General features: G+C 64.9%; 58 protein-coding genes and 1 other annotated feature. Of the genes, 28 read left to right on the top strand and 30 right to left on the bottom strand.

The features are described 5' to 3' along the window. Positions 1-52: 52 nt before the first annotated feature. Positions 53-493 (top strand): hypothetical protein, encoded by a 441-nt coding sequence (locus ORS3428_RS11400; protein ID WP_071097565.1) that lies wholly within the window; start codon positions 53-55, stop codon positions 491-493. A 198-nt stretch (positions 494-691) separates the two neighbouring features. Then, positions 692-1,318 (top strand): LysE family translocator, encoded by a 627-nt coding sequence (locus tag ORS3428_RS11395; RefSeq protein ID WP_071097562.1) that lies wholly within the window; start codon positions 692-694, stop codon positions 1,316-1,318. A gap of 240 nt (positions 1,319-1,558) precedes the next feature. Here the strand turns inward: ORS3428_RS11395 and ORS3428_RS11390 are convergent, their stop codons facing one another. The 4 genes from ORS3428_RS11390 to ORS3428_RS11375 all read right to left on the bottom strand — a co-directional run bounded on the left by ORS3428_RS11390 (position 1,559) and on the right by ORS3428_RS11375 (position 4,958). Next, a complete protein-coding gene (locus tag ORS3428_RS11390; RefSeq protein ID WP_071097561.1) occupies positions 1,559-1,846 on the bottom strand; it encodes a hypothetical protein in 288 nt (95 codons plus the stop codon). Next, positions 1,843-2,187, bottom strand: coding sequence for a hypothetical protein (locus ORS3428_RS11385; protein WP_071097559.1), 345 nt, complete (start codon positions 2,185-2,187; stop codon positions 1,843-1,845). Before ORS3428_RS11385 ends, ORS3428_RS11390 begins: the two co-directional genes overlap by 4 nt. 271 nt (positions 2,188-2,458) lie before the next feature. Further along, entirely contained in the window at positions 2,459-3,613 is a 1,155-nt protein-coding gene (locus tag ORS3428_RS11380; RefSeq protein ID WP_083355093.1) for an NAD(P)/FAD-dependent oxidoreductase, read from the bottom strand. 25 nt (positions 3,614-3,638) lie between these two features. Beyond that, positions 3,639-4,958, bottom strand: a complete 1,320-nt coding sequence (locus ORS3428_RS11375) for an aspartate aminotransferase family protein (RefSeq protein ID WP_071097555.1) — start codon at positions 4,956-4,958, stop codon at positions 3,639-3,641. A 423-nt stretch (positions 4,959-5,381) separates the two neighbouring features. Between ORS3428_RS11375 and ORS3428_RS11370 the strand changes: the two genes are divergently transcribed. The 5 genes from ORS3428_RS11370 to ORS3428_RS11350 all read left to right on the top strand — a co-directional run bounded on the left by ORS3428_RS11370 (position 5,382) and on the right by ORS3428_RS11350 (position 11,148). Further along, the gene (locus ORS3428_RS11370; RefSeq protein WP_071097553.1) at positions 5,382-6,410 is read left to right on the top strand and encodes a L,D-transpeptidase family protein; all 1,029 of its coding nucleotides are present in this window, start codon (positions 5,382-5,384) and stop codon (positions 6,408-6,410) included. Between the two features lie 113 nt (positions 6,411-6,523). Continuing rightward, positions 6,524-8,962: a GcvT family protein gene (locus tag ORS3428_RS11365; RefSeq protein ID WP_071097550.1), complete on the top strand. Its 2,439-nt coding sequence runs from the start codon at positions 6,524-6,526 to the stop codon at positions 8,960-8,962. 221 nt (positions 8,963-9,183) lie between these two features. Further along, the gene (locus ORS3428_RS11360) at positions 9,184-9,534 is read left to right on the top strand and encodes a hypothetical protein (protein ID WP_071097548.1); all 351 of its coding nucleotides are present in this window, start codon (positions 9,184-9,186) and stop codon (positions 9,532-9,534) included. 137 nt (positions 9,535-9,671) lie between these two features. After that, a complete protein-coding gene (locus ORS3428_RS11355; RefSeq protein ID WP_071097708.1) occupies positions 9,672-9,995 on the top strand; it encodes a DUF2934 domain-containing protein in 324 nt (107 codons plus the stop codon). A gap of 202 nt (positions 9,996-10,197) precedes the next feature. Beyond that, positions 10,198-11,148, top strand: a complete 951-nt coding sequence (locus tag ORS3428_RS11350; protein WP_083355092.1) for a S1/P1 nuclease — start codon at positions 10,198-10,200, stop codon at positions 11,146-11,148. A 127-nt stretch (positions 11,149-11,275) separates the two neighbouring features. Here the strand turns inward: ORS3428_RS11350 and ORS3428_RS11345 are convergent, their stop codons facing one another. Continuing rightward, positions 11,276-11,497, bottom strand: a complete 222-nt coding sequence (locus ORS3428_RS11345; protein WP_071097544.1) for a hypothetical protein — start codon at positions 11,495-11,497, stop codon at positions 11,276-11,278. 266 nt (positions 11,498-11,763) lie between these two features. Here ORS3428_RS11345 and ORS3428_RS11340 point away from each other — a divergent pair, with 266 nt between their 5' ends. Further along, on the top strand, positions 11,764-12,231 hold the full coding sequence (locus ORS3428_RS11340; RefSeq protein ID WP_071097542.1) for a methyltransferase family protein: 468 nt from the start codon (positions 11,764-11,766) through the stop codon (positions 12,229-12,231). Positions 12,232-12,267: 36 nt separating this feature from the next. On the opposite strand, the gene ORS3428_RS11335 is transcribed toward ORS3428_RS11340, so the two are convergent. The 3 genes from ORS3428_RS11335 to ORS3428_RS11325 all read right to left on the bottom strand — a co-directional run bounded on the left by ORS3428_RS11335 (position 12,268) and on the right by ORS3428_RS11325 (position 14,318). Continuing rightward, the gene (locus tag ORS3428_RS11335; protein WP_071097539.1) at positions 12,268-12,540 is read right to left on the bottom strand and encodes a PilZ domain-containing protein; all 273 of its coding nucleotides are present in this window, start codon (positions 12,538-12,540) and stop codon (positions 12,268-12,270) included. 184 nt (positions 12,541-12,724) lie between these two features. Further along, the gene (locus tag ORS3428_RS11330; RefSeq protein ID WP_071097537.1) at positions 12,725-14,053 is read right to left on the bottom strand and encodes a cation diffusion facilitator family transporter; all 1,329 of its coding nucleotides are present in this window, start codon (positions 14,051-14,053) and stop codon (positions 12,725-12,727) included. Positions 14,054-14,060: 7 nt separating this feature from the next. Continuing rightward, positions 14,061-14,318 carry a metal-sensing transcriptional repressor gene (locus ORS3428_RS11325; RefSeq protein WP_071036188.1) on the bottom strand — a complete coding sequence of 86 codons (258 nt, stop codon included), beginning with the start codon at positions 14,316-14,318 and terminating at the stop codon, positions 14,061-14,063. Between the two features lie 34 nt (positions 14,319-14,352). Here ORS3428_RS11325 and ORS3428_RS33950 point away from each other — a divergent pair, with 34 nt between their 5' ends. After that, positions 14,353-14,691, top strand: coding sequence for a hypothetical protein (locus ORS3428_RS33950; protein WP_244507927.1), 339 nt, complete (start codon positions 14,353-14,355; stop codon positions 14,689-14,691). A gap of 70 nt (positions 14,692-14,761) precedes the next feature. Here the strand turns inward: ORS3428_RS33950 and ORS3428_RS32395 are convergent, their stop codons facing one another. Beyond that, positions 14,762-14,938 carry a hypothetical protein gene (locus ORS3428_RS32395; RefSeq protein ID WP_172833677.1) on the bottom strand — a complete coding sequence of 59 codons (177 nt, stop codon included), beginning with the start codon at positions 14,936-14,938 and terminating at the stop codon, positions 14,762-14,764. Positions 14,939-15,120: 182 nt separating this feature from the next. Here ORS3428_RS32395 and ORS3428_RS11315 point away from each other — a divergent pair, with 182 nt between their 5' ends. Continuing rightward, positions 15,121-15,303 (top strand): hypothetical protein, encoded by a 183-nt coding sequence (locus ORS3428_RS11315; protein WP_071097533.1) that lies wholly within the window; start codon positions 15,121-15,123, stop codon positions 15,301-15,303. 45 nt (positions 15,304-15,348) lie between these two features. On the opposite strand, the gene ORS3428_RS11310 is transcribed toward ORS3428_RS11315, so the two are convergent. The 5 genes from ORS3428_RS11310 to ORS3428_RS11290 are packed head-to-tail and all read right to left on the bottom strand — an operon-like array spanning position 15,349 to position 18,447. Next, on the bottom strand, positions 15,349-16,554 hold the full coding sequence (locus ORS3428_RS11310; protein ID WP_071097531.1) for an MFS transporter: 1,206 nt from the start codon (positions 16,552-16,554) through the stop codon (positions 15,349-15,351). Beyond that, a complete protein-coding gene (gene arsC / locus ORS3428_RS11305) occupies positions 16,555-16,968 on the bottom strand; it encodes an arsenate reductase (glutaredoxin) (RefSeq protein ID WP_071097529.1) in 414 nt (137 codons plus the stop codon). It lies immediately after the preceding gene. Next, positions 16,965-17,663, bottom strand: a complete 699-nt coding sequence (locus tag ORS3428_RS11300; protein ID WP_071097527.1) for an aquaporin — start codon at positions 17,661-17,663, stop codon at positions 16,965-16,967. The genes arsC and ORS3428_RS11300 overlap by 4 nt, the downstream gene beginning before the upstream one ends. Next, the gene (arsN2, locus tag ORS3428_RS11295; protein ID WP_338011922.1) at positions 17,660-18,178 is read right to left on the bottom strand and encodes an arsenic resistance N-acetyltransferase ArsN2; all 519 of its coding nucleotides are present in this window, start codon (positions 18,176-18,178) and stop codon (positions 17,660-17,662) included. Before arsN2 ends, ORS3428_RS11300 begins: the two co-directional genes overlap by 4 nt. Beyond that, the gene (locus ORS3428_RS11290) at positions 18,097-18,447 is read right to left on the bottom strand and encodes an ArsR/SmtB family transcription factor (RefSeq protein ID WP_071097523.1); all 351 of its coding nucleotides are present in this window, start codon (positions 18,445-18,447) and stop codon (positions 18,097-18,099) included. The genes arsN2 and ORS3428_RS11290 overlap by 82 nt, the downstream gene beginning before the upstream one ends. A 43-nt stretch (positions 18,448-18,490) precedes the next feature. Between ORS3428_RS11290 and ORS3428_RS11285 the strand changes: the two genes are divergently transcribed. Further along, positions 18,491-19,030 (top strand): DUF6428 family protein, encoded by a 540-nt coding sequence (locus ORS3428_RS11285; RefSeq protein ID WP_071097521.1) that lies wholly within the window; start codon positions 18,491-18,493, stop codon positions 19,028-19,030. Positions 19,031-19,092: 62 nt separating this feature from the next. Here ORS3428_RS11285 and ORS3428_RS11280 read toward each other — a convergent pair whose 3' ends face one another. Beyond that, entirely contained in the window at positions 19,093-19,581 is a 489-nt protein-coding gene (locus tag ORS3428_RS11280) for a hypothetical protein (protein ID WP_244507926.1), read from the bottom strand. 272 nt (positions 19,582-19,853) lie between these two features. Here ORS3428_RS11280 and ORS3428_RS11275 point away from each other — a divergent pair, with 272 nt between their 5' ends. The 3 genes from ORS3428_RS11275 to ORS3428_RS11265 all read left to right on the top strand — a co-directional run bounded on the left by ORS3428_RS11275 (position 19,854) and on the right by ORS3428_RS11265 (position 20,916). Next, the gene (locus ORS3428_RS11275) at positions 19,854-20,168 is read left to right on the top strand and encodes a PadR family transcriptional regulator (RefSeq protein ID WP_071097518.1); all 315 of its coding nucleotides are present in this window, start codon (positions 19,854-19,856) and stop codon (positions 20,166-20,168) included. 54 nt (positions 20,169-20,222) lie between these two features. Then, positions 20,223-20,606, top strand: coding sequence for a VOC family protein (locus tag ORS3428_RS11270; protein ID WP_071097516.1), 384 nt, complete (start codon positions 20,223-20,225; stop codon positions 20,604-20,606). A gap of 82 nt (positions 20,607-20,688) precedes the next feature. Continuing rightward, on the top strand, positions 20,689-20,916 hold the full coding sequence (locus ORS3428_RS11265; protein WP_071097513.1) for a hypothetical protein: 228 nt from the start codon (positions 20,689-20,691) through the stop codon (positions 20,914-20,916). 22 nt (positions 20,917-20,938) lie between these two features. On the opposite strand, the gene ORS3428_RS11260 is transcribed toward ORS3428_RS11265, so the two are convergent. After that, positions 20,939-22,321 (bottom strand): MFS transporter, encoded by a 1,383-nt coding sequence (locus ORS3428_RS11260; protein WP_244507925.1) that lies wholly within the window; start codon positions 22,319-22,321, stop codon positions 20,939-20,941. Beyond that, positions 22,288-22,343, bottom strand: a sequence feature (sul1 is cis-regulatory element that is thought to sense ions involved in sulfur or methionine metabolism; They are found in Alphaproteobacteria). It overlaps the preceding gene by 34 nt. Positions 22,344-22,561: 218 nt before the next feature. Here ORS3428_RS11260 and ORS3428_RS33490 point away from each other — a divergent pair. Further along, the gene (locus tag ORS3428_RS33490) at positions 22,562-22,720 is read left to right on the top strand and encodes a hypothetical protein (RefSeq protein ID WP_172833679.1); all 159 of its coding nucleotides are present in this window, start codon (positions 22,562-22,564) and stop codon (positions 22,718-22,720) included. A gap of 112 nt (positions 22,721-22,832) precedes the next feature. Here the strand turns inward: ORS3428_RS33490 and ORS3428_RS11250 are convergent, their stop codons facing one another. Beyond that, positions 22,833-23,006, bottom strand: a complete 174-nt coding sequence (locus ORS3428_RS11250; protein WP_172833678.1) for a hypothetical protein — start codon at positions 23,004-23,006, stop codon at positions 22,833-22,835. Positions 23,007-23,455: 449 nt separating this feature from the next. Here ORS3428_RS11250 and ORS3428_RS11245 point away from each other — a divergent pair, with 449 nt between their 5' ends. Together ORS3428_RS11245 and ORS3428_RS11240 are read left to right on the top strand one after the other, a co-directional pair. Further along, positions 23,456-24,859 (top strand): sensor histidine kinase, encoded by a 1,404-nt coding sequence (locus ORS3428_RS11245; protein ID WP_071097506.1) that lies wholly within the window; start codon positions 23,456-23,458, stop codon positions 24,857-24,859. Further along, positions 24,856-25,500 carry a response regulator gene (locus tag ORS3428_RS11240; protein ID WP_071097503.1) on the top strand — a complete coding sequence of 215 codons (645 nt, stop codon included), beginning with the start codon at positions 24,856-24,858 and terminating at the stop codon, positions 25,498-25,500. The genes ORS3428_RS11245 and ORS3428_RS11240 overlap by 4 nt, the downstream gene beginning before the upstream one ends. 214 nt (positions 25,501-25,714) lie before the next feature. On the opposite strand, the gene ORS3428_RS11235 is transcribed toward ORS3428_RS11240, so the two are convergent. From ORS3428_RS11235 to ORS3428_RS11215, 5 genes are all read right to left on the bottom strand, one after another. Continuing rightward, on the bottom strand, positions 25,715-26,959 hold the full coding sequence (locus tag ORS3428_RS11235) for a hypothetical protein (RefSeq protein WP_131802880.1): 1,245 nt from the start codon (positions 26,957-26,959) through the stop codon (positions 25,715-25,717). Between the two features lie 282 nt (positions 26,960-27,241). Next, positions 27,242-27,802 (bottom strand): hypothetical protein, encoded by a 561-nt coding sequence (locus ORS3428_RS11230; protein WP_071097498.1) that lies wholly within the window; start codon positions 27,800-27,802, stop codon positions 27,242-27,244. Positions 27,803-27,805: 3 nt separating this feature from the next. Further along, positions 27,806-28,204 (bottom strand): hypothetical protein, encoded by a 399-nt coding sequence (locus ORS3428_RS33270; protein ID WP_071097496.1) that lies wholly within the window; start codon positions 28,202-28,204, stop codon positions 27,806-27,808. Positions 28,205-28,851: 647 nt separating this feature from the next. Beyond that, on the bottom strand, positions 28,852-29,430 hold the full coding sequence (locus ORS3428_RS33640; RefSeq protein WP_071097494.1) for a hypothetical protein: 579 nt from the start codon (positions 29,428-29,430) through the stop codon (positions 28,852-28,854). 313 nt (positions 29,431-29,743) lie between these two features. Continuing rightward, complete coding sequence (locus tag ORS3428_RS11215; RefSeq protein WP_071097492.1) at positions 29,744-30,631, bottom strand: EamA family transporter; 888 nt, start codon at positions 30,629-30,631, stop codon at positions 29,744-29,746. Between the two features lie 593 nt (positions 30,632-31,224). Here ORS3428_RS11215 and ORS3428_RS11210 point away from each other — a divergent pair. The 4 genes from ORS3428_RS11210 (at position 31,225) to ORS3428_RS11195 (ending at position 36,649) form a co-directional block, all read left to right on the top strand. Beyond that, positions 31,225-32,373 (top strand): acyltransferase family protein, encoded by a 1,149-nt coding sequence (locus tag ORS3428_RS11210; protein ID WP_071097490.1) that lies wholly within the window; start codon positions 31,225-31,227, stop codon positions 32,371-32,373. A gap of 280 nt (positions 32,374-32,653) precedes the next feature. Then, positions 32,654-33,763 carry a glycosyltransferase family 2 protein gene (locus ORS3428_RS11205; RefSeq protein WP_071097701.1) on the top strand — a complete coding sequence of 370 codons (1,110 nt, stop codon included), beginning with the start codon at positions 32,654-32,656 and terminating at the stop codon, positions 33,761-33,763. An 85-nt stretch (positions 33,764-33,848) separates the two neighbouring features. Next, on the top strand, positions 33,849-34,874 hold the full coding sequence (locus ORS3428_RS11200) for a glycosyltransferase family 2 protein (protein ID WP_083355091.1): 1,026 nt from the start codon (positions 33,849-33,851) through the stop codon (positions 34,872-34,874). Continuing rightward, complete coding sequence (locus ORS3428_RS11195) at positions 34,871-36,649, top strand: ABC transporter ATP-binding protein (RefSeq protein ID WP_071097487.1); 1,779 nt, start codon at positions 34,871-34,873, stop codon at positions 36,647-36,649. The genes ORS3428_RS11200 and ORS3428_RS11195 overlap by 4 nt, the downstream gene beginning before the upstream one ends. Positions 36,650-36,885: 236 nt before the next feature. Here the strand turns inward: ORS3428_RS11195 and minE are convergent, their stop codons facing one another. From minE to ORS3428_RS11175, 4 genes are all read right to left on the bottom strand, one after another. Then, positions 36,886-37,158: a cell division topological specificity factor MinE gene (minE, locus tag ORS3428_RS11190; RefSeq protein ID WP_071097485.1), complete on the bottom strand. Its 273-nt coding sequence runs from the start codon at positions 37,156-37,158 to the stop codon at positions 36,886-36,888. Next, the gene (gene minD, locus ORS3428_RS11185) at positions 37,155-37,970 is read right to left on the bottom strand and encodes a septum site-determining protein MinD (protein WP_071097483.1); all 816 of its coding nucleotides are present in this window, start codon (positions 37,968-37,970) and stop codon (positions 37,155-37,157) included. The genes minE and minD overlap by 4 nt, the downstream gene beginning before the upstream one ends. A gap of 171 nt (positions 37,971-38,141) precedes the next feature. Beyond that, positions 38,142-39,026, bottom strand: coding sequence for a septum site-determining protein MinC (gene minC, locus ORS3428_RS11180; RefSeq protein WP_071097481.1), 885 nt, complete (start codon positions 39,024-39,026; stop codon positions 38,142-38,144). A gap of 635 nt (positions 39,027-39,661) precedes the next feature. Further along, positions 39,662-40,447 carry a helix-turn-helix transcriptional regulator gene (locus tag ORS3428_RS11175; RefSeq protein WP_071097479.1) on the bottom strand — a complete coding sequence of 262 codons (786 nt, stop codon included), beginning with the start codon at positions 40,445-40,447 and terminating at the stop codon, positions 39,662-39,664. Positions 40,448-40,552: 105 nt separating this feature from the next. On the opposite strand from ORS3428_RS11175, the gene ORS3428_RS11170 reads away from it, so the two are divergent. Continuing rightward, positions 40,553-41,251: a hypothetical protein gene (locus ORS3428_RS11170; RefSeq protein ID WP_071097477.1), complete on the top strand. Its 699-nt coding sequence runs from the start codon at positions 40,553-40,555 to the stop codon at positions 41,249-41,251. Between the two features lie 462 nt (positions 41,252-41,713). On the opposite strand, the gene ORS3428_RS11165 is transcribed toward ORS3428_RS11170, so the two are convergent. Together ORS3428_RS11165 and ORS3428_RS11160 are read right to left on the bottom strand one after the other, a co-directional pair. After that, positions 41,714-42,577 (bottom strand): BA14K family protein, encoded by an 864-nt coding sequence (locus ORS3428_RS11165; protein WP_083355099.1) that lies wholly within the window; start codon positions 42,575-42,577, stop codon positions 41,714-41,716. 395 nt (positions 42,578-42,972) lie between these two features. Further along, positions 42,973-44,079: a KamA family radical SAM protein gene (locus ORS3428_RS11160; RefSeq protein WP_071097474.1), complete on the bottom strand. Its 1,107-nt coding sequence runs from the start codon at positions 44,077-44,079 to the stop codon at positions 42,973-42,975. A gap of 184 nt (positions 44,080-44,263) precedes the next feature. Here ORS3428_RS11160 and ORS3428_RS11155 point away from each other — a divergent pair, with 184 nt between their 5' ends. Next, positions 44,264-45,199: a hypothetical protein gene (locus ORS3428_RS11155; RefSeq protein WP_071097472.1), complete on the top strand. Its 936-nt coding sequence runs from the start codon at positions 44,264-44,266 to the stop codon at positions 45,197-45,199. A 10-nt stretch (positions 45,200-45,209) separates the two neighbouring features. Here the strand turns inward: ORS3428_RS11155 and ORS3428_RS11150 are convergent, their stop codons facing one another. Continuing rightward, the gene (locus tag ORS3428_RS11150; RefSeq protein WP_071097470.1) at positions 45,210-46,766 is read right to left on the bottom strand and encodes a serine hydrolase; all 1,557 of its coding nucleotides are present in this window, start codon (positions 46,764-46,766) and stop codon (positions 45,210-45,212) included. Positions 46,767-47,050: 284 nt separating this feature from the next. Between ORS3428_RS11150 and ORS3428_RS11145 the strand changes: the two genes are divergently transcribed. Together ORS3428_RS11145 and ORS3428_RS11140 are read left to right on the top strand one after the other, a co-directional pair. Then, positions 47,051-48,709 carry an acyl-CoA synthetase gene (locus tag ORS3428_RS11145; RefSeq protein WP_071097468.1) on the top strand — a complete coding sequence of 553 codons (1,659 nt, stop codon included), beginning with the start codon at positions 47,051-47,053 and terminating at the stop codon, positions 48,707-48,709. Between the two features lie 311 nt (positions 48,710-49,020). Next, positions 49,021-49,914: a hypothetical protein gene (locus ORS3428_RS11140; protein ID WP_071097466.1), complete on the top strand. Its 894-nt coding sequence runs from the start codon at positions 49,021-49,023 to the stop codon at positions 49,912-49,914. 96 nt (positions 49,915-50,010) lie between these two features. Here the strand turns inward: ORS3428_RS11140 and ORS3428_RS11135 are convergent, their stop codons facing one another. Further along, the gene (locus ORS3428_RS11135; protein WP_071097464.1) at positions 50,011-51,447 is read right to left on the bottom strand and encodes a hypothetical protein; all 1,437 of its coding nucleotides are present in this window, start codon (positions 51,445-51,447) and stop codon (positions 50,011-50,013) included. Between the two features lie 648 nt (positions 51,448-52,095). Here ORS3428_RS11135 and groES point away from each other — a divergent pair. The 3 genes from groES to htpG all read left to right on the top strand — a co-directional run bounded on the left by groES (position 52,096) and on the right by htpG (position 56,218). Then, positions 52,096-52,410 (top strand): co-chaperone GroES, encoded by a 315-nt coding sequence (groES, locus tag ORS3428_RS11130; protein WP_071097462.1) that lies wholly within the window; start codon positions 52,096-52,098, stop codon positions 52,408-52,410. A gap of 53 nt (positions 52,411-52,463) precedes the next feature. Next, on the top strand, positions 52,464-54,092 hold the full coding sequence (gene groL / locus ORS3428_RS11125) for a chaperonin GroEL (protein ID WP_071097459.1): 1,629 nt from the start codon (positions 52,464-52,466) through the stop codon (positions 54,090-54,092). A 230-nt stretch (positions 54,093-54,322) separates the two neighbouring features. Beyond that, a complete protein-coding gene (htpG, locus tag ORS3428_RS11120) occupies positions 54,323-56,218 on the top strand; it encodes a molecular chaperone HtpG (protein WP_071097457.1) in 1,896 nt (631 codons plus the stop codon). The last annotated feature ends 40 nt before the right edge of the window (positions 56,219-56,258 follow it).

The following is a 56,258-nucleotide window of genomic DNA, read 5'->3' as shown; positions in this document are numbered from 1 at the left end:
CGCTGACATGCCCGGCCGGACGGGCGAGCGGCGCTCTCGAGGAGGCTCTCACATGAAGATTTCGTCCAGCTTTCGTTCAGTCGCGGTTGCCGTCATCGCCGCCGCAGGAATCAGCTTTGCCACGGCCGCGCATGCAGACAGCGGCACGATCCGCTTCGCCGTCTACAAGGCGGCCTTCTTCGTCGGCGGCACCGGGGGCGACGGCACGCTGACCTTCCATGGCCGACGATATCCCATCTCGGTCGGCGGCATCTCGGGCGGCTTCGCCTTCGGTGCCTCCAAAACCTATTTTCGAGGCACCGTGCGCCACATACGCCGCGCCCGGGATGTGACGGGCGTGTACGGCGCAGCTGGCGGCGGCGCCGCGCTCGGCAGAGGGGCCCAGGTGATCGTGATGACCAATGACAAGGGCGCCCAGCTCGAACTCACAGGCAGGCAGGTAGGCCTGCAAGTCAACGCCGATCTCAGCGGCATGAGCATCACGGTGAGGTAAGGGCCCCCATCTCGCTCGTCACGCTGCGGAACCGAGGCTGCCGCTGTCGGAGCGGCGGCCGTCGAGCCGTCGCGCACTGAGACGCGGGCACGCGCCCCTTCGCGACATTCAACGTCTAAGCGCGAACGGCTTCCGACCCTTTGCGGAAGATGCAGAGATCGTGCAAAAGACCTTATCGGAAATCGGAAGCGCCCGGYCATGCCTCCACTCGACACGATCGTTGCCTTCATCGCAGCCGCAACGCTGCTTGCCTGGGCGCCCGGTCCAGACAATCTGTTCGTTCTCGTCCAGTCGGCCCTTTATGGCCGCATGGTGGGCGTGTTCGTCACGCTCGGCCTTTGCACCGGCCTGATCGTCCACACGGTCGCGGTGTCTCTCGGCGTGGCGGCCATCTTCCAGACCTCGCAAGTCGCCTTCAGCACGCTCAAGGTGATCGGCGCGGCCTATCTCCTCTATCTCGCCTACAAGGCGTTTCGCGCAAAGCCGGAGGCGCTGACGAGCTCCGGCGGAAAGCCGAAGCCCATGGGGCAGATGTATATACGCGGGATCGTCATGAACGTGACCAATCCGAAGGTGGCGGTCTTCTTTCTGGCCTTCCTACCACAGTTCACCTCACCGGAGCGGGGCAGCATCGTGGTGCAGATGTTGATGCTGGGCGGCATCTTCATCATATGCGCGTTCGTATCTTTCACGCTGATCTCAATACTGGCTGGATCGCTCAGCCGGTGGCTGCGTCAGTCCGACAGGGGGCAGGTCTGRCTCAACAAGATCGCCGGGCTCGTCTTCGTTGGACTAGCACTGAAACTCGCGACGTCTCATCGATAGGTGCGCCGCTTTAGTCTTTGTTTTGAAGCGTGTCGTTTCCCCAAAACCGCTGCGCACTTTTGAGCGACATGCATGATGTCGCCGCCGACTGACAAAGGGCAGTCGCGGAGGCAATCGCGCTTTCACGGGCTGGGYGGTGCCGCCGAAGCGAGGCGACGGTCTGCTTGGCTAGACCCAGCCTGCGGCAGTCGCAGCAGAAAAGGCCGTCCAGGTGACGGCCTTCTCAGGACGGGGCTGAGCTCAATAGCTTGTTTTGGGCGCCGTTGTTGAGGGCGCTGTCGACGAGGACGACGAGCTCTTCTTCGTGGTGCGCTTCTTGTGTTTCACCGGGCACTTGTGCGTCTTGGTCGGCTTGCAAGCCTTGGCCTTCTTCTTGGCAGGCGCGGTAGTCGACGGAGTGGTCGTCGACGGAGTGGTCGTCGTTGTGGCCTGGGCAGTGGTCATTTTGGCGGCCGCATTGCCTAGGCCCGGGACCGAGAAGGCGAGAGCAACGCTCAGACCAAGAACGGAGAGCAGGGTCTTTTTCATGGCTTGGTTTCCTTGTTGTTGTGCAGATCGGTTTTGGGGGGCACTGCATCGGGCTCGACCGGTGTCACGCCAAGCAGCTTCAGGGCGTTTGCGAGCATTCGGATTCCCTGCGCCTGCTTCTTGTCGGCACAGAACCGGTTGCCCTTTCTTTGCAGCGCCTTTGCCGCGGTGACCTGCGTTGCCGCGGCGTGGGTTTCGAGGGCCTCGTCAACTTGCCGGCTGAGATTGGCGCAGCGCTCGGCCCGGCTGGTCGCAACCTTTGCCTCGGCTGCCTCGACCGGGCCGGCGGCAAGCGAAATGGCGAGCAACGCACCTAGAAAGCTGATCGAGAACCTTTGCATCGCTTGTCGCTAATCCGAACAAGTGCCGCAGTGCGGCAGCCGATGAACCGACCCTCAACCCCCATTATACGCCTGAACGGTTTCTGGAGTTTTTCTGGTATGTTTCTGAACTGTGTCTGAAGCTGCCGCGCTGCGAGGCCGGCGCGACGGCGGCTGCATCGGCTTCGGTTCTGAAGGGGTGAACGGAAGGTTCTTTCAAGGCTGTCCGGAGGCCGCCGGACCAATCTCTGGTCGCCGTCGATGATGCCCTTGCCCCAGGCAATCCCTCCCCTTACCCGTTCACGGGTATGTTCCGGCTTGCCGACGGTGACAGGCTTTCGGTGCCGGGCGYGGAAATCGGGGCGCCGTGCAGAACCCAGTCGGCCGCGATCTGTCCGATTACCGGGGCCAGCTGGATACCGTAGCCGCCGGCGCCGGCTGCCGTGATCAATGTCGGTTCGGAAGCATCGATCGGCCCCACGAAGGGACGGTGGTCGGCCGYCACGGGGTAAAGGCCGGCCCAGCCTCGGCCAAGCCGCGCGCCGGGCAGATCCGGTACCCGCTCCATCAGAAGTTCGGCCAGTTTGAATTTCGACTCGTCGTCGCACTGGTCGTTGTAGTTGTCGGGGTCCTCCGGCGCGTTCGCATTCACTTTGTGAATCTCGGCGATGAGTTCGCCCTTCTTTTCGTGGCGGAAATTGAGGCCGGTCCCTTCCCCGTTCACGAGGTCCATGACCATCGGCATGGTGTAGTCGAGTGGCTGGTCAAGATGGATGACGATCGCTTCATGGCGCTCGGGCCAAATGTGCAGGCGCTGGCCGAAGAGTTCGGCGACTTGAGGCGCCCAGGCTCCGGCCGCATTGACGACGGCGTCGCAATCGATCGGGTCACCATCGGTTGCCAGCGTGTAGYCGGCGGAGCGCCTCGCTACGCCGAGCACCTTGCGGTACTGCCGGATCTGGCCGCCTTGCGCGCGAACAATCTCCGCCAGGAAGTTGCACATCTCATAAGGATCGAGGAAGCCGTCGTCGGGTCCGAACAGCCCACCCTCGAGACCTTCCGGGTTGAGATGCGGAACGAGCTGCGTGAGCTGGTTCGCGCGCAAGAGGCGGGAGCGCAGGCCGGCCTCTTCCTGGATCTTCACCGATTTCGCAAACAGCTCCATCTGCCTTGGCGTCCGCGCCAGCCGGAGATAGCCGATATGGTTGAAGCCGAGGCCCTGTCTCTCCCATTGGCGGAACCGGCGCAGCGAATGGACCCGAAGCATGATCTCGAACGGGTCGGTCAATTGCGTTCCGACCACGCCGACCGACCTCCCGCTCGAGCCTGAGGCAATCGACTGCGCTTCCAGCACCGTCACGTGGGCGCCCTGCTCGACCAGGTTGAGCGCCGAACACATTCCCAATGTGCCGGCGCCGATGACTACGACATGAGGAGAGGCTGCCATTTACGGTCCGTCCGCTGCAATTCGGTCAGGGCTCACCGGCGATCTCGCCCAAGGTCTCGTCGATCGCCCGAAGGATGTTTCGAGCATCTTCCTCGGACATGGGGGTCGAGAGGGCGAACAAGCCGTAGCTCGCCGACAACACACCACGCCCAAGCAGCCCCTTATGGAAGGCGTCGAGCCTCTTGCGCTCGGCCTGGCCGGGATAGACGGACCTGTAATCCGTCACCGGATGAGACGTGAAATGAACCTTGAAGAGCGACCCCAGGCCGACGCACTGGCCGGCAAGGCCATGCCTTTCGAGCGAGGCCGCGATCCCTTCGCGCAACAGCCTGCCGAGGCGATCGAGATGGGCAAAACTGTCTTCCGTCAGCGCACGCATCGCGGCAAGGCCGGCGCGCATCGTCACCGGGTTCGCGGTGAATGTGCCGCCATGGGGAAGAGCGGGCTTGCCCCGGGTCGGGTCGAACACGGCTATGATGTCGGCCCGCCCGCCGACGGCGCCCACCGGGAAGCCGCCGCCGATGATCTTGCCCAAGGCCGTCAGGTCGGGCCTGATGCCCCACAGGCCCTGCGCGCCCGAGTAGCCAAGGCGAAACGAGATCACTTCGTCGAAGATCACCAGGGCACCCGCCGCATGGGCGATCTCGAGCATCGCGCTCAGATAGTCCTTGCGCGCCGGAACGAGTCCGGCCCGATTGGGCATGGGGTCGATCAGCACGGCGGCGATGGTCTCGCCCTGCGAGGAAAAGACCGCGCGCAAGGCTTCAATGTCGTTGAACGGCACCGCGATCACGTCGTCCAGCACACCGCGCGGCGTCCCCCTGGCATAGGGCGTCGAAGTCGGCAGGWCTCCCCAATTGGAAGGGGAACTGTCCAGGCTGACTTCGGCAAAGTCGTAAGAGCCGTGGTAGGCGCCCTCGATCTTGACGATCTTGGGCCGCTCGGTGAAGGCGCGCGCGGCCTTGATGGCCATCATCACACCCTCGGTGCCGGAGTTGGTGAAGCGGATCTGGTCGACGGAAGGCAATCGATCCACCAACAGTTCGGCCAGCTCGATTTCGCTGAGCGTCGGGGCGCCGAAGGCGGTCCCGGAAGGCACCTGCTCAACCACCGCGGCCGCTACATCCGGATGCGTGTAGCCATGGATCATCGAGGTGAAATTGTTGATGCAGTCGTAGTAGACGTTGCCGTCCACATCCCACACCCTGCACCCCTCGCCCCGTGCCGCATAAATCGGAAACGGATCGACGAAGACCGTGGTGCGCGTGTTCCCGCCCGGYATCACCTTTTTGGCGCGCTCGAACAGGGTCTTCGATGCAGGCATGGCGTCGGGATAGTGGGGCATGGTTCTCAGAGCGAATTGGAGCGAGCGGCGCGGCGCGGAAGCTGAAGGACGCCTGGACAATAGCCTACAGCAGGCTCGGCGCAATGGCTCCACCCCGGACATAGCTCCAGGCGTTTCGCGACTGGCTGTTTTCGGAGATCACGCCAAATGGGGCAACCGACGGCATGGGCGGGGGGCGTTGGGGGAGCCGTCGGTTACCAGAATGGGGGGCCTTTGGAATCGGAAAATGCATAGGCCCTTATATAATCATGCCAGCAAACCGCGCTCTTGGGAACTGGGTTCCAGCTTAAAATTCAAAAACATAACGTCCCCGGGGGACTTGCATACCCGCGATGATCTCCAAGCGGGTCCCCGCGGCAGGAACCAGATCGGTTCTGCCGCGTCATAGAGACAGGTTCTAGTCGCAACCCAGGAGTGAGGTCGATGGTCAGGCTCCTTGCCGTCGCCGTGGTGGGGCTCGTGCTCGCCTGCGGCGGGACGCAGGCAGCCGGGCTGGACCTCGACGCGGTCAATCAGGCCCAGTTCAGCGAGGACGAGCCCGTCGGCGTCAGCCCGATGCTGATCAAGGCGCAGGTTCTTCTCGATCGCGCCCGTTTCTCGCCCGGCCTGATCGACGGGCGCGTTTCGGAAAACTTCACCAAGGCCGTCGCGGCCTTCCAGGCGGCGAACGGACTGCCTTCCGACGGCAAGCTGACGCGGCAAACCTGGGACAAGCTCACGGCATCCTCCGCCGGCCCGGTGCTGACGACCTATCAGGTGACGGCCAAGGATGTGCGCGGCCCCTTCACCAGGCGCATCCCGGTGCGCATGGAGAGCATGGCCCACCTCAAACACCTCGGCTATCGCAGCGCGCGGGAGAAACTGGCGGAGCGTTTCCATGTCGGCGAGCAATTGCTGAGGATGCTCAACCGCAAAACCACTTTCACCAAGGCCGACGCGACCTTGGTGGTGCCTGGTATCGGCCGGGCTGACCCACCTCCAGAGATTGGCAGCATCGAGGTCGACAAGGCATCCCGCCAGGTGCGTGCGCTCGACCCAACGGGCAAGCCGCTTGCGGTCTACCCCGCCTCGATCGGCAGCGAGGAAAAGCCGGCGCCGAGCGGTGCGGCGGAGGTCAGGCGCGTGGTGCACAATCCGACCTACCACTACGATCCGAAATTCGCCTTCAAGGGGGTCAAGACCAAGCGGCCCTTCACCATCGCCAAGGGGCCGAACAATCCGGTCGGATCGGTATGGATCGACCTCTCGATCGAGAGCTACGGTATCCACGGCACGCCCGATCCCGGCAAGATCGGCACCACCTTCTCGCATGGCTGCATCCGGCTGACCAACTGGGATGCCGAAGACCTCGCCGCCATGGTCAAGCCGGGCACGAAGGTCGACTTCAAGGACGAGACCGCGCAGGACGGAGCCGCAGTGAATGGCGCTACCTCGGCGACCGCCGAACAGTGAGCGCTGCATAAGCCCAATTTATCGTCATCCCTAGTTTTTCAGAACGTTACACGGCCTCCCGTCGCCTGTAGCTTCGGCTTCGCCTTTGGAAACGATCTGGAATTGGTGGTTCGATGCAAGCACATGCGAGAGTGGTGATCGTCGGCGGCGGATGCGTTGGTGCCGGCATCCTGTACGGCCTGGCAAAGCGCGGCTGGACCGACGTCGCGCTGCTCGAGCGCACCCAGCTGACGGCAGGCTCAACCTGGCATGCGGCGGGCCTCATCCCATCCTATGCCCGCAACATCAATGTCGGCCGGATGATCAAGAAGACCATCGAGATCTATGAAGGGCTGGAGGCCGAGACCGGGCAGCCTGTCGGCTGGCACAAATGCGGCCAGCTGCGCATCGCCAACAGCAGGGACCGGTTCGACGAATTCAAGAGCTATATGAGCGTTGCCGACGTCCAGGGCATGCGAGCGCAGCTGCTAACGCCGGCTGAGGCCAGGGAGCTCTGCCCGCTTCTCGACAACAACCACATGCTCGGCGCGCTCTACCACCCGGATGACGGCCATATCGCGCCGGCCGACGTGACGCACGCCATGGCCAAGGGCGCGCGCGACCTCGGCAGCAAGGTCTATCTCGACACCGAGGTCACCGGCTTCAAGCGGACGCCCAGCGGCGAATGGCTGGTCGAGACGAACAAGGGCGACATCACCTGCGAGCACGTGATCTGCGCGACCGGCAATTACGCGCGCCAGACCGGCGCGCTGCTCGGCCTCGACATCCCCGCCATCCCGATCCTGCACCAATACTGGATCACCGAGCCGGTGCCGGAGATCGTGGAGCGCAAGCGCCAGGGACGGCCGGAAATGCCGATCCTGCGCGACGAAGGTTTCGAGGGCTATCTGCGTGAGGAAGGCGACGGCCTGATGTTCGGGCCCTACGAGCGCACCGCAAACCTCAAGCTCTTCGCCGAAAACGGCGTTCCCGCCTGGTTTGGTGCGGATCTGGTCGAGGAGGATTTCGAGGCGGTGTCGTGGAACTGGGAGCAGGCCCTGCAGCTTGTCCCGGCGCTGGGACGGGTGGGCATCAAGGCCAATGTCCGCGGCCCCTTCCAGATGACCGCGGWCGAGCTTCCCTTGATGGGACCGGCCTGGGGCCTGCCCAATGTCTGGTTGGCCGAAGGCGTGCCGGGTGGCATTCTGTGGGGCGGCACCATCGGCTACTATTTGTCGGAGCGGATCGTCGAAGGCGGCAACAGCCTCGACACCTCCGATCTCGACCCGCGCCGCTTCGGCGACTATGCCAACAAGGCCTGGACGCGCGAGAAGGTGCGCGAGGCCTGGGGCACGCATGCCGAGCAGAAATATCCGGGCCAGGACATGCCCGCCGCGCGGCCGCAGAAAACGGCGCCGTCCTATGCAAGGCTGACCGAGCTCGGCGCCGTCTGGGGCGTGCTCAACGGCTGGGAGATGCCCAATTGGTTCGCGCCGAAGGGCGTCGAGGCCAAGGACCAGTACAGCTGGCGCTGGACGCCAAAGGGCGTGTTCGTCGGCGAGGAAGTGCAGGCGGTGCGCAACGCCGTCGGCCTGGTCGAGATGACGCCGATGACCAAGTTCGAGGTGTCGGGGCCGAGCGCGGCCACATGGCTGGACAAGATCCTCGCCAACCGCCTGCCCTCGATGGGCCGGGTGGCGCTCACGCATCACCTGACTGTCGGCGGTGGCGTGCAGGCGGAATACATGGTGGCACGCCTTAACGAGGACAGCTTCTACCTCATCTCGACGCCGCGCGCGGAGCGCTGGAATTTCGACGATCTCTCGAAACTACTTCCCGCCGACGGCAGCGTGAGCCTGAAGAACGTCACCAACGATCGCGGTTGCTTCACCGTGGTCGGGCCAAAGGCGCGAGACGTGCTGCAACCCCTTACCGAGATCGACCTTTCGAACGAGAGCTTCCCCTGGTTCAGCGTGAAGACGGGCGGCGTCGCCCTGGCCAGCGATGTGCGGCTGCTGCGCGTGAATTACGAAGGCGAGCTCGGCTGGGAGCTCTACCATCCCATGGCCTACCAGAGGCAATTGCTGGATGCGCTTCTGAAGGAAGGCGAAAAGCACGGCATGCGGCTCGTCGGGCTGCATGCGCTGGAGTCGCTCAGGCTGGAGAAATCCTATCGCGCCATGTACCGCGACATGAACCCGGAGCTCAACGCGCTGGAGAGCGGGCTCGAGCGCTTCATCCGCCTCGACAGGGGCGATTTCGTCGGGCGCGACGCGGTCCTGAAATACAAGGAAAGGAACGACCAGCGCCGCTCGGTGACCCTCAAGATCGAAACCGACGGCGCAAGCACGCTTGCCTCCGAGGGCCTCTACATCAATGGTGAGCTGGTCGGGCGCATAACGTCGGGCGGATACGCCTATGCGCTCGGGCATGATGTGGCGCTGGYGCTGCTGCCCGAGCATCTTTCGAAGCCCGGCACGAAACTCGACGTCGCGATCCTGGGAGAATGGAAGGTCGCTGAGGTGATCGCGGATTCGCCTTACGATCCAGGCAACGACAGGCCAAGGATGTAATGAGGCGGCTGAGCCGTCGGCTACATGGCGATGGGGCGCCTGGCTGCKACGTGTACGCATGCCGTGCGCCGCTGCGGCGAGCGCTCCCGCTGTCCTTCGCTCGACTTGAGGTCAAACCGGGTTGCCCGAACGGAGCACCGGGAGACGAATGGCATTCAATGGAGCACTAATGTATATGGATGCCCGAACGAGCAGCGTCTGCCGAATGGTTGGGGAATGCCATGCGGACCTTCATCTTTACGGCGATGTGGATTGCCATCACATCGGGCGCAGCCATCACATGGGGCGCAAACGCTCATGATTGGTATCAATACAAGGTTGATCCACTGACAAAATTCAAGTGCTGCGGCGGTTCCGATTGCCGTGCCATCCCCCAGTCTTCGGTTCGATCCAAGGTCGATGGTGGTTACATTTACTTGCCGGACAATTTCAACATCCCGCGGGATCGGGTGCAGGAGTCGCCAGACGACCAATACCATATCTGCGAAAATACCTATGTCATAACCAATCAGCCGTATTTGCGTTGCTTCTTCGCGCCTCGGGTGAAGATCTCTCGTTCTCTCCCACATTAAGGCAATACGGCGCGCCTCTGCTCGGGGCGCCAACCAACCCGATCCCGGAAATTGGGCAACCGATCCATCACGTCGCGATGCCGCACGGATCGTTCCRCGCCGCCCTGCGTTGAGTGACAGGCATGGAGGGCACAGCAATGAGCGATGATCGGATCGAGAAGATAAGGCAGCGCGCCTATGAGATCTGGCAGCGCGAGGGCAGCCTGCACGGCGACCATGAGCGGCACTGGCTTCAGGCCGAGATGGAAATCGACCGCGAGGCGGCCCTGCCGCTGACGGCGGACGATGCGCTGCCCGAAACGCGCGACGTCCCCGGTTCGGACGCACTCACGGTCGAGGCGCTCGCGGCRCACACCGGCATCAGCAGCCAGGAAGCGCAGGAGTTGCTCGACAGGTTGGGCAACGACCGGGCCGCGATCGAGCAGGCGGCACGCAAGCTCAAGGCCCGGAAGCGGCTATAGCTGGAAGCCGCGGGCTCGGCCGGCGGCCGGTGGACGCCTCCACGATCAGGCGACGGCGCGCGGCTGCCATGCCAGCATGCGCATRGGCTTGGTAGCGGGCGGCTCTGCGCATGGGCGGCTTGCCGAGGCCGAAGAACCTGCTTGTATGTGACACGCGCCTCGGTTGTACTTCCCGAAGCGGAACCTTCGAGGAGGCAAGGCGATGAACTGGAAAGCGGCGGGGCTTTCCTGGGCGGCCGCAATGGCGATCGGTGGGGCTATGTGCGRCCAGGCGCTGGCGTGGGGCCAGGAAGGGCATGCGGTGATCGCCGAGATCGCCCAGCACAGGCTGAGCAAAGACGCCTATGAGGTGGTCGAACAGCTCTTGCGCTCGCATCTCAAGCTCAAGCCGCCAGCGACCGTCTCGCTGGCCTCGGTGGCGAGCTGGGCCGACGACTATCGTGCCGAGAACCACAAGGAGACGTCGAACTGGCATTTCGTCGACATTCCGCTCGCCTCCCGGCCGGGCGATGCGAGCGCCGGCACCACCGCCTACGACCCGGCGCGCGACTGCAAGGACGACGCCACCTTCGGCACCTGCCTGATGAAGGCGCTGCCGGCCGAGGAGAAGATCCTTGCCGATCCGAAGAAGAGCGACGAGGAGCGCTGGAAGGCGCTCGCCTTCGTCATTCATCTGGTGGGCGATCTCACGCAGCCGCTGCACTGCGTCGAGCGCCTCGACAACAACCAGGGCGACCAAGGCGGCAACACGCTGACGGTGACTTTCAACGTCGCGCGRCCGAAGCCGGACGGCTCCACCTATCGCGACCTTACCACCTTCCACGCGGTGTGGGATTCAAGCTTGATCCTGTTCAAATACTATGACTGGGGCAAGGTCGCGCTGGACATCGAGACCGATGTCATCCCGCATCTCGCGCCGTTGCCGGTCGCGGACCAGACGCCTGAGAAATGGCTGGCCGCGTGCCATGCAATTGCGGAGGACGCCTATCGCGCGCTGCCCAAKGGCACCTCGATCAAGGCCGACAACCCGCATGCGGTGATCCTCGACCAGGCCTATTTCGACAAGTTCTCGCCGGTCGCCGTCCAGCAGCTCGCCCTCGGYGGCCTGCATCTCGCCGCCGTGCTGAACGAAACGCTGGCGGTTGATAAATAGACGCAGCGGCTGGAGGATGGCTGCCTTGACTGGTCCGCGTCGGCGCTGTTTTTTTCCGAGGCAGTTTCGACGAAAAAAGGCCCGCTCCAGCATGCCGGGGCGGGCGACAGCTTTTAAGACAGCAAGCTTATTTGCAGTCTTTCAGCAGTTTCAGCGCCTTTTCGGCGTTGGCCTGGGAAGTGTAGGCCTTTGTCCCGGCGTCGGTCATTTTCTTGCCGTCCGGCTTCGTGGTGACCACAGAGCACTTCTTCGTCGTGGCATCCTTCGCCACCCAATATTGCGTGGCCGCGAATCCCGGCGTGCTGAAAAGCGCAACAACCGAAGCTGCAACCAGAACCTTGCGAATCATAACGTTCTCCCGAGTTAAAGAACGGCCCGGCTCGCTCATCCGTGAGTGCTGTTGCCTAACACGTGGATGCACGAGCCGAGCCGCCGGCCAGCCGTATCGCGGATTAACCGCCGAGGGCAATTTACAAAAATGTAAAGCACGGCCGCGCCCTGCCGGCCGGGCGATGGGACTGCCGGGGTCGCTGAGCGGTTGCTTGCCGCACCGTCCGGGCGGATGCATAGTGGCCGCACGCAGATGGCGCCTGGGCTCGACCGGGAGAAACGGCCATGAATGACCAAGCGGACAATGCCGGCGTCGCGGTGTTCCCGCCGTTGCTGTTCCTTGTAGCGCTGATCCTGATGCTGGCGCTGCGCTATGTCTTGCCGCTCGCGATCGGCGGCAGGCCGCTGACCATGGTGCTGGGCATAGTGCTTGCGGTCGCTGCAATTGCCGTCATCGCCTGGGGGCGCAGGACCATGCAGCGCGCCGGAACCAATATCGAACCGACGAAGCCGACGCTCGCCATCGTCACCGGCGGGCCGTTTCGCTTTATCCRCAATCCGCTCTATGACGGCCTGATGGGCCTGCTGCTGGGGATCGGGCTCATCTTCGACACCTGGTGGAGCCTGCTCGCCCTCGTCCCGGTCTTCCTCATCCTGCATTTCGGCGTGGTGCTGCGCGAGGAGGCCTATCTGGAGCGCAAGTTCGGCGAACCCTACCGCACTTACAAGGCGAGCGTGCGCCGCTATCTCTAACGCCGTGCTTGAAATGCGGGTGGCGGCCTTGGGCCGTCAGCGCTTCATCGAATTGCTGTAGACCTGCACGCCGACGCGCTCGTTGCGCCGCCAGCGCACAACGGCGCGATAGACGRCATCGTCGTCGGGGACAATGAGCGTGAAGCGTTCCGGGATCTCCGCCTGCGGAGCGACGCGCAGCTCGGCGCCATGCTCGTGCTGGTTTCTGACGGAGCACCTGATCCTGGCGTCGGCGGTGACGATCGTGGCCTCCTTCAGCACGAATTCACGCGCATGAAGGCGGCGCTCGATGTGGGGAAAAGAGGTCATGGCGCACTCATCCCGGAACTGTCCGGCGAGGGCTGATCCTCCCTGCCCGACACCCCACCGTAGCAGCGAGGCGTTTCCGATCCGTTAGCAATCGCTGATCGCGGCAGCTCGGGCGATTTCATTTCCGCACACTTTGCATCCCGAAGGGGTGCGGCGCGGCCGGCCGCCGACAGGCGCTCCTTCTTCAGTGCGCGTGCCCGTGGCCATGGCCGTCCGGCTCGGCCATGGCGAAGGGAAGGTCCTCGCTGTCGGCGCCGGCCGCCAGTTGCAGCCTGGCGCTGAATGCGTGCGGCTCGGCGGGTGCCACGATGCTTTGCAGGTAGTGGTGGTCGCCGCCCACCGGCGACAGCGGCAGGCGCTCGACCTTCCCGCCCGGCCGCTCGATGGCGACATTGGCCTGCAGGCCCTCGGCATGGCGAGAGAGCCGCAGACGCATGCGCTCGCCCTGCGGCGTGTCGACGATCTCCAGCAGTCCGCTGGCCAACTTGCCTACCACCAGGAACGGGTCCGGCGCGTGATGATGGCCGCCTTCGGCCGGCGGCTCGGCAAAGCGCACCGTGGCGACGTCGAGCGCCGGGATGTGGGCAAAGAGCTCGGCCTTCAGCGATGCGGCGATGTTGTTGGCGGCGGCGAGCAGCAGCCCGTCATTGACCGCGATCGCAACGTCGACATGCAGCTTGTGGCCGAGCCAGCGCGCCTTTGCCTCGACCACCTTCTCGATGCCCGCGACATGTTCGGCAGCGTGATGGATCTCGTCGATCAGGCCGGGCTCCACGCCGTCCAGCATGCGGGTCAGCACCGAGCGCGCCGACTGCCAGACGATGCCGAAGATAGCGATGGTGATGACGAGGCCGACGATCGGGTCGGCGAGAGGGAAGCCGAGCCAGACACCGGTCGCACCGGCGACGACGGCGAGGCTGGTAAGCCCGTCGGTGCGGGCATGATAGCCGTCGGCGATCAGCGCGGCGCTGTTGATCTGGCGGCCGACGCGGATGCGGAACACAGCCGCAGCCTCGTTGCCGAGGAAGCCGATGGCGCCGGCCGCGGCAAGCCAGCCCAGGAACTGCACCGGACGCGGGTTGAGCAGCCGGTCGATCGCCTCGTAGCCRGCGACCAGCGCGCTCGCCAGGATGATGAGCACGATAGCGATGCCGGCCAAGTCCTCCACGCGGCCAAGGCCATAGGTGAAGGTCCTGGTCGGCTTGCGGCGCGCCAGCACGAAGGCGATCCAGAGCGGTATCGCGGTGGTCGCGTCGGCGATGTTGTGGACGGTGTCGGCAAGCAGCGCCACGCTGCCCGATATTGCGACGACGGCGACCTGCAGCGCGGCCGTGACCACCAGGATGACGAACGACCATTTGATCGCCCAGATGCCGCGATCGGTGGTCGCGATCGTGGCGTCGATCACGCCATGCGTGTGACCATGCGGACCATGATGGTCGTGGCCATGTCCGTGGCTATGGTCATGGCCGTGCGAGCCGAACCCGAACCAGTCCAGTATCTTTTCCCACATGGCGGCCTCACAGATATTTGGTGAGCTGCTTCAGCTCCTTGAGCGTGTCCCTGGTCGGCTCGCCGCCTTCGACCAGGCAGTGCTCCATGTGGTCATGGATCAGCTCGCGCTTGGCGTTGCCGACCGCGCTTTCGACGGCATGAAGCTGCTGCGCGAGGTCGAGGCAGGAACGGCCCTGCTCGAACATGGCGAGYACGGCGGCGAGATGGCCATGCGCGCGCTTGAGCCGGGCGATGATGTCGGGATGCGAGCTGTGTATCGTCATGCGCTTATCCTATCCCCCAGGGTAGGATACTGCAATGGACAACCTCCCGAAGCCGATGCCTTACGGATTTGACCGCAAATCCTTCGGGCAACCGTTAGGATCGCTTGGAACAACCCGGAACCATGGCGTCACGTGCGCCTTTCTTCTTATAGGAGGAATTTTTCCGATGTCAGACAATGAAAGCTCACTTGACGCCGCTGACCACGTCTTGATCGGCGAGGATTTCGACATCGCCCGTTTCGCCAGGAAGTTCCAGCTTACGATCCCTGAAGCTCGGCAACTTTTTGCCAAATACGGCAATGATCGTGCGGTGCTGGAGCGCGAAGCCTACGCGCTTGGTTCGAACACGAAAGGCGACGACACAACGGATTAGAGCGGCACCTGCTGGCCCGCGAAGCGCTGCTACACGATGCCAGATCGAAAGCAGAGGGCTTCAAAAGCCGCTAATGCCGCTTGAAGTACTGCACCTCGCGTTCGTGCTTCTCGGCGGCCTCGCGCGACTTGAAGGTGCCGAGGTTCCTGCGCTTGCCGGTCCTCGGATCCACTTTGCGCGAGTAGAGACGGTATTCGCCGGATTTCAGCTTGCGGATCATGGCAGCCTCCTCTGCTGCGATTCTCATTGCTCTAACTTCGTCAGGCTGTCCGGGGTTCCGGCAGGCCGAACGTGATCCATTTCACGGAAGGGACCGGCCGAATGTCGGAATCGACGCGGCAGCGACATAATTCGGTCGGATTATTTGTACTCAAATGACTTCCGCAGCGTTATCTTTGTTGCGAGCGTGCCGGACTGGAGGAGGGTGAGATGGCGACGGCGAAGCTTCACGGTGTTGAACTCGTCAAGGGCCAGAAGTGGACGGTGCGCGTCACCGCCTACGGCACCACGCTGACCTTCCCCTTCGAAGCCGAGCAATATGCGCGCTCCTATGCCGACGGCCAGGCCTTCCGCCTCGGCGTCGAAGTTGTCGAGCTGAAGGACTGCGCCTGACGCTCCAAGCCCTCTAGATGCCGCGGCCGACACGGCGACTCCTGACTATGCAGCRTCATAGCGCTCCGCCTTGCGCAGACTTGCAACGAGACAGGCGCAGAGYCCGACATTGAGCGTTGCGGCCAGCGCAAGTGTCGCGAGCACAAGCGTGCCGCCGCCCGCGCCCAAAAGCAGCGCTCCGATCGAGGGAGCCGCCGCCTGCATGATCAGGCTTGGCGTTGCGAGCTTGCCCATGAGCGCCGCGTATTGCTGCGGGTCGAACAGCACCAGCGGCAGGGCACCGCGAGCGATCGTATGGATGCCGTTGCCCGCGCCATAGAGGATCAACGCCAGGGCGATCAGAGTCTGGYTTGCGAGCAGCAGCCACATCGCGGCGGCAAGCAGCGACACGGATGTCAGCATCGTCCAGATCGGATGGTGCCGGTTGCGGCCGATCAGCATTTCAGCCACGCGCGCGCCGACCTGCGACGGGCCGACCAGGGCGCCGAGACCGACCGCGACCGCCAGGCTCACGCCGCGCAGTTGCAGAAGGGTGAGCAGATGGACGGAAACCATCGAGGCGATCAGCGCCGCCACCGTCTGGATCGAGGCAAGCAGGATGAAGCGTGTTCGCGCCCGGCCTGTGGCTGACGCCTGCTTCCGCTGCTCAGCTCTTGCGGGCGGCGCCGCGCCTGGCGGCGGCGGTATCACCCAAAGGTGGAGCGGCAGGCAGATCGACAGATGGATCGCCGCGTAAGCGAGACAGGCGATGCGCCATCCCGCGTGCTCGACGAGGAAGGCGCTGAGCGGCCAGCAGACCGTGCTGGCGAAGCCGCCGAACAGCGTCAGCCTGGTGATCGCGCCGCGCGCGCCTTGTCCGTAGAGGCGGCCGAGCGTGGCGAAGCCGGCATCGTAAAGGCCGCTCGACATGCCCAATCCCATGAGCAGCCAGGCAAGGAGGTAGAGCGGATAGGCGGTGGCGGTCGCCAGCAGCGAATGCGCGGCCGCCAACAGCAGCGAGCTGGCGGCAAGCACCGGCCGGCCGCCGTGACGCTGAATCAGCCGCCCGGTGACCGGAGATACCAGCCCGGCGAGCAGGAGCCCGCTAGAGAGGCCGGCAACGACCGAGGGCAGCGACCAACCTGTGTCGGCGGCGATCGGCGCTGCAAGCACCGCCGGCAGATAGAAGGACGATCCCCAGGCGAGGATCTGCGTGACGCCAAGCGCCGAAACGAGGGCATGGCGATTGCGGGCCGGCGCAGGCGCTTCCAATCAAACCTGTCCCCGCACGTATACGACCTTCTCGCCGTCTTCCTTGACGAACTCGCGCGGCGGATTATCGAGCAGCGACAGCACTGCTTCCGACGGCCGGCAGAGCCTGGTGCCCTTGGGTGTCTCGACGATCGGGCGGTTGATCAGGATCGGATGGGCGAGCATGAAGTCGATCAGCTCGTCGTCGCTCCATTTCGGGTCGGCGAGGCCAAGCTCGGCGTAAGGCGTTCCCTTCTCCCGCAAAAGCGCGCGCGGGGAGATGCCCATCGCCGAGATCAGTTCCTGCAGCCGCTCGCGGCTCGGCGGCGTTTTCAGATATTCGATCACCACCGGGTCTTCGCCGCCGGCGCGGATCATGGCCAGCGTGTTGCGCGAGGTGCCGCAGGCGGGATTGTGGTAGATCGTGACAGTCATGGCTTTGCTTTCAATGGCATGGTTTGCTGAACGATTCCGGGCCGCAGCAGCCAGCCCATCAGCGCCAGCGCGATCAGGGCGCCGAGCAATTCTGCAACGATAAAGCCCGGCAGGTCGACAGGCCTGATGCCGGAAAACGTGTTGGTGAGCGAGCGGGCCAGCGCAACGGCCGGATTGGCGAAGGAGGTGGACGCGGTGAACCAGTAGGCTGCGGTGATGTAGAGGCCGACCAGCCATGGCACGGCTCTCTGCTCGAAGCGGAGTCCGGCGAGAATGACCGCGACCAGCCCGAATGTCGCGACCGTTTCGGAAAACCATTGGGCGGGTCCGGAGCGAAGCTTCACGGCGATCTCCAGGACGGGCAGTTCGAACATGAGATGCGCCGCGAGAGTGCCGGCGATGCCGCCGACCACCTGCGCCACCAGATAGGCCGGAAGATCTCGGGCCGGCAGCGTCCGGTTGAGGCAGAACACCAGAGAGACGGCCGGATTGAAATGCGCGCCGGAGACCGGCCCGAGAATGGTGATCAGCACCACCAGCATGGCGCCGGTCGCGAGCGTGTTGCCGAGCAGCGCCAGCGCCACGTCATGCGTCAGCGTCTCGGCCATGATGCCGGAGCCGACCACCGTCGCCACCAGGAGACCGGTGCCCAGGGCTTCGGCGGCAAAGCGGCGGGGCAAATCGAAAGCTGTCATTTCATGTGACCTGGGATCGGCCGCGCCATGAGCGCGGCGGTTGACGGGCAGAGTGAAACGGCTTGGCGCGTCGCGAGAATGTCGGCCGGCGCGTTCTCGCGCGCGACCGTCCTGAAGCCCAGCGCCTCGAAGAAAGGCCCGGCATCGGTGGTGAGCAGATAGGCCCGGCGCGCGCCGGTTGCCCGTGCCTGCTCGAGCAGCAGGCCGGTCGCGCGCCGGCCAAGCCCCCTTCCACGTGCCTCAGGGACAATCACGATGGAGCGCAGCAGCACATTTTCGCCGTAAGCTTCCAATCCGCCGAAGCCGATGGTGCTGCCCTCATCGACAAATCGGAAGAAGGCGCGGCCCGGCTCGGCCAGATCATCGGTCGGCAAGGCCGCCTCGCTCAGGCTTGCGCGGAGTTCCGGGTCGTTCGCGCCGACAGGCTCGACGATCATCGCCGGCTCCCCTCGCCCGGCCCGCAGCAGGGCGCGGCAAGCGCCGGCGCGCAGATTTCCGGGCGGCCCGAGCAGCAATCCTCCATCAGGAACCGGATCAGGCCGGACAACGCGTCATATTCGACGCTGTAGACGATCGATCGCGCGTCGCGCCGCGCGGTTACAAGGCCGGCGCGCTCCATTTCCTTGAGATGGAAGCTGACGTTCGACGGCGAGACCTCAACCTTTTCGGCGAGCGAACCGGCGGCGATGCCGTCCGGCCCGGCGACGACCAGCAGCCGAAGCAGCCGCAGCCGGGTTTCCTGCGACAGCGCGCCAAAAGCGATCAGGGCTTGACGTTCGTCCACGTTTCAATAATCCTTGAAATGTTGAAATGAGGGAATAGCCGAGATGCTTACTTCTGACAACCGGAAAATCGCCCCTGCCCTTCCGTTGGATCCGTCGGATCTCACCATCGGCGATCTGCTCGACGCGCTGGCGGGCCACAAGGACAAGCCGCTGGTGTTCCATTATGACGGCCGGCCAGTCAAGCCGGGCTATCATGTGACGGAGGTCAAGGCGGGACAATTCTCGGCGCTGGATTGCGGCGCCAACCCCGAAGCCTGGACGGAAATCTTCGTGCAGCTGTGGGACGTCGACGAAGGCGGGCCGGTCCACATGCCGGCCGGCAAATTCGCCGCGATCATCCGCAAGGTCGCCGACCATGTGGCGCTCGACCCGTCGGCGAAGCTCACCTTCGAGGTCAGCGACGGGGTGCGGCCGATGGAACTGCACAAGGCCAGCCGGCCTTCGCTTGTCGGCGGTGCCGTCGAGGTCGAGCTGTCGCCGCGACCGGCAAGCTGCAAGCCGCGCGACCGCTGGCTGGAGGAGCAGCGGCTGGCCGGCGCACCGTGTTGTTCGCCCGCAGGCGGCAAGGCCTGCTGCAGCTGAAAAATTCGTCCGGCTCTTCGGACTCGGCGGGATGGTTGGCGGGCTGGGGTTCCGCCAAGTCCCTACTTGGTGACCTCGAACATGGCCCACATGCCGGCGGCGAAGTGTTTCGGCTGATTGCAGATCAACAGGTACTTGCCCGGTTCCAGGGTCACGATCAGCGTGCCCGATTTGCCTGGGGCGAGATCGGGAACCTCCCCTCTGTCGTCAGCCTTGGCTTCGTCCACCTTGGCGTCGCTCCCGGCATAGGGAAGCGGTTGCGCCGGATCCTTCAGATGCATGACGATCATCTCATGGACAGTCTGCTTCGAGGTGTTGGTGACCTCGAACGATACGACGCCGGCCGGGGCGCTGGATCGCGATGCTTTCACTCCCATCGTCGCCTTTGACAAATCGAGGCCGGGAGCCTGGTAGGCCATGCCGGTCCTCATCACCATGCCCGCGCCTTGGTCCCAAAGCCGGACATTCACCACCGTTGCCGCCGACGCTGCTGTCGGCCACAAGCCAAGCGCCATCGCCGCCGCAAAAGCGGCGTTTCCAAAGAGTGCCATTGGTTTCTCCCATTTTGGGTGCGCCAAGCCGATACATTGCCGCCACTTCAAGCGGCACCGCGGCAAGGCCTGGCTCTATTGTGGGCGTTCCTGCCCTACTCTCAGGACAACGCGTGTTGGGGCCCGGTTAGTCCCGAGCCGCGCCCGCACATTTGACGCCGACGTCCTCCCGACATGGCGGCGTGGCCTTGCTGCGCCGCCGGGTTGCAAACTCAACGCGCAAGGATATTATCGGTTCTCGATATCGAAACTCGATTGTGGATGGCGGAGAGATGCAGCATCAGGAGCTGTTGGCAGGGTTCATAAGGCTTCACGTCCTGCACCATGCGGCCGAAGGCGATCTCTACGGGCAATGGAYGATCGAGGAACTGGCGCGCCACGGCTACCGCGTCAGTCCCGGCACGCTCTATCCGATGCTGCATGCCATGGAGCGCRAGGGCTATCTCGAATCCCGCATAGAGCGGATGGGCCGGTCGCAACGCCGCCTCTACACCGCCACCAGCTACGGCCTGGAGGGCCTCGCGGCCGCGCAAGACAAGATCAGGGAGCTGTTTCGTGAAGTCGTCTCGGGAAGCGCCAGCGGCTGAACCGGCACGCAGGCGGCGAGCACGATCCTTGCTTGACTTGAAAGGAGCAATGCCATGGCAACAGTGAATGTTCGCTACATCGTCGACGACGTGGACGCGGCAATCGCGTTCTACACCAAAGCTCTCGGCTTCTCCGTCGCCATGCATCCGGCGCCGAGTTTCGCAATGCTGGACAAAGGCGACCTTCGACTGCTGGTCAACGCAACGACCGGGCCGGGCGGCGCCTCCCAGCCGATGCCGGACGGCCGCAAGCCGGAACCGGGCGGCTGGAACCGGATCCAGATCGTGGTTGCGAATATCGAGGACGAGGTCGCCCGTCTGAAGGCTCTCGGCGCAAGGTTTCGCAACGACACCGTTGCCGGGATCGGCGGCAAGCAGATTCTGCTCGATGACCCTGCCGGCAATCCAGTCGAGCTGTTCGAGCCGCCGCGCAAATAGCGTCGCCGTCGCCCTCCCCCGAATGCTGACAAGGAACTTTCCTTCAGCCCGAACAGTTCCTCGATCACAATCGGACACGAACATGCAAAAGGCCTCGCTTCACCTCCTGAAGGGAGCCGGTTACCTGATCTCTACCGGCAGCGTCGGTCTTCTGGCGATCGTCAGTTGGTCGAACGCATCGAAGGACCCGCTGTTGACAGCGTGCCTGCTCGCGGGTTCGGCGACGTCGGTTGTCGGCATGTTCTGCCGCTGGCTGTCCTACGAAATCGAAAAGAGGCAAGGGGAGAGCGGCACGGAACCGAAAAGATAGGCAAGGGTCCGGCACGGGCGTGTCAGGGCACCGCCAGTTCGTTGTCGCCTATGGCCTGCGCCTCGCGCCGGATGACCTGCCGCGCGGCGAATGCGAGAAGGAAGCTCGCGACGACGCACCAGCCCGCCATCCAGAGCATCTGCGTCGGCAATGGAATGCCCATGTCGATCAGCGCGCCGGTGACCCCCGGCCCGACGGCGGTCGAGAGCACCATGGCCGAGACGGTGATGGCGCGAATGCCCCCCAAATTGGCAAGCCCGTAGACTTCCGGCCAAAGCGCGCCGAGCAGCGTCGAGGTGAAGCCGTTGGAGATGCCCAGGAGCAGCATGAAGGCGTAGACGCCCCAGACCGGCGTGATCAGCGCCACGCCGAGCGTGGCGACCACCAGCGGGACGAGGAAGAAAGGCATGAGGCGCAGGGCGCCGTACCGGTCGATCAGTTGCCCTGAGATCAGCCCGAAGGCGACGGTAGTAACGGACATAAGCGGATAGGCGGCGGCGAAGACCAGCGGATCGTAGCCGCGAAGCTCGACCAGATAACCCTGGTGGAAGAAGATCACCGTAGCGACGAATCCCGGCAGCAAGGTTCCCGCCAGCAGCACGTACAAGATCGGGTCGCGGACGACCTCGCCCCTTGTCCAGYCGCGGGCGGTCCGCCGCGCCCCTGACTTCACCTCAGGCGAACGGGGCACGCGCTCCGTCCGCATCAATCCCATTGTCAGCGGCAGCCCGGCGAGCATGATCACGGCAGCCGAGACGAACCAGCCTGTGCGCCAGTCGCCGCTCGCTTGCAGGATCAGGACGGCAATGGCGGGCAGCATCGCCGTGCCCACCTGGAAGCCTTGCGTGCTCAGCGCCGTGGCGCGCCCGCGATTGGCGACGAACCAGCGGCCGACCTCGGTGAAGGCGATCTCCGTCATCATTCCCTGGCCGAAAAGACGCAGCAGGTAGATCGAGAGCGTCAATATGACGATGTTCGGCGCGAGAGCGATCAGCACGCAGGCGAAGGCAAGCGCGGGCATGGTGAAGCGCACGACCTTCCAGCCGGGCATGAGATCGAGGGTTCGGCCGAGCCAGGGCAAGGTCGCAGCGCTTGCCAGCGTCGCCAGCATGTAAAGCAGGCCGAACTRCCCGCCCGACAGGTGAAAAGCCGAGCGCAGCTCGTTGCCGGACAGGCCGATGAAGAATGTCTGCCCGAAGGACGAGAACAGCGTCAGCAGAAAGCCGGCGCCGACCCACCGGCCGTTTTCGCRCAGGAAATGGAGGCTGTCGCGAGCGTAGGCAAATATGGGCATGCAGCAGTCGGTCCTTGCCGCTGCCAATGCACTGGCCGGCAGCGCCGCGAGCTCATCCGGCGAGTGTCGCTTGCGGGGTTGGTCCGGCGGATTGGCGGCCGGAAGCGCCACCCGGATTTCCACCGGGTCCGATCGAATGYCGGCTCTATAGAGCATTTTGCAGCCCGGTGGAATCGCCTGGGCGAGCGGTTGAGCATGGATCGTCGAGAGGGCGATATCGCTCGATCCTATCCAGCACCAGCGCCGCGGAACGCCCCTGACCGCACGCAAATTAGCGATCCCTTGTATTTCTCTCAAATCAGGATCATGCTTGTTGTAGACGCGCAGCGGGTTTCGAAAGGGCAAGGCGCCATGGAATATGCAGTCTGCTACGACCACAGCGGGATTCAGCTGGCGTGGTCGATTTTCCTCGATGTCACTGCGTTTTTCGTCATCATGGCGCCATTGGCCGCCGCGCGGCTGATCGCAATATCGCGCGCGAGCAGAGCTGATCGGCTTCAGCTGGCGTAGCGGCCCAATGCATGTCTCCCGAAAGCGGGAATCGTTTTCGGGACAAAGACATGCATAAAATCAAAAAACTAAAGCGCATGGAGCGAATCTGAAAGACGCGCTCTAGGGATCGTCAGGACGGGCCCATCTTTGGCATCGGCAATTCGCTGAACAGGGCCGAGCAATCGATCTCCTCGCGGAAAAGCGCGTCGGGATCGAGGACCAGCCACGATGAATGCGTGCGGAGGTACTTCAGCCTGGCGTTCTTTTCAGCGCGCGCCCGGCGCTCCGCCTCGGCGAGCGCCAAGGACGTCGTTTCGGCCTTGTCGGAACGAGACCCCTTCGACATAGCGACATAGAACGCCGTCGACCCGTCCGGCGTTCCATCGGAAGCAGGGCATTTCCGCGAAGAACGAGCCCGYCGGCCCGGCAAGCAGGACGGCGTCAACCTTCCTCCGGAGACCGAACCAGTCGCCATGCCTTCTCCTCTGCCTCGGTGAGTCTGGCGCCGACATAGCCGCCGATGCCGCCGCTCCCATCATTGCGATCCGCATGCCGCCCCCGCTCCCCGCCGCCRCAATGGGCCGCGCAAGGCTGGAACGCACAYGCGGGCCGGGAATACATTAGCAATTGCTTCATTAACCGGCCAGCCCGCGCGGAGCCGCRCCGTTAACTCTGCGCAGGGGGCCCCGGACCAAGGTCGGTGTCGCAATCGCCTCGCCTCGCCTATAATCTTTACCGGCGGCGGGGTGAATCATGCGAACGCTCAGGGAGACCTTGAAGCGACTTGTGCAAGTCTGGAGCGGGCTTTCGCTGGCCTGGCAGTTCGTGATTGCCGGCGGTATCGGCCTTCTGGCCGTGATGCTGGTTGTGGGCCTGTGGGTCACATCGCAGATCCGCCAGGGCGTGATGCACAATTCCGCTACCACGACCGCGCTCTATGTCGACAGYGTGATCGCGCCGCTTCTGCCGGACCTGCGCAAGAGCCAGGAGCTCGACTCCACCGTCAAGCGGGCGCTGGACGAGACGCTCGGCCAGGGCGCGCTGGGAAAGCGGCTGGTGTCGTTCAAGCTGTGGCGGCGCGACGGCACGATCCTCTATTCGAAGGATTCCGAGCTGATCGGCAAGCGGTTCAAGCCGAATCACAGCCTCGTCGCCGCCTTCGCCGGCAACGTCATGGTCAAATACAACCAGTTGGACGACGAGGAAAACGATAAGGAACGGGCGCTCGGCCTGCCGCTGCTCGAAATCTACAATCCGGTGCGCGAGCCCTGGTCCGGCGCCGTCGTTGCCGTCACCGAGTTCTATGAACAATCCGACGACTTCGAGGCGAATCTGAGCTCGGCGCTGAAATGGACCTGGCTGGTGGTGGCCGGCGCCACGGCGGCCTCGCTGGCGCTCTTGTCGGGCATCGTCTTTCGCGGCAGCCGCACCATCGACACCCAGCGGGCGGCGCTGGAGGCCAAGGTCAGCGAGCTGCAGGCGGCGCTGGCGCAGAATTCATCGCTGCGCCAACGCGTGCAGCGCGCCTCGCGCCGCGCCACGGCCATCAACGAGCGGTACCTGCGGCGCATCGGCGCCGACCTGCATGACGGGCCGGCGCAGTTGGTGGCGCTGGCCGCGCTCAGGATGGACAGCCCAATGCTGGTCGACCCGGCCACGCCGAAACCGCAGCGCGAGGCCGAAATCGCTCATATCCACAAGACGCTCGGCGAGGCGATGCGCGAGATACGCGGCATCTGCAACGGCCTGGTGCTGCCGCAGATCGAGACCCAGGCGGTGGCCGACAACTTGCGGCTGGCGGTGGCCGAGCATGAGCGCCGCACCGACACCAAGGTTTTGCTCACCCTGCCCGAGCGCTTGCCGGAACTCGGCACCTCGGAAAAGATCAGCATCTATCGTTTCGTGCAGGAAGGGCTGAACAACGCCTATCGGCACGGCATGGGCAAGGGCCAGCAGGTGCGCGCCACGATGAAGGGCGGCAAGCTGGTGGTCGAGGTACAGGACACGGGCCCGGGTTTCGACCCCGCAAGGAGCGAGGGCCTCGGGCTCGCCGGCCTCAGGGAGCGTATCGAAAGCATCGGCGGGCAGTTCGAAACGCTCTCGGGTCCTGAAGGAACGAGACTGGTAATCACTTTGTCTGTCGAGGAGCAGCCGTGACCACACCCATCCGCATCGCCATTGTCGACGACCATCCACTGTTCCGCGAGGGCGTGGCGCGCAGCCTCGGCGAGATCGGCGGCTTCGAGCTTGTGGGCGAAGGCGCCAGCGCCGAGGACGCCGAAAGGCTGGTGCACGCCAGCGCCCCCGACATACTGATGCTCGACATCTCCATGCCCGGCGGCGGCCTTAACGCGCTGGCCAGCATCCTCGCGACGGCGCCCGAGCAGAAGATCGTCATGCTGACCGTGTCCGAAACCAATGCCGACGTCGCCCAGGCGCTGAAGGCGGGCGCCCGCGGCTATGTCCTGAAGGGCGTCGGCTCCAAGTCCCTGGCCGAGATCCTGCGCGATATCGCCAACGGCCAGAGCTATGTCTCGCCGACGCTGTCCGCCCGGCTGCTCTCCGACCTCCTGCAGCCTACGGGCCGCAAGCCAGWCCCGCTCAGCCAACTCACCGGCCGCGAGGCCGAGATCCTGCGGCTGGTGGCCGAGGGCCTGAGCAACAAGGAAGTCGCGGCGCGRCTGTCGCTGCAGGAAAAGACGGTCAAGCACCACATGACCCGGGTGCTCGCCAAGCTCAACGTGCGCAACCGCACGGAGGCCGCGCTGCTGATGCATGAGGCGAGAGACAGGCAGTAGCGTTTTAGGTTTTAGGCAGTAGGCAATAGGGGAACCAGGGAAAGAGGATCCCCTACTGCCCTACTGCCCTACTGCCCTACTGCCCTACTGCCCTACTGCCCTACTGCCCTACTGCCCTACTGCCCTACTGCCCTACTGCCCTACTGCCCTACTGCCCTACTGCCCTACTGCCCTACTGCCCTACTGCCCTACTGCCTACCTGCCCAATCCCTACCTATTCCTCCCCGTCGTCCTGGTTGTCGTTGTCGTCGGCAGCGGCGCCGTCATCCTGCCCGCCATCGTCGTCGGCGGCTGCTGTGCCGTCGTCCTGGCTGCCATCGTCGTCAACAGCCGCTTCGTCGCTGCCGGCGTCGTCGAGATAGCTGTCGTCGGAGTCGTCGGCGGCGTCAGCCTGTTCGTGGCTCATGTCCGAAGCCGCGTCGGCCTCCTGATCGGGATTGTCGGCCGCGTCGTCGATGACTTCGTTGGAATCGTAGTGGTCGGCCGCCTCTATCGCCGTGTCCTCGTCGGTTGCGGCATATGCCTCCTCGGTTGCGGCATCGAGAGTCTCCTCGCTGCTCTCATACGCGCTCTCGAACGACTGATATTCCTCGGAGGTGTAGTTGAAATCGTAGCTCTCGCTCGTTTCGACGCTCTCCTCGTAGCTCGCCCAGAAATATTCTTCGTAGTACTCGTAGGTCTCGCTGTAGAAATAGCTGCTTGTCGTAGTGAAATAATCCCATGAATCCTTGTATATAGCGTAGCTCTGTGGGTCGTAAGCGGCATACCAGTAATAGTAGCCGGCATAGTAGCCCTCGAAATCCGCGATCAGGACGATCGTATACCATTGCTCATTGCCGCGCGTGTTTGCGGCCTGCGCTTTGCTCAGCAGCGCCTGCAGATGCTCGATCTCGCGCTTCTGGTCCTTGGTCATGTTCGCGTTGGCGGCCATCTTCTCGAGGCGCTTCTCCATATCGTGGATGCGCCGGCCGTTCTTGGTGGCAAGTTCCTGCGCATTCTGCGCCTTGCCGCCCGTGACGCGCTTGAGATAGTCGTTCCAGCTGTTGTCCAGCGTCTCGACGCCCAACTTCACCTTCTCGTCCTTGATGTCTGCAAGCTTGAAGGTGGCGTTGACCTGGGCGACAGCCGCGGCCAGTTCAGGCAGTTTGGCGGCGAATGTCTTGCTGTCCTTGGCTGCTGCGGCCTTGCGTACATCCTTCAGGTGCTCGGCAGTTCCGGCCAGCGCCTTGAGGAACGGCGCCGACTTGCCTTGCTGTTCCTTCGGAAGTGCCTTGAAATTGTCCAGGGTGAACTTCACCGCCTGGCCCTGCTTCGTCAGCAGTTGCTCGGCGGAGAGCTTCTTTGCGTTGAACTCGACCTGGYCGGCGGCATGCGCCGATGCCAAGGGTATCGGGGCAAAAGCCAAGCCAAGCGAAATTACTGCCGCCGGCAGCGCGGCGTCGCGAATCAAACCTGTCATATGTATATCCCCTCTCGAGCCGCCGCTTTGCACGCGGCTGGCTGCTCAAGCCGTAGCTTATATTCCAGAGCCTGACAATATCCGCCGGAAGAATAAATTTGACTTCTTACTTCCGAAAATTGCACAATTCGAGCAATCTGTCACAATCTTGAAGTTAAATTGCTCAACAAGCGGAAGCAATATTGATTCTTACTTCACTTCAGAAGCAAAATCACCCCCGCCTCCGGAAGACGGGGGTGACTGTGCGAGGGTGCAGGAAAAGGGGGTAGCTTCTCTCAACCCTCACAAACTCAGCAGGCGGGTCAGGTCCTCGTGTGTCGCCCTGCGCTCGATGATGGTGCGGCCTTGCGCATCCGTCATCTCGAAGCGGCCGTTCTCGATCTCTTCCTTCATGCCGTTCCGGTGGACGACGGTGATCTTGTTGCCGTCGACATGGACACTGTCGCCTGTTGCCGCATTGACGTGACTGCCCTGGGCGCCAATGTCGCCGACACTGCCGGCCTTGCTCTGGCCGTTGCCCTGGTTGTTGCCCTGGCCATTGCCCTGGCCGTTGCCATTGCCGTCGCCGTCACCATCTCCGACGCCGCCGGAATCGCCGTCATTATCGCCGTTGCCGGAATTGGAGCCGCCCTCGGATCCTGAGCTCGAGCCGCCGCCGGAACCGGAATTGCCGCCATTGCCGTTGCCGCCGCCATTGCCGTGGCCTCCCCCGGCTTTGGCCGAAGCGGCAACGATGCGTGGCGAGCCGTCGAAGGTAAGATGCCAGGGGGCAACAGTCAGCGCGAGCGCCGCCGAGGCTCGCAGGACGAGCCAGCAGATCCTGAGGGACGGCGCCGCGCTCATGCCTCAGCCCGGTGTGACCGCCGGCGGGGCGACGACCTCGTCGCTGTCCTCGCCCTGGTCGTCATTGTCGTCGCCGGTGCCGCCGCTGCCGGCGCCATCGTCGTCACCACCCTGGTGATCGCCATCTTCGTCGCCGCTGTCATGGTCGTCGCTGTCACCGCCGCCGTGGTGGCTGCCGCCTTCGCTGCCGCCGCTGTGGCCGCCGCCTTCACCGCCCTCGCCGCCACCACCTTCACCGCCGCCACCGCCTTCGCCGCCTCCGCCTTCGCTCTCGGCATGGGCCGCCGCGGGCACGAGCTTGGCGCCGTGGAGCGTCACATGATAGGGCGCGACGGTGAGCGCCAGCGCGGTCGAGGCGCGCAGCACAAGCCAGGCGAGCCGATTGAAGGGAAGTTTGTGCATTGCGGTCTCCTCGTGAGAGCCGTTCACCGTTTCACGGAAACGCAGAACGGCCCATCTGGTTGTTTGGATCCGGCCCCGCCTCGGTCCTGCCGAAGTTCCGCTCTCGATGCGACCGGTATCTTGACGGCGGCAAGGATTCACATTCCGGCAAGCCGGAGGAAGCGGCCCACGACCCATGCCATGCAGGGTCGGACCTTTTTGCCGCCGGTTGGGGACCAATGTCGCAACCGGTGAACGGCGGCTGACGCCTCGTTAACCAAATCGCTTGGAAATCGGCCGGCAATTCTTTATCACTGTGGCCTGCGAGAACCGCGCGGACGCGCAACGAGCCGCGGCATGCTACGGGGCAAACTGCGTCCCTTGAGAGCCAGGTGTGACGCTCTGGACGCAGAAGTTGCCGTAACACTTTGATTTTGCGTATGGATTCTTTCCCCGGCTGTGGGGCCGTGCGCCAAGGGTCCGCTTATCGGGCATTCGTTCGCAAGGGCCCAAAAAAGTACCCCCGCCAAAAGGCGGGGGCAAGGTGAGCAGCGGGAGTTCTGTCGTAGGATGATCAGGACCGAAGAGACGAAGCAAAAGGTGGCAACCTGATTTTGCAGCGCTGGCCTTTGGTCCCTTAAAGATCTAATCCAGATAGAACCTCGCTCTCACAAACTCTTCAGGCGATCGAGATCGGCCATTGTGGCCTTGCGCTCGACGATGGTGCGACCGAACTTGTCCTCCATCCTGAAACGGCCGTTCTCGATCTGCTCCTTCATGCCGTTCGGGTGCGTGACGCTTATGCTGCTGCCGCTGACCTCGACTTTGTCCCCGGTCAACGCATTCACATGATCGTCGACATCTGCGACACTGGCGTTTGCGGGGCTGGCGTTGCTTGCGCTGTTGCCCACTCCACCGCTGTTGCTGTTGCCGCTGCTATTGCCCCCGGTGTTTCCGTTTCCGTTATTGCTGTTGCCGTTCGAGCCGCCGTTGCCGTTTCCGTTCCCGTTGTTGCCGCCGCTGTTTCCACCGCCGCCGCCGCTGCTATTGCCGCCCGAGCCGCCGTTCCCKCTATTTCCGCCGCTGCCCCCGTTGCCGTTACCGCCGCCTCYGCCATTGCCGCCTTTGCCGGCATAGGCCTTGACCACGACAGGACCATCGAAGGAGAGATGAAGAGGCGCGACAACAAGCGCAAGCGCGGTGAACGCTCGCAAGGCAAGCCTGCTGCCCATGCGCGATACGCGCATCCCATTCTCCCCATGCCAGCCATTCAGCCCTTCGGCCGAACTACCCCACTGGCATTGTCGCAGCATCAGCATCCCCCAATCAACGTGTCATGGGGAAGTGGCCCACGACCCTTGTCTTGCTTTCTCAGACCTTTTCCGCAACGATATCGGACTTAAGTCTTATCTCAACCGCCAGATGTAGTCGGGAACGGCTGCGCGCACAGCTTTCTGTCGCGCGGCCGATTCGCGTCGCGCTGAAAACGGATTGAGGCACTTTGCCGTTTCCCAGAACCGCCACGCACTGTTGGCGACATGCGTCAGCGCCGCCAAGCCTTCAGCCGGGCGACGGGACCGGCGCTCTCGCCGTCACGGCCGTGCCGAAGGCGGCGGCAATGACGGCGGCGACGCCGGCGCATTGCGGCATGCTGAGGCTCTCATGCAGGAACAGGAAGCCGGTCAGCGCGCCGAACGCCGRCTCCAGGCAGACGAGCATGCCGTAGACCTTCGCCGGCATCCTGGTGAGCGCCATCATCTCCAGCCAGAAGGGCAGCGCGCTGGAGAACAGACCGACGACCGCCGCGCTCGTCATCACATGCGGGTCGGTGAAATAGGGCTGGGCGGCGGAGAAGCCGAAAGGCATTGCGAGCGCGGCGGCGATCGCCATGCCATAGGCGGAGGTGCGGACGCCGAGCTCGGCGCCGGCCTTCTGCGCGAAGATGATGTAGAGCGCCCAGCAGCCGCCGGCGGCGAGCGCGAGCAGCACGCCGGCCGGGTCGAGCCCACGGCTGACATCGGCGAAGGGTGAGAGCAGCAGGATGCCGGCCACCGCCAGCACCACCCAGACAAGATCGACGAGGCGCCTGGAGCCCAGCGTGGCGACCAGCAGTGGGCCGGTGAATTCCAACGCCACGCAGATACCCAAGGGAATGCGCTCGAGCGCGGTATAGAAGAGAAGGTTCATGAGCGAGACGGTGACGCCATAGGCGGTGAGCCAGGGCAGGCCTTTGCGCGACGGCACAACCTTCCAGGGCCTCAGCGCTCCGGCCAACAGGGGGGCGCCGATGAGGAGCCTGAGCATCGTCGTACCTTCCGCGCCGAGGACCGGGAACAGGCCCTTGGCGAAGGCCGCACCGACCTGCACGGAGAGCATGGCGCCGAGCAGTCCGAGGATGGGCAGGATTCCCGCCTGAGCCTGTGGTTTCGCGGCCTGCGACGACGTCACTTCTTTTCCATCCCCTGCCCCAACGGTCCGAGACGGAGATAAGGCCTGGCGGTTGCACTGTCGTGAGGCAGCGAGCGGCGGATGGTGGGACAAGGCGCCCGTCATTTCGCCGGCCAGCTTGCTGCGCCRCACAAGACCTTGAATCCAAGACGTTTTTTTCACGGTAGCCGAAGAATCAAGCGCCGTGAAAGCAACCCTCCTTCAATACTCCAACTACCCGCTATGGTTGCCGGTATAATTTTCCGACATCCTTGGCGATCAATACTTGTCGAATGTCAGACCAACTGCCCTCGATATATAGGACCATTGGACATACGTGCGATTACACTCACGCGCCAACWAAGTTCTACAACCTTCCGTATCACATCTTTATTTCAGACCTGAAAGCATTTTGTGTTGCGCCGCAACATTAGGCGAGACAGATGTTAACCGACATGCGCAGTGGAGGATGCCGCTACGTTGACCAGAATGGGCATTCCGCTGACGGYCGAGGACGGCATCCTTACTCCGGACGGAAATTCGTCGACAGGCAGGGCACCCGGGCTTTACGCGTCTAGTGCTGGATCTTGGGGCGCTGCTGGCGGGCGCTGCCGATGACGACCCAACGCGACATCCAGYTGGACACACTGCGGGCCGTTGCGGTGACGCTGGTGCTTTATGCGCACTTCCTCGCGCCGGGAGGCACCTCCTTTCTCGGCCATCTCGGCGTGCGGCTGTTCTTCGTGCTTTCCGGCTTCCTGATCACGCGGATTTTGCTCGAGGCGCGCGACGCGGCCCGATTCGAGGCCGGGGCGGCGCTGCGTTCCTTCTATGCCAGGCGCGTGATCCGGATTTTTCCGCCCTATTTCGCGGTGCTGGCCCTCGTCTGGCTGACCGACCTGGAACAGTCCAGATCCTCGCTCGCCTGGCACGCGCTTTATCTCTCGAACTTCTGGTATGCGCAGCGCAACGACTGGACGCCCTGGCTGCTCTGCCATTTCTGGAGCCTCAGCATCGAGGAGCAGTTCTACCTCGCCTGGCCGCTGATCGTGCTTCTGGCGCCACGCAAACGCATCGAGGCGATCACCATCGGCGTCATCGCCTTCTCGCTCGCCTACCGCTTCTACTGGCCCATTGCCGCCGACCCGGCGCTGGCGCGGGACCTGTTGCCGCCGGCCTCGATGGACGCGCTTGGCTGCGGCGCGCTGCTTGCCGTGCGCCGCGCCAGGGGCGCGGATGCGCCGCGCTGGATGCGGCTCGGCTGGCCGACCTTGGCAGCGATCTTCCTGCTCGTCGTGTGGTCCGATCCGGGACCGGCGAATTCGGCCTGGGAGTGGCCGCGCTGGCTGCTGGTGCAGGTGCTGCCGCTGGCGCCGCTGGTGGCGATCGTCGCCGCCTGCTCGAACGGCCTCGGCGGCACGCCGGGCAGGCTGGCCGAACTGCCGCCGCTGCTTTTCCTCGGCCGCATCAGCTACGGCGTCTACCTCTACCACCCGATCCTGCTCGCCTATGCCGTGAAGGCGCAGCCGTGGCTCCCGCTCAACGTCTCCGAACAGGGGCCGGGGCGCTTCCTGGTCGCCGGCGCCGCCACGCTGACTGTCGCCTCGCTTTCCTGGGCACTTTTCGAAAAGCCGCTCAACAGCCTCAAGCGCTATTTCCCTTATGTCGCGCCACGCGCGCGCGGCGCGAGCGAGGCCAACTGGATCGGCCCGACAGGCGGCGTTCCCGCGCTCGACCTGCAGCGAACAGAGGCGAGACGATGATGGCGYGCCGGCATTGCGGTCAGCCCCCTTCTCCCCGTCACTATACGGGGAGAAGGTGCCGGCAGGCGGATGAGGGGCTGCGCCGGCCCCGACAATTAGCCATGGCCGAAATAAGTTTGAAACTGTCATCGCCTCGTGACTCAAGACAGCCCGCAGACGTCGCGCGGCCCCTCACCTGCCTGCCGGCATCCTCTCCCCGTAAACGGGGAGAGGGGCGCTCTCTTCCAGGATTTCGCCAGTCGCCGTGGCTGCGGGTCCGGCCCCAACCCTGGTGYCAGCCATGAGCGCCGCGCCCCTCATCTCGGTACTATTGCCCGTCTACAACGCCGAGCCCTATATCGCCGCCGCTCTTCAGTCGATCCTGCGGCAGAACCACGACCGGCTCGAAGTCATCGCCATCGACGACGGTTCGAGCGACCGGTCGCTGGCGATCCTCGAGCGCTATCGCCGCAACGACAGGCGCGTGTTCATCATCTCGCGTGAGAATCGCGGCCTTGTCGCCAGCCTCAACGAGGGGCTGGCGGTCGCGCAGGGTGAGCTTGTCGCGCGCATGGACGCCGATGATTTCGCCTATCCCTGGCGGCTGTCGCGGCAGGCGGCGCTGTTTGCCGCGCGGCCCGAGCTCGGCTTCTRCGGCTCGCTCGTCGACATGCTGCGGCATGGCCGCATCACGCGGGGCAGGCTCGATCCGGTGTTGCGCCTCGAGCTTCCCGTCCTGTCAAAATTCTTCACGATCTTCATGCACCCGACGGTGGTCTACAACCGCCGGGTCATCGCGGAGGCCGACCTCTATTACGACGGCGGCTACCGGCATGCAGAGGATTTCGACCTCTTCCGACGGCTCGCCGATCGCTATCCCGCGGCCATGATGGCGGAAAGCCTGCTCGTCTACCGCCTCCACCCCGGTAGCGTCACCAGCCGGCACCTCAGCGAAATGCGGCGCACGCATCTCAGGATCGTCGGCGAGAACCTCGAGCGCCTGGGTCTGGCTGAGGACAGCACGGACCTGCGCGCCATCGGCGACACGGTTTCCTTCGACACGGTGGCGCGGGCGGCCGCCTTCATGCGCGCGCTGGAAGCGCGGATCGCGGCGCTCCCCGCAGCCTTGCGGCCGAGCTTCGAGGCCGGCGCACTCAACCTCTTCTATTTCCTCTACCAGCTCGTCAACGACGCCGAGCGGCCGGCGCTGACGCACGAGCTTTTGACCCTGGCGGCGAAATGGAAGGTGATCCGCCGCCGCGAGCAATATGCGCTGCGCCCCGGCGCCTGGGCGCCCTGGCTGAGCCAGGCCTCGATGTGGGCAGGCCGCCGCGCCGACTGGGTGGCCTACCGGCTGAAATCCGCGCCGGAGGCGGCGGTGCTTGCGCGCTATCGGATGGGGGCGGCATGAGGGTGGGCGCAGCACCCCCCTCTGCCCTGCCGGGCATCTCCCCCACAAGGGGGGCGATCGGCAGCTGCAGCGCCGAGGCCTCGCCATGAATGCCGAGCGCCATCCGCTGCTGCGGCACACGGCCCCGCCAGCCCCTCCCTGGCCCAGGCAGCGCCCGCAGGTCTCCTTCATTGTCTGCACGCGCGACCGCGTGGCGGTGCTGGAAGCCTGCATCGAGTCGATCCAAGCCGCCAGCCGGGCCCATCCTCGCTTCGCCGCAGAGCTGGTGGTGGTCGACAACGGCTCGCGCGACGGCACGGCGGAATATCTTTCGCGGATCGCCGCGACGTCCGACATCCCGCTGACGGCCATCGCCGAGACGCGTCCCGGCCTGGCCGCGGCACGCAATGCCGGGCTGGCGCGGGCGCGCGGGCGCTTGCTGGTCTTTGTCGACGACGACTGTCGGCTCGACCGCAACTACCTCATCGACCTCCAGCGRCACTATGCGAGCGGCGAGAAATGGCTGATCCGCGGCGGCCGCGTCGAGGTCGGCGACGAGCGGGACCTGCCCTTCACCATCAAATGCTGCGAGGAACGCGAGCGGCTGACGCGCGCCGTCCATCCCGGCGGCTTCGTGCTTGGCTGCAACATGACCATGCATCGTGACGTCGCCGCCCGCATCGGCCCCTTCGACGAACGCTTCGGCGCCGGCGGGGCGCTGCGCTCGGCCGAGGACACGGACTATCTCGTGCGCGCCATGCTTGCCGGCATGCCGGTCGAATACGTACCCGACATGACGATCTTCCACCACCATGGCAGGCGCGACGGCAAGGCGATCGGCCGGCTGTATCGCGACTATCACTTCGGCAACGGCGCGCTCTGCCTCAAGCATATGCGGCGCGCGCCCTGGCTGCTTCGCCACTTCTACTGGGCGGTGCGGGCCGCCATGCGCGAGCTGACCGGCGGGCCGCGTTTCGACCAGGAGCTCAGGCTGTCGCACTGGCCGATCGTGCTGATGAACATCACCGGCGCGGCGAAGTTCGCGCTTCTGGCGCTTGCCGGACGGCCGGAACAGCAACCGCAGCCGAGCAAGGAAGCCGCCGAGGCCAGTGCGGAGGCCGGCGCRCAATGACCGGAGCCAAAGCCCCCGCCCCGTCGATGTTGCGCCGGGCGCTCGGCCGCCGCCAGCTCGGCCTGCTGCCCGTCGTCGTCGCTCTGGGGCTCGCGAGTGCGGCGCTCGAAGGTTTCGGCATTGGGCTCATCATCCCGCTGCTCGGCATCATCATGGGGCATGGCGACGCGACCGGCATGGCCGGCCTCTCCGCCCTCCTCCAGAACGTCGGCGCCGGGCTTGGCGAACGCGAGCGGCTGATCGCGATCTCGGCCGCGATCCTCGGCTCGATCGTCTTGAAGAACCTGCTGGCCTTCGCCAATTCGGTACTGACTGCGCATATCTACGGCAAGGCCGGCCAGGCGATACGCGGCGCGCTCGCCGAGCGCCTGCTCAGCGTCGGCTATCCCTTCTTCCTCAAGGAAAGTCCCGGGCGGCTGCTCAACATCATCTCCAACGAATCCTGGCGGGCGTCGGACGCCATCCAGGGGATGCTCGGCGCCATCGTGAGCGCCTCGGCGGCGGCGATCCTGCTCGCCTTCCTGCTGCTGCTCTCCTGGCAGATGACGCTTCTGGTGATGCTGGGATTGGCGCTCGTGMAGGCGGCGCATATGGCGCTGTCGGCGCATCTGAGGGCACCGAGCCGCAGCGTGGCGGCGCGCAACAGCGCGCTCGCCTCGCAGATGCTGCATCTGGTGCATGCCGGACGCCTGATCCGCATCTTCGGCCAGGAAGCGAGGGAGAGAGCTGCGTTCGAGAAGGCATCGGACGGCGTGCGGCGCGCGGCCTTCCGGCTTTCCAGCCGCCAGGGCGCGCTGGCGCCGCTGACGGAAGTGCTGCACGCCATGCTGTTCCTGGCGGTGGTGATCGGCGCCTGGCTCGCCGGCTTGAGCTTCCCGCTGGTCGCCGCCTTCCTCATCCTGCTCTACCGCCTGCAGCCGCATGTGCGAGCGCTGCAGATGACGTGGAGCCAGGTGCAGGGGCTTTCCGGCTCGCTGGAGGAAGTGACCTGGCTGCTCGATCCGGAAGGCAAACCCAGGCCGCCCGGAGGCAGCCGGTCCTTTGCCGGCTTGAGCAAAAAAATCGCCTTCGAGCGCGTGAGCTTCAGCTATGGCAATGAGGAGCAGCGCGCCGCTGTGCTGCATGCCGCGAGCTTCGACATCGTGAGCGGCCGCTCGACGGCGCTGATCGGCCGTTCCGGCGCCGGCAAGACGACGATCGTCAACCTGCTCTGCCGCTTCGTCGAGCCTGATGCGGGACGAATCCTCGTCGACGGCGCACCGCTCGGCGAGATCGACCCGGCCGAATGGCGCCGCCACATCGCTTTGGCCAGCCAGGAGCTGGAGCTCGTGGATGGCACGATCCTCGACAACATCACCTACGGCAAGGACACGGCCAGCGCGGAAGAGGCGCGCCGCGCGGCCGAGCTTGCCGAGGCGCACGCCTTCATCGAGACGCTGCCGCAGGGCTACCAGACGGTGGTCGGCTATCGCGGCGTCAACCTGTCGGCCGGGCAAAGGCAGCGCATCGCGCTCGCCCGCGCGCTGCTGCGCGACCCCGACATACTGATCCTCGACGAGGCCACCAACGCGGTCGACGGACTTTCCGAAGCGGCGATCGTCGAGACGCTGAAATCGCGCGCCGGCCGCCGCACGACGATCGTCATCAGCCACCACCACTCGACCATCTCGTTCTGCGACGATCTGGTGATCCTGGAGCACGGCAGGGTGAAGAAGCAAGCGCCGTTCGCGGAGATGGCGGCGCTTAGTATGGATGAGCTTTATCGGCCGGAGTGAGGGATTTGCCGGGCGTTGCAGAAGTGGCGCGGCGCCAAAGCTGCCAATCTCCCCCTTGTGGGGGAGATGTCCGGCAGGACAGAGGGGGGCGCGAAGGATCGCCAACCTCGGTCTCTGCCACCTCTAGAGGACCACTAGTCCAGGGACGTGTTGCGCCGAAGATTGGCAGGGCTGGCGGGACAGCGCCCCCCTCTGCCCTGCCGGGCATCTCCCCCACAAGGGGGGAGATCAGCTACTCACCCCGCTATGGCCAGCGGCACGGCGCTCTTGTTGGGGATCTGGATGTCGATTTCCAGCGTCGACATGGTGGCGCCGCGGTCCATCGAGACCTGGAGGTAGTCCTGGTCGATCTGCACATGCTTGGCGATGACCGCCATGATCTCCTCGCGCAGGATGGAGACGAGGTCGGGCTGGCCGCGGCTCTGGCGCTCGTAGGCCAGCAGCAGCTGCAGCCGCTCGCGCGCCACCGGCGCGCTGGTGCGCCGCTTGAAGAGGTCGAGAATGCTCATGCCGCCCTCCTTCCGAGAAGCCGTTCGAGGAAACCCTTGCGCTCGAAGGGGACGACCACCGGCAGGTCCTCGCCTTCCAGGCGCCGTGCCGCTTCGAGGTATGCCTTGGCGGCGCCGTTGATCGGTTCCGAGAGCGTGACCGGCGAGCCGAGGTTGGAGGCCCTAAGCACATCCTGGCTTTCCGGGATGATGCCGAGCAGCGGCGTGGACAGGATCTCCAGCACGTCGTCGATCGACAGCATTTCGCCGCGCGCAGCGCGCGCCGCGTCATAGCGCGTGACCAGAACGTGCTTCTGGATCAGCTCGCCCTGCTCGGCCTTCATGGTGCGGGCGTCGAGCAGGCCGATGATGCGGTCGGAGTCGCGCACCGAGCTCACTTCCGGGTTGGTGACGATGACCGCCTCGTCGGCGAAGCGCATGGCAAGCTGGGCGCCGCGCTCGATGCCGGCGGGGCTGTCGCAGAAGACATAGTCGAAGACCGAACGGAGGCGAGCGATGACCTCGGCCACACCCTCCTCCGTCAGCGCATCCTTGTCGCGCGTCTGCGAGGCCGGCAGCAGGTAGAGGGTCTCCAGCCGCTTGTCGCGGATCAGCGCCTGCGAGAGCTTTGCCGTGCCCTGGATGACGTTGACGAGGTCGAACACCACGCGGCGCTCGGCCCCCATGATGAGGTCGAGGTTGCGCAGGCCGACGTCGAAATCGACCAGCGCCACCTTCTTGCCGGTCTTGGCCACGGCAGCGCCGAGCGCGGCCGTCGAGGTCGTCTTGCCGACGCCCCCCTTACCCGAGGTGACCACCACTACCTTGCCCATATATCCAGCCTCCGTTGGCGATTCTTATCTACTGGCCGTGCCGGGCACGGCGGACTGTTTCATTCTGTTTGGTGCATGTCGTTTGCCCAAAACCGCCGCGCACTTTTGGGTGACACGCACCGAAGACTTTCGCACTCGAAACCGGTCCGAAGCTTGCCGCCCCAAAAAAACTCAGCCGAGCGGCACCACGCACAACGCATCATTTTCGAGGAAGGCCTGCACGGCCTTGCCGCGCGAGATGCCTTCCATCTCCTCGGCGGTGGTGTACCAGCCGTCGACGGCGAGCAGCTCGGCCTCGTTCTTGCGGCAGAAGATTCGCGCCGATGTATTGCCTTCCGAGCCGGCAATCGCCCGGCCGCGCAGCGTGCCATAGACATGGATCGAACCGCCGGCGACGATTTCCGAGCCGGACGCGACCGAGCCCAGCACGATAACGTCGCCATGCGGGTGGAAGATCGACTGACCGGAGCGGATCGGCGCCTTGATCATCAGCGTGCCGGCGGCGGGCTCACGCCGCGCCAGTTCGCCGCCCTCCCCCGACCTCGCCGGCTCGACCTTGGTTGCCTCGGACTTTGCTGTTTGGGATTGGGCCGCTGGCGCGCTCGCCGCATCGAGCTTCGCCAGCTCGTCCTGYGGTGCCCGCACCTGGCCGGGCTGCACATCCTCGACTGTGGCCGTCTCGACCGTGATTTCTTCCGCCTTCGCCTTGCGCGCGGCCCWGCCCAGCAGCCCCTCGGCGGTCGCCTCCTTGGCACCGGCAAGCAGCGGCGGCAGATCGGGGCCGAGCTCGGCGCCCTCGAGCTCGATGGCATAGACGCGGATGCCGCGCCGCGCCAGCGTGCCGACCAGTGCGGCAATCTCCTCCGGCCCCGGCTGCAGCATGTTCAGATCCAGCACCACCGGGCGCCCGTTGAAATAGCCCGGCGAGTTGCCGATCCAGTGATCGAGCCCCTCCAGCCAGTCGGCAATCGGCGCCTCAGGGGTGAGCGTGAAGGCCACGAAGGAACGGGCGCGGAAGCGGATGGATTTGTTGTGCAGGGGGGCGGCGAAGGTCACGGCCAGGCGAATCCTTACTCAATGGTTAAAGGGTGCCGGCCGAATGGTTAACAAATGGTTAATTTTGGCGATGGAGGCCGTTAAGGAGGTGGCGCGGCTAAGTTTTGTGGCGAGAGGGCCACTATGCCTTTTAGCCGGCGTCGCCAATCTCACTACTGAGAAGATCGACGGAGGCGCATCAGCGCCGCGCCGACCCCRGCAAAGCCGGATTTGGCGGGGATGGTCAAGGCGATGATCGATCCGGCGAATGTGATGAATCCGGGGAGGTTGTGGCGGGCTGAGGCTCTCTTTCCTAGGCCCCACGCAAGTGGGGGGAGAGAGGAACACAAGCTTTCGAACGTTTGCGCTGCCCCTCACCTGCCTGCCGGCATCCTCTCCCCGTATAGTGACGGGGAGAGGCGCGCTCTCATCGCCGGTTTCGCCAATCGCCTGCGTTGGAGCAAATGGCGCCAAGGGCACGGGCCAGCTCCCTTCTCCCCGTCACTATACGGGGAGAAGGTGCCGGCAGGCGGATGAGGGGCGGCGCGGAGCTTGGCGATTGGCGGCCCCTCTTATCATGCAGTTGGAGAGACTGCWGAGCCGCCGGCTTCTCCATGTTCCTCGCCCTCGACGAAGAGCGAGGAAATCGTTCGAACCTAAGCCGTCATCGGGGTCGCGGTCACCRGCAGCACCTGGCGCATGGAACTCGGCGCGATGCCGTAGGTGCGGCGGGCGGTGCGGCTCAAATGCGCGGAGTCGGCGAAGTTGGCGGCGTGCGCGGCGTCGGTCCAGGAGGCGCCGGAATAGCCGAGCTCCAGCGCATGGTTGAGCCTGGTCCACAAAAGATAGGCGCGAAAGGAAATGCCTGTCTCCTCGACGAACAGGTGCCTGAAGCGCCCGGCGGAGAGGCCGACATGGTCGGCCACGGTTTCGAGGTCGAGCGGCTCGGCCAGCCGCGCGGCAATGAAGGCCGTGGCGCTCAGAATGCGCGGATCGACCTCGCTTGCCGCAACGGTTCCGGAAAGGGCGTAGAGCACTTCGAGCGCAGCCGCCTCGAGCTCTTCATCCGCATCGCCGGCGTCGAACCTCAAGCGCAGCGCCCGCGCATGCGGCGCGATCTCGCCCGGCGGCACGGCGACGATGCGGCCGCTGCCGAAGCGGTCGATCAGGCCGCGGCCGAGCGCGGATTCCGGCGCGCAGAACAGATGCGCGATCATCCGGCCCGGCGCCTGGAAGGTGTGCGGCAGGTCCGGCGGGATGAACGCGGCAGCATAGGCCTGCCATGGCGCGGCGTCGTTCGTCCGAAACTCGACGCGGTCCGACAAGGCGATGCCGACCTGCAAGGCGTGGTGTGCGTGCAGTTCGCTCGGTGCGAGTGCCTGTCCGATCCACAGGCTGCCTCCCGTCCAGAAGATGATCCTGCCGATGCCCGCAATCCCCATCGYCTTGGTATGGCATGAATCGCGAATAGCGACAGCCCTTACGTTCAATCCAGCGAAGGCGCGGACAGGTATGTGGCGCGCCGCCTCGATAAATGGAGCCAAGACATGTCGACCAATCGCCTCACCGAACCATCCGACAGCCCACGCAACCTGCTGAGCCTCGCCTGCCGGCTGCTGCTTGGCGGGCAGATCCTCTATATCGTCGTTACGCAGTTCCACGCCGGCGGCGATGCCAACGACCATCATCACATCTTCGCCACCTATGCCGAAAACGCGATCTGGGGCGCCGTGCATCTCGGCCAGTTCGCCGGCATGGCGATGCTGCTGGTCGGCCTGGTCGCGCTTGCCTTTGCATTGGATCAAGAGGACGGCCCGTCGCGCTGGCTCGGTCGCGTGGGCGCAGCCGTGGCGGTGGCGGCGCTGGCGCTCTACGGCGCGCTGCAGGCGGTCGACGGTGTGGCGCTGAAGCAGGCCGTGAACGCCTGGGCAAGCGCGCCGGAAGCCGAGAAGGCGGCGCGCTTCGCCAGCGCCGAGGCGATCCGCTGGCTCGAATGGGGAATGCGCAGCTACCAGGATTTTGCCATGGGGCTCGCCTTGCTGCTGTTTGCGGCTTCAGTCGCCCGCACCGCCTGGATTTCCCGGCCGGTCGGCTGGCTGATGGGCCTTTGCGGCCTCGCCTATCTGGCGCAGGGCTGGATTGCCGGCACGCAAGGTTTCACGCCGGCGCAGTCGGTCGCGATCGTGCTTTCCTGGGTGCTCGGCCTGGCGTGGATGATCTGGCTGGCTGTGGCTGCGCGGAGGTGAGAAGGTTGCTCGTGGCTACGCGGAGACGCAGAAGGGGAACTCGCTGACGCGCTTCGGCACAGTTCCTCGCCCCCATGAAATGGGGGAGAGGTGGCTCGGCGAAGCCGAGACGGACAGGGGGAGTGGCGCAGGCCTCGAAGAATGCAGAGCAACCCCACCAGCGTCGCCGGCCCCCTCTCCGGCCGCCTCGCGGCCACCTCTCCCCCGCTCTCGCGGGGGCGAGGAACCACTGAGAAGCCGGCGGGACAGCGCCCCCCTCTGTCCTGCCGGACATCTCCCCCACTTGGGGGGAGATCGGCAGCCTTCGGTGACGACGCTTTTCGTTCAACGCTGGAGATTGGCGAAAGCCGGCGCGACATCCAATCTCGCCCCTCGTGGGGGAGATGGTCGGCAGACCAGAGGGGGGCGCGAAGGAACGCGGCGCTTATCCAGGCTGCGGACGAAAGTGAGGCAAGGACGCCCTTACTCGCACTGCCGGCGCGGGCCGCCGTCGTAAGGCTGGTAGGTGTTGTCCTGCGGATCGTAGGAGCGGTAGCGGCTGAAGCAGTAGGCGATATGGTCGCCGGACATCTGCCGGCCTTCGCGCCGAGTCTGCGCCGCGGACGGCTGATCCTGGGGCGCGATCTCCTCCGGCGGGCCRCCATAGGTCGTGGCGTAGCCGTCCCTGGTGGTGGCGTAGCCTTCCATCTCGGCCTGGTCGTCGTTCACCTCGCCCTGGCCAATCATCCCGGTCTGATCATTCACCTGATCGTTCACCCCTGCCTGATCGGATTGGCGCCCATCGGTCGACGCCGTGCTGCCCGGATCGAAATAGGGCGAGATGCACGGGCGCAGTTCGCCGCTGTAGGAGCGGTAGCTGTTTTCCTCCGGACGGTAGCTGCGATAGCGGTTGGCGCACCATTCGAGATGGGCGGCGGGCAGTTGCGCCTGCTGTTGCTGGGCCGGTGGCTGCTGCGAAGGCTGGGGCGCGTTGGCGCCGGGCGCAGGTTGGCCTGGTTGGGAGACATCGGGCAATGGCTGCAGCTGGCGCGGCGGCGCGGGCGGCGGTGTTGCCACGGCCGTGGTCTGYGCGCCCGTGTCCGCCTTGGCAGTCTCGTCAGGCTTGGCCGGCGCGCCGGCCGCCTGCTGGGCGGGAATGCGCTCGAGGTTCTGTTTCGCCGGATCGACCGGCCGGGCGTCCTTGGTCCAGAGTTCCGAGACGCCGATCGCGGGCGTTGCCTGGCGCACCGGCTTGGCGGCCAGCAGCCAGACGGCGAAGGCGAGCCCGCTGGCGAACACGGCCAATGTCAGCACGAAGCCGCCGACGATACCCAACAGTGCCTTCACGCTGCGCTCCTTCAAGCCCCGCTCATAGAATGCGAGGCGTCGAACCCGGTTCCCACAGGAAAAGGACAATGTCGCGGCGCGGCCTTGGGCCGAGAACGGGAGAGCCCCGCAGGCCCTGGAGAGAACCGGGCGGGGCTCAAGGAAACTAGGGACTATTAGGGACTTATGAGGATCCAAACGGATCGATGACAGTGTCGGACTTTTTCCGGGGCACTACATCGTGCGAACGGACGAAAAGAGCACCGATCGTTCGATCAAATGGTGCCATCGAAGCACGCCGGTCGGATGGTTGCTTCGGCCGGCGGCCACCCAACGTACGCCGGTCAGGCCCGGCAGCCGACTAGCTGCCCCCAACAGGCTGCCGGGCCACCGCCGAGCGGCGACAAGCCCACGCGTCAGATGTCCCCTACCACCTCCCTGTACGCCCTCACCTTTCCGTCCTGGCCGCGAATCCGCCATGTCTCGCCTTCCCGCCCCTCGATGTGTTCGGGGGCGAGCGGCACCTTGCCGCCGCCATCGGGCAAATCGATGACATAGGTCGGATTGCAGATGCCGGAGAGCCGGGCGCRCAGCTGCGCGACCAGGGCCTGGCCCTCGGCGATCGTGGTGCGGCGGTGCGCCATGCCGCGCGCCAAGTCGCCGTGGTGCAGGTAATAGGGCTTGACGCCCAGCCGATACATCAGCTCGCGGCAGAGTTCGTCCAGCACATCGACGTGATCGTTGACGCCCTTCAAGAGGACGCTCTGGTTGAGCAGCACGAAGCCCGCCTGCCGCATCGCCCGGCACGCCGCCTCGGCTTCGTCGGTGATCTCGCGCGGATGGTTGAAATGGGTGACCACCGTGACCATCAGCCTGCCCTGCAGCGCCGCTACCAGGCCGGGCRTGATGCGCGAAGGCAGCGCCACCGGCACGCGGGTGTGGATGCGAAGCAACCGCACATGCGGCATCGCCTCGATGCGGGCGCGGATTTCTGCGAGCGCCTTGTCGGGCAGCGACAGCGGATCGCCGCCGGTCAGGATCACCTCGCGGATCTCGCTGTGCCCGGCGATATAGGCCAGCGCCGGCTCGAGCGCTTCGCGCGTGTAGCCGCGGCCGATCGAGGTCAGCGACTCCTTCCTGAAGCAGAAGCGGCAATAGACTGCGCATTGATAGGTGGGGAACAGGAGCACGCGGTCGGCATGGCGGTGTGTCAGCCGCGGCACCGGGCTGAATGCGTGGTCGCCGATCGGGTCGTCGAGCTCGCCCTCGGCGGCGACGAGCTCTTGCGGCGACGGGATCACCTGCGCGCGGATCGGATCGTTCGGGTCGTTCCAGTCGATCAGGTCCAGATAGGCTTTCGGCACGCGCACCTTGTGCGCGGCGGCGGCAGCCTGCGCCGCGGCGCGCTCGGCCGGCGAGAGCGGCAGCGCRGCGAGGTCGCGCACATGGCGCACGCCGGCACGGACATCGTCCTGCCAGGCGGCATCGGGCGCGGATGCTGGTTGTTTGAGGTCTGCGGTCATCGAAGGTCTCGGGACAGTTTTGCGGGGGATATCGGCTGGATGGACGGCGGGGTCAACCGCCGCGGTTTGCCGCGCCCTCGCTGCTCGGCGCCACATCGCTTCTGYGTTCTCAGTCTTCCTGCCGATAGGCGTTTGCGCGAAATCGAATTAATCTCAGCTGTCCGGGGCTTCGGGGACGACGCGAATGGATCTCAACACAGGCCATGGCTACCTTCTCATCGGCGGGCTCGTCCTGGTCGGCACGGGACTGCTGATCCTTTCACTGATCGTCAACCTCAGTGTCGCCCACAGCGTGCGCAAGGATATGCGCCACCGCGAAAAACTGCTGGAATATTACCGCAATACCTTTTCGCAGCTGGGCGTGATCCTGATCGGCATCGGGGTTTCGCTGTTCATCTTCTTCTTCCAGCAAAACTATCAGGACCAGCGCAGACGCGAGGCGGAGCTGCAGCAAGTTCTCGCCAAACTCGCCGCACGCGTTGCCCGTGGCACCCCCGTCATCCAGTCGCTCGGTCAATTCGATGAACTGCTCGATGAAGGCGGGGCTTACATCAGCCCGGAACACGGCGGAAAGAACGCCGCCGTCAGCGCCCATGGGGCAGAGCTCGGCAAGCAGGTCGCCAAGATCCTGCTGGTCGAGCGCGACGTCGATATTCGCGATTTCGAGCTGCTGAACCTGTCGCGCGATTTCGAATCCTCGTTCGTCGTCAACGAACTCGATCCCAGGCTGTGGTTCGACATCGTGCGCGACGAAAGCGAGATCAAATACGCCACCACCCAGCTCGCGCTCGACTACAAGGACTTGGAGGATGCGATCGGGGGCGTGCCGGTGGAAACCGCGATCGCCGATCCTGAAAAGGAGCGCAAGATCAAGCAGGAGGTTCTCGACATCTTCTACGATACCGACCTTCTGCGCCAGCGCGCCAGGCAGCATCTCGGCCGCGCGTGCTGGCTTTTCAGCCATGGGCGCGGCTTCGTCAGCCTGGCACCGGTCGACGCGATCGAAGCCGATGCCAGGTCGCATCAGGAATGGCTCGACCGGGCGAAACCTGTGCTCACGCAGGCAAAGTCGGGCAGCGGCGATTGCTTCAAACTGCTCCAGTACGGCCAGCCGTCCTGAGCCCACTGCTTTAGTCGCCCAGGCGCCGCAGCGTGCCCAGATGATTGTCGTCGAGGAAATCGACAGTCATCGCCGATGCCTTGCCATCGGGGCCGACGAGAAAGCTCACGCCAGTCGGCTTGTCCGGCGTCTCGGCGTCTGGATAGGTCAGGAACAGGTCGCCATCGTAGTGCGTCAGGGAATAGGAGCGAGCCCCGGCCGGCCCGAGTTTGAGTACAAGGCCGTCTCCCCCACCCGATACGACCGCGTCGCCGATGAAGTCGTTGGCGTAGTGGCCCGCATAGGCGCTGGCCGGTGCGGCCGGCCGCGCCGGCGATGGTGGCGCGGCATATCTGGCCTTGGCTGCCTCTACCGCCGGACCGAACATGCCGGCATAGATCGCGTCCCAGGCCTTGATCCAGTCCCTCTCGACTCTGCCGTCGAAGACGAGATCGGCGAAGCTGTCGGAGAGACCTTCCGGCACGCCCGTCGGGAAGGCATTGGCGAGGATGACGATGCCGAGCTTCTCGTTCGGAAAGATCGTCACCAGCGAGCGCGCGCCGACGCTGAAGGCGCCCGCATGGCCCCAGCTCAGGCCGTGGCGGCCGAACTCGACATTCCAGCCAAGGCCGTAAAAGGATTCGGCGCCGGAGACCAGATTCCGGCCTCGCGTCATCAGCGGCACATGCGTCTGGTTCAGAGCTTCGGCAGCAATCAGTGTCTTGCCGGCATAGGCGCCGTTGCCCAACAGCAGGCGCACCCACTGCGCGAGATCGCGCGCGGTGGAGCTGACGCCGCCGGCGGGCGCCTGCGCGTCCGGATCGCGCTTGATCTTGGCGGTCCAGGCACCATCGACCCTGACATGGAGCGCCGCGCGATCGGCGCGCCTGATGAAATCGGCATTGCGGGAGCTGGTCGAGACCATGCCGAGCGGACGATAGAGCTTTTCGTCGGCGACCTCCTCCCAGGACTTGCCGGTCGGGCTGGCGGCAGCGGCAGCACCCTCGGTCAGTCCGAAATTGCTGTAGGAGTAGCCGGCGCGAAAACTCGACAACGGCGGCACGAAGCGCAGGCGATGGAGGATGGTGGCGCGGTCGTAGCCGATATCCTCGAGGTCGTCTCCGGCGGTGCCTGGAAGCCCGCTGCGGTGCGCGAACAGGTCGCGAATGGTGAGTTCGCTGGTTGGATAGGGATCGGCTAGCCGGAAGCCCGGATCGAGGTCGGCGATCTTCGAGTCCCAGGACACGATCCCGCCGCWCACCAGCGCCGCCACGACCGTGGCGGAGACGGGCTTGGAGAGCGAGGCGATCTGGAACACGGTATCGGCGTCGACGGCGTCCGGCTTCCCGGCCTCGCGAAGGCCGAACCCTTTAACGAAGATAAGCTCGTCGTCGTGAACGACCGCAATGGCGAGACCGGGCACGGCACCGTCCGCGATAGCACCCTGCGCCAGCGTGTCGAGCTTCGACAGCGCGACCGTGATCCTTTCGGGCGTGATAGCGTCGGCCGATGACGGGTTGGGCCAAAGCGCCATCACGGCGACGAAGGCCCAAATCCTCAAATGGCAGACACTCCAATCGGGCCGCATGCTCGTGCCTCCCCTCCCTACACTCACCTGGCGATTGTACAGGCCGGCACTGACGGGACCAAGCCTCGCCTGCAGCGGCAATAGCTCGAAGCAACCTCGCGGCAGCCCGGCAAGTCGCATCGCTTCGGCCCTCTGTCCGCCAGGACAGAGCGGGCGCTGTAGAGTGCGATTTCGCTGCCTGCGTTACTGTCGACTTTCGCTGCAATCGACCGGCGCCACGTTTTCGGGCAATCTCGTTCGACGGCGGTCATCGAGAGATGATCCGCCGCCCAGGGAGGATTGCAATGACCGAAATGCCAACGGCGCTGCCGCGCTATGAAGATGCCGTCAAGCGCTTCCGCATCGAGGACGAGATCGCAAGACTCGAGGGCGATCCGGCGACCGGCATCAACGCCTATGTCGAATGCTGCGGCCGCTATACGGGACAAAACCGGCGGGCGCTGCGCGCGATATCGGCCAGCGGGGAGCTGCGTGAATACAGCTTCGACGATCTCGCCGACATGTCGGGCCGCGTCGGCAATCTGCTCAAGGATCTCGGCGTCCGTGCCGGTGATGTCGTTGCCGGCATGCTGCCGCGCATTCCCGAGCTGGTGGCGCTCATCCTCGGCGCCTGGCGCCTCGGCGCGGTCTACCAGCCGCTGTTCACCGCCTTCGGGCCGAAGGCGATCGAGCATCGCCTGAGCTACAGCAGGGCGAAGCTGGTGGTGACCAACCCCGCAAATCGCGGCAAGCTCGACGAGGTGGAGAACCATCCGCGCGTCGCGACCATCCTCGCTCCCGGCGACGCGCTGCCCGCCGGCGACATCGACTTCCACGCCTCGATTGCGGCCGCCTCCCCCGATTGCGAACCGGTGATGCGCCAGGGTTCCGACCTGTTCATGATGATGTCGACCTCCGGCACGACGGGGCACCCGAAAGGCGTGCCGGTGCCGCTCAGCGCGCTGCTCGCCTTCGGCGCCTATATGCGCGACGCGATCGGGCTCCGACCCGACGACGTGTTCTGGAACATCGCCGATCCCGGCTGGGCTTATGGGCTCTATTACGCCATCACCGGGCCATTGCAGCTCGGCATCGCCACGACGTTCTACGAAGGCGCCTTCAACGCCAAAAGTACCTACGACATCATCGAGCGGCTGGGCGTGACGAGCCTGGCCGGCTCGCCCACCGCCTATCGCCTGCTGATGGCGGAAGGGCCCGAGGCGGCCTCTCGCGTCAAGGGGAAGCTGCGCGTGGTGAGCAGCGCCGGCGAGCCGCTCAACCCGGAAGTGATCCGCTGGTTCGACGCCCACCTCGCCGCCCCGATCCACGACCATTACGGCCAGACCGAGAACGGCATGATGGTGAACAACCATCATGGGCTGGCGCATCCTGTGCGCGCGGGCTCGGCCGGCTTTGCCATGCCGGGCTACCGCATGGTCGTGCTGGACGAGGCCGGCAACGAGCTCGGCCCCAACCAGCCCGGCGTGCTTGCGGTCGACATCGCGAACTCGCCGCTGCGCTGGTTCGACGGCTACCACCAGGCGGAGACGCCGGCGATCTCGGGCGGCTATTACCGCACCGGCGACACGGTCGAATACGAGCCGGACGGCTCCGTCTCCTTCATCGGCCGGGCCGACGACGTCATCACCTCGGCCGGCTACCGCATCGGCCCCTTCGACGTCGAAAGCGCGCTGATCGAGCATCCGGCGGTGAACGAGGCGGCGGTGGTCGGCGTGCCCGACCCGCAGCGCACCGAGATCGTCAAGGCCTTCGTGGTGCTGGCGCCCGCTTACCGGGGCAGCGAGGCGCTCGCCGAGGAGCTCGCCCAGCATGTGAAGAAGCGGCTTTCGGCGCATTCCTATCCGCGCGAGGTCGAGTTCGTCAGCGAGCTGCCGAAGACGCCGAGCGGCAAGATCCAGCGGTTTCTGCTGAGGAAGGCGGAGGTCGAGAAGCGGAAGGGGTGACCGGGGCGTTATTTCCTCGCCCCCACGAAAGTGGGGGAGAGGTGGCGCGGCGCAGCCGCGACGGAGCGGGGGCTGGCGCCGCCCCTTAGAAATTCAGAGAAAGCCCTCCGATGGCGCGGGCCCCTCTCCGACCGCTTCGCGGCCACCTCTCCCCCCGCCGTTGGCGGGGGCGAGGAACCCAAGTTCTGAAAAGCCGGCGTCTTGCCGGCTTTCGTTGCAGCTAGCGCTCGGTCTTTTTTTGGCCCGATCTTGTCTTCAAATGCGCGGTGCGCATTGTCTTCTGAATAAGACCGAAGGTGGGAGGTTTTGCGATGCGGTTGATCTGGACGCTGCTCTTCGCGCTCGCGAGCGGCGCGGCTTTGGCGGCCTCGCCGGAGGACGACTATATCGCCGCGCGCGACAAGGCGATTTCCGACATCGCGGCGCTGCAAAGCTCGAACGCTCAAGTGGAAACGCTCGATGCGACCAACACCAAGGCGCTGGCCGATCTCGAAGCGCGCCTTTCCGCTCTTCTCGGGCCCCTGGCGGTCCAGGATTTTCCGGCAGCCGGCACGATCAACCTCCAAAGCCTCAGCCCCTCCGATGTCGGGTACGGCATGCTCGACGGGCTGCGATACGCCAAAAGTGACGAGGGCCCGAGCATCGTGGCAACGACGCGGGGGCTCGCCGAGCGCTGGCTGCAGTCCAAGGCTGACGAGGAGGATGAAAGTCTAAGGTTGCCCCCCAGCATCGACGACGCGCTGAAGCTCGACGCTTTCTACACCCAGGCCATCGGCAGCGACGCCGCCTTCGTCAAGACGCTCGACTTTTCGGTGAAGAAGCCTGAGGGCGCCGACATCGCCATCGCGCGGCTCGGCGGCTGGACGCAGGACGTGGGGCCGATCTACGACCAGCAGGTCGTCGTCGCGATCGTCAAGGGCGATCGTATCCTTATCGCCGAGGCGCCCGCGGCACCCGCCGTTCCGAAGATCGCCGCCTGCGAGGCTCTTTGGACCGCGGCGGACGCGACCGCCCAGAAATTCCAGGAGACCTACCAGGGCTCGGACCTGAAGGACCAGCAGGCCTACGATTCCGCCAATGCCGCCTGGGAGAAAGGCGACAACGATTATCGCGCCTGCATGGGCGAGCGCCTGCCGGCCGACTCGGTCTTCCCTGCCCTGCTTGCCCAGGCGCAAACGCTTGCCGACCACATGGCCGGCAAATAGGCCTCGGCGCGGTTCAATTCCTGACGCGCTGCACTGCCCCAGCCTTGATTAGCGCAATTCCGGACAGAAGCGGCCAGGCCTTCCCCTGGAATGGCCCTAGTTTGCCGCGGCCGTCCTTATGTTGCGCCGGCGCCGAGCAATGGGCCGCACCGGCTCAACCAGGTGCCCATTGGGGACATGCCCATTGGTTATGGGGGCAATGTCCTGGCGGGYCCTTGCATCCGTCACCCGATGCAGGCGCTCATAGGGCAGCAGCTCCTTGATGCGGGCGTTGAGCGTCTCGATCTCGGCGCGCAGGTCCTCGCATTCCTGCTTCTGGATATCGAGCTGGATCTGCTCGGATGCCTGCTGCAGGGAAAGCTGCGAAAGATTGGTGCTGACGAGCGACAGGTTCTTCTTGTCCATTTCGCTCTCGTTCCTGAGAACGACCAGCCTTTCCTCCGCGATCTGCCGTTCGGTCACCGCATCGTTCAACTGCGTCTTGAGCCTCGTCATCTCGGCCGCGGCTTCGGTCTTGTCGTTCGAGGCGTGCTCCAGCCGCGCTTRCAGCTCCTGGATTTCGGAACGCAAGCCACGCAGTTCCGCCTGGCTCCGCGCCAGCTCGGCCGCGGCATCGCTTTCGGCGATGCGGGCCGCCTCGGTCACTTCGGCAAGTCTGGTGTGCGTCGTCTCCAGCGACTTCTGCAGGCGTGCCTCTTCCTTCTCGTGGCTGCCGAGCTGGGCCATAAGGTCGGCAATGCGCGCGGCTTCATTGGCGTGGGTCGCCRCGAACTCGTCGAACTTGTGCCTAGCTTCGGCCTCGCGCTTCTGCACCTGCTCGAGGTCCACCGAAAGACCGACCTGCTTTTCACGCAGCATCTTGTTCTCGGCGGCGCGCCGGTCGGCTTCGACAGTCTTGGCGGTCAGCGCCTTGACGATCTCGCCGAACTCCGCCTCGCGCCTGGCGCTCTCATTGCCCATCTYGACCAGTTCGAGCCGCACCGCCGCAAGCGCCTCGCGCAGCGACTCCCGGTCCTGGACAAGGCTTGCCTCGCGCTGATGCCAGGCCTCTGCCGCGCCGTCGCGTTCGCGCTGCTTCCGCGCGGCATCGTGCAGTTGTTCCGTCAGGCTCTTGTGCTCCGAGGCCAGAGCGGCGTTCGCCAGCTCCAGCTCATTGGCGCGCAGGGTGTCGCGATGCAGGACGTTCAGGACCTCGCGCGTCATCTGATGCGCGGTGGCGATCTCGGCCAACCTCGCCTCGATCTCTTCCAGGTGGCTCTGTCCGTCGTGGAAGAGCCCGGCGACGGCCTCCAGGGCCGCCAGCCGCGTCTGGGTATGCTGCGTCAGCCGTGGCGACGCCGCATCGGGCAGGCCTGCGCCCTGCGGATCCTTGCCGCTTTCCGCCGACGCCTCGTCGGCGTCCACATACTCCTCCTGGGACGTCTCTTCGTCAGCCGCAAGACATTCCTCGAAAGCCTCGGCCAGATCCGCCTGGAGTTCCTGAAATTCCTTGTCTACGTTTTCGGCACGCTTGAWCAGGGACTTGAAGTTCATCACGGTACACCCCTTACACTCGCTCCCGGGCGATTACTTAACAAATTGCTAATTTATCGTGTTATGTCACGGACGGGAACCCTCTCCAAAAGAAGGAATAAATTAAGGTTATCGTGCCTTTCCAGACGCTTGCGCGATGTTCCGCCAGCACCACCTCTRCCAACCGCGGCAAGTGTCTTTTTTGACCTCTCCGACGCCCTTCCCAGTCGACCGAGATCGGACAAGCGAGAGAGCGCTGCCATGATGTATGTCGCGGAGATCGGAGGGCAAGGCGTCCCTCGTCCTGCCCGACATCTCCCCACCTAGGAGGAGGAACAGCCGCGACRCAGAGAGCCTTCGCCCTGCTGCCGAKATGTCGCTCGCGCTGCTGGACRTTCCGCTGAAAAGATAGGGAACCGGACGCGCAGCATCCGAGCCGGGCTGATCCCGGAGGAAAACGCGGTCCTCGTTCTGATTAAGCCTATGTTTTCAGACAACTAGCACTCGGCTGTTGCGAGTGCCAAAAATTTTTTTGYAGCCTCTTGAAACCCAAAAAGGCAAAACCAAATCCACATGCGCGACGCCGAAAGGATCGCGAGCCCCGCTCCGGTCCTTCCGGTCCGGAGTGGAGGAACCTCTCAAAATCTGTTTGTCCTGAAGGAGAACGATATGAAGTTCCGTCCGTTGCATGACCGTGTTCTGGTCCGCCGTGTCGAGGCCGAGGAGAAGACGGCCGGCGGCATCATCATCCCCGACACTGCCAAGGAAAAACCGCAGGAGGGCGAAGTCATCGCCGTCGGTTCGGGCGCGCGCGACGAAAGCGGGAAGCTCATCCCCCTTGACGTCAAGGTCGGCGACCGCATCCTGTTCGGCAAGTGGTCCGGCACCGAGATCAAGCTCAATGGCGAAGACCTGCTCATCATGAAGGAAAGCGACGTGATGGGTGTGATCGATCAGACATCCGCGTTGGAAAAAGCAGCCTGAGCCGGCCCAACTCGATCCGCTTATTGAAAGCTGCCTGTTGAAGGAGTGTTCCAATGGCTGCCAAGGAAGTGAAGTTCCATTCCGACGCCCGTGAGCGCATGCTGCGCGGTGTCAACATCCTCGCCGACGCGGTGAAGGTGACGCTCGGTCCGAAGGGCCGCAACGTCGTCATCGACAAGTCGTTCGGCGCCCCGCGCATCACCAAGGACGGCGTCACCGTCGCCAAGGAGATCGAGCTCGAGGACAAGTTCGAGAACATGGGCGCGCAGATGGTGCGCGAGGTCGCCTCGAAAACCAGCGACGTCGCCGGCGACGGCACCACCACCGCGACCGTTCTCGCCCAGACGATCGTCAGGGAGGGGGCGAAAGCGGTTGCCGCCGGCATGAACCCGATGGATCTCAAGCGCGGCATCGACAAGGCCGTCGAGGCAATCGTGGCCGAGCTGAAGGCCAATGCCCGCAAGGTGACCCGGAACGACGAGATCGCCCAGGTGGGCACCATCTCGGCCAATGGCGATGCCGAGATCGGCCGCTTCCTGGCCGAAGCGATGCAGAAGGTCGGCAACGAAGGCGTCATCACCGTCGAGGAAGCCAAGACCGCCGAGACCGAGCTGGAAGTCGTCGAAGGCATGCAGTTCGACCGCGGCTATCTCAGCCCCTATTTCATCACCAACCAGGACAAGATGCGCGTCGAGCTCGAGGAGCCCTACCTGCTGATCCACGAGAAGAAGCTCTCCAATCTCCAGGCCATGCTCCCGGTGCTGGAGGCTGTGGTGCAGTCCAGYAAGCCGCTGCTGATCATCGCCGAAGACGTCGAGGGCGAGGCGCTGGCGACGCTGGTGGTCAACAGGCTGCGCGGCGGCCTGAAGGTCGCCGCCGTCAAGGCTCCGGGCTTCGGCGACCGCCGCAAGGCGATGCTGGAGGATATCGCCATCCTCACCGGCGGCCAGGTCATTTCCGAGGATCTCGGCATCAAGCTCGAGAATGTCACGCTGGACATGCTCGGCCGCGCCAGGCGGGTGACCGTGGAGAAGGAGAACACCACCATCGTGGACGGCGCCGGCCGCAAGGAGGACATCCTGGGGCGCGTCACCCAGATCAAGCAGCAGATCGAGGAGACCACGTCGGATTACGACCGCGAGAAGCTGCAGGAGCGCCTGGCCAAGCTCGCCGGCGGCGTCGCGGTGATCCGCGTCGGCGGCGCGACCGAGGTCGAAGTCAAGGAGCGGAAGGACCGCGTCGACGACGCCCTGCACGCGACCCGCGCCGCAGTCGAGGAAGGCATCCTGCCCGGCGGCGGCGTGGCGCTGCTGAGGGTCGCCAAGGCGCTCGACACAGCGATCGCCGATAACTCCGACCAGAAAACCGGCATCGAAATCGTGCGCCGTGCGCTGGAAACGCCGGTACGGCAGATCGCCGAGAATGCGGGCGCCGAAGGTTCCATCATCGTCGGCAAGCTGCGCGAGAAAGCTGAATTCTCTTTCGGCTGGAATGCCCAGACCGGCGAGTTCGGCGATCTCTATGGCCAGGGGGTGATCGACCCCGCCAAGGTCGTACGCACCGCGCTGCAGGACGCCGCCTCGATCGCCGGCCTGCTGGTCACCACGGAAGCGATGGTGGCCGAGAAGCCGAAGAAGGAAGCGGCACCTGCCATGCCCGGCGGCGCCGGGATGGACTTCTAAGACGCCGGCGAACCAGCACACAGCCGACGCAGGCCGTCCCCCCTTTGCGGGGGATGGCCGGTCCGTCCTCTGCAGCGCTGTTGCGGCGGAGGACGGACCGGCCAGAGGGGACGCGAAGGAACGCCAGCCTTCCGAATTGACAAGAACTGGAAAAGCGAGAAAGCACTCCGCGACGGATCTTCGACGCGCTGCGGCGCGACGGGCAATGTGGACTACGTAGGAAAATTGGAATGACGACGGATACCAAACAGGCTGAAACCAGGACATTCGAGGCGGACGTCTCGCGGCTGCTGCACATGATGGTGCATTCGGTCTATTCCGACCGGGACGTGTTCCTGCGCGAGCTGATCTCCAATGGCGCCGACGCCTGCGAGAAGCTGCGCTTCGAGGCAATCACCCGCCCCGAATTGCTGGGCGAGGACGCCAAGCCGCGCATCACCATTTCCGCCGATCCGGACAACAAGCAGCTTGCCGTCGAGGACAACGGCATCGGCATGGCGCGCGACGAGATGGCCGAGGCGCTGGGCACGATCGCCCGTTCCGGCACGCGCGCCTTCATCGAGCGCGTCGAGGCCGGCAAGGCGACCGAGGACTCGCAACTCATCGGCCAGTTCGGCGTCGGTTTCTACTCCGCTTTCATGGTGGCGGATCATGTCGACGTCATCAGCCGCCAGGCCGGCAGCGAGGAAGCCTGGCGCTGGTCGTCCGACGGCAAGGRCACCTACGAGATCGCGCCGGTACCGCTTGCCTCAGCGCCGAAGCGCGGCACGCGCGTCGTGCTGCACCTGATGGACGACGCCACCTCCTACACCACGCCGTACCGGCTCGAGGGGCTGGCGAAGTCGCATTCCGGCCATGTGCCGGTGCCGATCACGCTTGTCGAGAAGCCGGGCGCCGAGCCGCGCGACGTCGCCGACGGCACCGCGCTCTGGGTCAGGCCGAAGAGCGACATCAAGCCGGAAGAATATACCGACTTCTACCGCAGCGTCGCCGGCCAATATGACGAGCCCGCTTCAACGATCCACTTCCGGGCCGAGGGACGGCAGGAATACAGCGTGCTGGCCTTCGTGCCGGGCTCGCGCCCGTTCGACCTCTTCGATCAGGACCGCAAGGGCCGCATGAAACTTTATGTGCGGCGCGTCTTCATCACCGACGACGCCGACGTGTTGCCGCGCTACCTGCGCTTCGTGCGCGGCCTGGTCGATTCCGCCGACCTGCCGCTCAACGTCTCGCGCGAGATGATCCAGGAAAGCCCGCTGCTTGCCGCGATCCGCAAGGGCGTGACCAACCGCGTGCTCGGCGACTTGGCCAAGCTTGCCGAGAACGACAGCGAAGCCTACGCCAAGATCTGGGAGAATTTCGGCGTCGTGCTCAAGGAAGGCCTCTACGAGGACTACGAGCGGCGAGAGCAGCTGCTGAAGCTCGCCCGTTTCCGTTCGACGGCTTCCGGCGATGCCCTGAGCGGCCTCTCCGACTATGTCGCCGCGATGAAGGAAGGCCAGAAGGCGATCTTCTTCATGGCCGGCGACGACCGCGCCCGGCTCGAGGCCTCACCGCAGCTCGAAGGTTTCAAGGCGCGCGGCATCGAAGTGCTGCTCTTGACCGAMCCGGTCGACAGTTTCTGGACAACGATCGCGCCGGAGTTCGACGGCAAGCCGTTCAAGTCGGTGACGCAGGGCGCGGCCGATCTTTCGGAGATCCCGTTGCTCGACACCACGGCGAAGCCGGATGCCGAAATGTCGTCCGAAATCGCGACCTTTCTGGCTTTCGTGAAGACGGCGCTGGGAGACGAGGTCTCGGACGTCAAGGCTTCCGACCGCCTGACCGAGAGCGCGGTCTGCCTGGTCGCGCCGGAGCACGGCCCCGACCGTCAGTTCGAGCGCCTGCTCAACGCCGCCGGCCGCCTCGACAAGGCGGCGAAGCCGATCCTCGAGATCAACCCGCGGCACGAGCGCGTGCTGGCCCTGGCAAAGCTCGGCAAGGAAGAGCACGCCTTCAAGGARGATGCGGCGCATCTCCTCTACGACGAAGCGCGGGTGCTCGACGGCGACAAGCCGGCGGACGCCAAGGCCTTCTCGGCGCGGCTTGCGAGGCTGATCGAGCGCGGGTTGGCGAAGCAAGGGTGAGATAGGTCGTGATCCTTCGCGCCCCCCTCTGTCCTGCCGG

This window comes from Mesorhizobium sp. ORS 3428 (genome assembly GCF_001854785.1).
Lineage (GTDB): Bacteria > Pseudomonadota > Alphaproteobacteria > Rhizobiales > Rhizobiaceae > Mesorhizobium.
Note: the sequence above shows the minus strand (reverse complement) of the source record. Positions and strands in the feature narration are given on the sequence as shown.

Bases quoted from the DNA above. Each gene is read 5' to 3' on its own strand.
- ORS3428_RS33270 (WP_071097496.1), bottom strand. From the start codon at position 28,204: ATGCACAAACTTCCCTTCAATCGGCTCGCCTGGCTTGTGCTGCGCGCC.
- ORS3428_RS11285 (WP_071097521.1), top strand. From the start codon at position 18,491: ATGCTTACTTCTGACAACCGGAAAATCGCCCCTGCCCTTCCGTTGGAT.
- ORS3428_RS11170 (WP_071097477.1), top strand. From the start codon at position 40,553: ATGTCGACCAATCGCCTCACCGAACCATCCGACAGCCCACGCAACCTG.
- minE (WP_071097485.1), bottom strand. From the start codon at position 37,158: ATGAGCATTCTCGACCTCTTCAAGCGGCGCACCAGCGCGCCGGTGGCG.
- ORS3428_RS11140 (WP_071097466.1), top strand. From the start codon at position 49,021: ATGCGGTTGATCTGGACGCTGCTCTTCGCGCTCGCGAGCGGCGCGGCT.
- ORS3428_RS11155 (WP_071097472.1), top strand. From the start codon at position 44,264: ATGGATCTCAACACAGGCCATGGCTACCTTCTCATCGGCGGGCTCGTC.
- groES (WP_071097462.1), top strand. From the start codon at position 52,096: ATGAAGTTCCGTCCGTTGCATGACCGTGTTCTGGTCCGCCGTGTCGAG.
- ORS3428_RS11300 (WP_071097527.1), bottom strand. From the start codon at position 17,663: ATGACAGCTTTCGATTTGCCCCGCCGCTTTGCCGCCGAAGCCCTGGGC.
- ORS3428_RS11315 (WP_071097533.1), top strand. From the start codon at position 15,121: ATGGCGACGGCGAAGCTTCACGGTGTTGAACTCGTCAAGGGCCAGAAG.
- ORS3428_RS11360 (WP_071097548.1), top strand. From the start codon at position 9,184: ATGCGGACCTTCATCTTTACGGCGATGTGGATTGCCATCACATCGGGC.
- ORS3428_RS11270 (WP_071097516.1), top strand. From the start codon at position 20,223: ATGGCAACAGTGAATGTTCGCTACATCGTCGACGACGTGGACGCGGCA.
- ORS3428_RS11230 (WP_071097498.1), bottom strand. From the start codon at position 27,802: ATGAGCGCGGCGCCGTCCCTCAGGATCTGCTGGCTCGTCCTGCGAGCC.
- arsC (WP_071097529.1), bottom strand. From the start codon at position 16,968: ATGACTGTCACGATCTACCACAATCCCGCCTGCGGCACCTCGCGCAAC.
- ORS3428_RS11265 (WP_071097513.1), top strand. From the start codon at position 20,689: ATGCAAAAGGCCTCGCTTCACCTCCTGAAGGGAGCCGGTTACCTGATC.
- ORS3428_RS11145 (WP_071097468.1), top strand. From the start codon at position 47,051: ATGACCGAAATGCCAACGGCGCTGCCGCGCTATGAAGATGCCGTCAAG.
- ORS3428_RS33490 (WP_172833679.1), top strand. From the start codon at position 22,562: ATGGAATATGCAGTCTGCTACGACCACAGCGGGATTCAGCTGGCGTGG.
- ORS3428_RS11385 (WP_071097559.1), bottom strand. From the start codon at position 2,187: ATGCAAAGGTTCTCGATCAGCTTTCTAGGTGCGTTGCTCGCCATTTCG.
- ORS3428_RS11400 (WP_071097565.1), top strand. From the start codon at position 53: ATGAAGATTTCGTCCAGCTTTCGTTCAGTCGCGGTTGCCGTCATCGCC.
- ORS3428_RS11345 (WP_071097544.1), bottom strand. From the start codon at position 11,497: ATGATTCGCAAGGTTCTGGTTGCAGCTTCGGTTGTTGCGCTTTTCAGC.
- ORS3428_RS11280 (WP_244507926.1), bottom strand. From the start codon at position 19,581: ATGGCACTCTTTGGAAACGCCGCTTTTGCGGCGGCGATGGCGCTTGGC.
- ORS3428_RS33950 (WP_244507927.1), top strand. From the start codon at position 14,353: ATGGACAACCTCCCGAAGCCGATGCCTTACGGATTTGACCGCAAATCC.
- ORS3428_RS11390 (WP_071097561.1), bottom strand. From the start codon at position 1,846: ATGAAAAAGACCCTGCTCTCCGTTCTTGGTCTGAGCGTTGCTCTCGCC.
- ORS3428_RS32395 (WP_172833677.1), bottom strand. From the start codon at position 14,938: ATGAGAATCGCAGCAGAGGAGGCTGCCATGATCCGCAAGCTGAAATCC.
- ORS3428_RS11370 (WP_071097553.1), top strand. From the start codon at position 5,382: ATGGTCAGGCTCCTTGCCGTCGCCGTGGTGGGGCTCGTGCTCGCCTGC.
- minD (WP_071097483.1), bottom strand. From the start codon at position 37,970: ATGGGCAAGGTAGTGGTGGTCACCTCGGGTAAGGGGGGCGTCGGCAAG.